The organism is Senimuribacter intestinalis (assembly GCF_943192965.1).
Lineage (GTDB): Bacteria > Bacillota > Clostridia > Peptostreptococcales > Anaerovoracaceae > Senimuribacter > Senimuribacter intestinalis.
On record NZ_CALPCF010000014.1, the window covers coordinates 1 to 53,746 of the forward strand.

The window sequence follows — 53,746 nt, forward strand, 5'->3', positions numbered from 1 at the left end:
GAAGCGTAGAAAAAGGGACAGCGAAGTGAACGAAGAGAACGGAGGAGAGAGCAAAGCGAACGTTGCCGTTTTTCTATACTTTTCGCCCAAAGGGCGGAAAGTATAGCGAAGCGTAGAAAAAGGGACAGCGAAGTAAACGAAGAGAACGGAGGAGAGAGCAAAGTGAACGTTGCCGTTTTTCTATGCTTTTCGCCCGAAGGGCGGAAAGTATAGCGAAGCGTAGAAAAAGGGACAGCGAAGTGAACGAAGAGAACGGAGGAGAGAGCAAAGCGAACGTTGCCGTTTTTCTATGCTTTTCGCCCAAAGGGTGGAAAGCATAGCGAAGCGTAGAAAAAGGGACAGCGGCGGCAGCTGCATAGGTAGCCTCATCGACCTAGGAATAATTTCAGGAAAAAAGTCGGACTTGGCACAAAAAAGATATATGATTTTTCAGAAAAGTATGTTATAATGATTTTAAAGAAAATCACCTTTGCTTTCGGCGTTTCTGCTGAAAGGCCGGACTCAGAGGAGTGGCTAAGGAGGTCATCACATGAAGGTAAACATCACAGGTAAGAATTTTAACACTTACAAGCATTTACAGGACACACTGGAGAGGAAATTTGATAAGCTTGGGAAATATTTCTCCGATGACATTACTGTAAAAGTGGTATTATCTCAGGAGAGAGGCAAGGACAAGATAGAGGCAACTATCAACGCCAAAGGGGCAGTATTCAGAAGCGAAGACGTTTCGGATGATATCTATGAGGCAATTGATAAGGTTGTAGATAAGCTGTCCAGCCAGATGGCAAGATTTAAAGGCAAGCTGCAGAAGCGTTATAACGACAACAAATCCGTAAGATTTGAGAGTCTGCCAGAACTTCCGGAAGAAGTGGAAGAAGTAAAGGTTGTGAAAACCAAGAAGTTTGAGCTCTCGCCGATGTCAGTGGAGGAAGCGATTTTGGAGATGGAAATGCTGCAGCATAATTTCTTCGTCTTCCTTGATATGGAAACAGACAGCGTCAATGTGGTCTACATCAGAAAAGATGGAAACTATGGTGTGCTGGAGACAACTTACTAATAAAGGAAATGTTTTAGGACTGTCCGTTTGGGCGGTCCTTTTTGAATAGAAAACTTTGTTAAGATTTCATGAGTTTACCATGGTTTTTGTGCCAATTCCCTTGAATTTTTTAGTTAGATACGGTAGAATTATATAAGCTATATATAAGGGGAAGGCATATGGAAAATTTTTTCAACAACATCATTTCCAGTATTGGAATTAACGATATTTTGGACATTCTCATCGTGGCCTTTATCGTCTACAAAGTCATTAGTTTTATCAGAGATACCAGAGCGCAGCAGCTGGTGAAAGGACTGCTTGTATTAATTGCCGCTTTTTTCCTTTCAGATGTGCTGGACTTGTATGCGCTTAATTGGATTTTAAGGGGGACACTGACCATGGGTATTATTGCTCTGGTTGTAGTATTTCAGCCTGAATTGCGCAGGGGCCTTGAGTATGTAGGCAGAAGTAAGATTGTGAAAGCGCCATTCGGTCAGTTGGACAAAGAAAAGGCAAAGGATATTACCGACGAATTCGTCAAGGCAGTGAACTCTTTTTCTGCGACAAAGACTGGTGCGCTCATTATTTTGGAAAGAGAAACAGCTCTTGTAGATATCGCTGAGACCGGAACTGAAGTCAATGCGGATATTTCTGCACAGCTTTTGGGCAATATATTCTATGAGGGTGCGCCGCTCCATGATGGAGCTGTCATTATCCGTGCAGACAGGATTTATGCTGCAGGATGTGTTCTGCCTTTGACAGAAAATAAAAATTTAAATAAAAGTCTGGGAACCAGACATAGAGCTGGTATTGGAATTACCGAACATTCTGATGCGATTTCCATCATTGTGAGTGAGGAAACGGGCGTTATTTCTATGGCAGTGGATGGAAAGCTGACGAGATTTTTAGATACTAAGACTGTTGAAAAAACTCTTTTAAATTTATATTTAAACAAGGAAGGAGATCGCGGCGACAAGCTGAAAAAGATTATAGGCAAACTGGGGAGGAAGAAAGATGCTAGATAACAAAAAGTTCAATATCGTCCTCTCTGTGCTCATAGCGATTGGAATTTGGGCATATGTTATTGGGGAAACCAACCCGACCGACACCAAGACTTACAGGGATGTCCCAATTCAGTTTCTGGGGGAAGAATCGCTGGATGAAAACGAGCTGGCAATTTTAGACATCAGCGCTGAGACTTTGAACGTGACGGTGACGGGCACAAGAGCCAACGTAAGCAGACTGCGCCCTGGTGATATTACTGCTTCTGTCAGCTTAGAGGAGGCAGCGAAAGGTGAGAATCAGTTACGGGTCAATATCAGAGTGCCGGATAATGTGGAAATTGAAGATAAAAGTTTAAATAAAGTCACTGTTACAGTTGAAAACAAAGTCTCAAAGGAAATTGACATTCTGCCGCAGTATGAGGGAGTTTTCAGTACGGATCAGGAACCGATTACAGTAGAATTGAGCCGCAGCAAGGTTACGGTAACTGGTGCACAGTCACTGGTAGAACAGGTAGATCATGCTAGTGCCTTGGTAAAAGAAGGAGAAGTAACAGATAGGTTGAAGACCATTGCCTGCAAATTGGAACCTGTAGATAAAAGAGGCGAAATGATAGAGAGAGTCAAACTTTCTGCAGGGTCTGTACAGGTGACAGCGGAGCTTGGAATGGCGAAGACCGTACCGCTAAAGGTGCCAGTTGTGGATCTATCCGACGGCACATTGGAAAAATCCGTTTCTGCTCCGAAGACTATTACGATCAAGGGAAAAAGCAGCGTCCTTGAATCCATTGAATTTGTTACTGCTGAGGCTATTGATTTGACCGATGTTACAGAGGATACTACGGTGAAGATTGTGCCAGTACTTCCTGCAGATGTACAGGTTTCCGGAAGGTCAGCAGAATCTATGATTGCAGAGATTAAGGTGGAAGCCCTTAGCACTAGGACTTTTACTTTTAACAGCGATGAAATTGATATGCAGAATTTGGCAGCGGATTTACAGGCGGAAATCTCGGGAATTGATCGTCTGGTTGTTGTTCTGACAGGTAAAGAGGAACAACTTGCAGCTATAGAAAAGGAAGATATTATACTGCAAGTGGAACTGAAGGATAAACAAGAAGGTAGTCATCAGGTGAGTCTGGAAGTCGTGTGTCAAAAAGATTGTACTAAAATTGAAGTGATTCCGAAAAAAGTACACGTTGAAATTGAGCAAAAGGAATAGAGGCTATTTATGGGAAGATTATTTGGAACGGACGGTGTCAGAGGCATCGCCAATTCAGAACTGACGCCGGAGCTGGCGTTTAATTTGGGAAAAGCAGGCGCTCATGTTCTGCGCAAAGAAAGCAAAAGACCAGTTATTGTAATCGGTAAAGATACAAGAATTTCCGGTGATATGCTGGAAAATGCTTTGACTGCTGGTATTTTGGCTGTCGGCGGAAATGTGATTAAAGTTGGCGTAATTCCTACGCCGGCAGTTGCATATCTGGTAAAATATTATCATGCGGACGCTGGGATTGTCATCTCTGCTTCGCATAACCCTTTTGAATATAACGGAATTAAATTTTTCAACAGCGAGGGTTTTAAGCTGGACGATGCCATAGAAGAAAAAATAGAAGATATTATTATCAGAGGAATCGACACCAATAGCCATAAAACTGGTGATGAACTGGGAAGATGTCTGGATGCAGGTGATGATGCGGCGGAGCTTTACTGCAAGTTTCTTCTGTCAACCATCGATATCAGGCTGGAAGGCATGAAGGTGGTGTTGGATTGCGCCAATGGTGCAGCATTTAAAACAGCACCAGCAGTTTATCGCGCTTTGGGTGCAGAGGTAATTACTATCGGGTGTGAGCCTGACGGCCTTAACATCAACGATAAAATTGGCTCAACTCATCCTGAAAAATTGCAGCAGGCAGTGGTATCAGAGCATGCTGATATTGGTCTTGCTTATGATGGAGATGCAGACAGACTTATCGTTGTAGACGAAAAGGGTATGGTCATTGACGGAGACAAGACCATCTGCATTTGTGCTAAAATGCTAAAAGAAGCAGGTCAGCTTGCTGAGAATAAGGTCACTGCAACGGTAATGAGCAATATCGGCTTCCATAAATATATCAAGGATGTTGTGGGTGCAGAGGTAGAAGTGACTGGTGTAGGTGATAGATACGTGCTGGAATCTATGCAGGAAACTGGTTGCATTCTGGGTGGAGAACAGTCCGGTCATATTATTTTCCTGAATTACACCACGACGGGGGATGGAACCCTTTCCTCCCTTCAGTTTGTAAAGGCGGTAGCATCGTCAGGAAAAAGGCCTTCGGAGCTTTCCGCTGAGATTGAAATTTTCCCACAGGTTCTTGAAAATGCGAGGGTAAGCAATGAAAATAAAAAAGCCTATCTAACCGATAAAGAGGTGCAGCAGGCTATTTCTGCTATTGAAAAAGAGATGGAAGGAAGTGGTCGAGTTCTCATCAGACCATCCGGCACAGAACCGCTGGTTCGCGTGATGATTGAGGGCAGTGATATAGAGAGAATTCATCAGCTGGCAACAGAGCTGGCAGATTTAATTAGCAGGAAATTCAGCTAGAAAAAAGGAATTGAGAGATAAGAGAGGTATAACTTATGTGTGGAATTGTAGGATATGTCGGGGCTGATAACGCCAGAGACATTATCATTGATGGACTTAAAAAGTTAGAATATAGAGGATATGACTCTGCGGGAATTGCCCTGCACAGTGGCGGTGAACTAATCGTCAGAAAGAAAGAGGGCAAGATTGCTAATCTGGAAAAAGACATTGCCGGTGAGAACCTTTATGGAACAACGGGAATCGGACATACAAGATGGGCAACCCATGGCGTTCCCTCTGACGCCAATGCACATCCGCATATAAATGGCGATAGTTCTATCGCCATTGTGCATAATGGAATCGTAGAAAACTATGTGGAATTAAAGGAGTGGCTCACCAAGGAGCACGGCATTACTTTTCGGACTGAGACGGATTCAGAAGTTATTGCACATCTTTTGGGCGTTCTAAAGAAGACAACCCTGGAGGATGCCGTCTTCGAGGCGGTAAAGCTGATGAGGGGTGCCTATGCCATCGTAGCGATGTCAAAGGATGAACCAGGCAAAATCGTGGCATACAGAAAAGATGCGCCGCTGATTGCAGGTCTGGGAAAAGGCTGTAACTTCATCGCTTCAGATATTCCGGCGCTGTTAAAATATTTGAATAAAATATATCTGATTGAAAATAACGAGATGGTAATCTGCACACCGGAGCAGATTCAGATTTTGAATCAGGACAAAAAGCCAGTTAAGAGAGATGTGCTGCAAGTGACTTGGAGCCTTGAGGATGCTGAAAAAGACGGATATGAGCACTTTATGCTAAAAGAAATTCATGAGCAGCCGAAAGCGATCAGAGAAACTTTAACCAGGCGTCTTGATGAAAACGGCAGAGTGAAGTTAGACGGTATTTCTTTGACGCTGGAAGACCTGAAGAAATTTAACAAGATTTATATTGTTGCCTGTGGAACAGCATATCATGCTGGTCTTGTGGGCAAGTACGCCATAGAGAAGATGGCAAGAATTCCGGTAGAGGTAGATGTTGCATCGGAATTTAGATATAGAGATCCATTTGTGGATGAGAATACTTTGTTTATTGCAATCAGCCAGTCGGGAGAGACTCTGGATACGCTGGCAGCGCTGCGTGAAGCCAAGAGCAAAGGTGCCAGGATTTTATCCGTAGTTAACGTAGTGGGAAGCTCGGTAGCAAGAGAATCCGACGATGTATTCTACACTTGGGCAGGGCCGGAAATCGCAGTGGCGTCTACTAAAGCATACACCACCCAGATGGTTTGCATGTATCTCATTGCCCTTTATATGGGGGACTTGAAGGGAACTATTACGGAAGAATACTATCAGGCAATGCTGGCTGAACTTATGGCAGCACCGGAAAAGGTGGAGCGGATTATCGAAAAATCTGCAGAGATAGAAAAGCTTGCCAAGGTACTTTATAATAGAACGCAGGTATTCTTTATTGGAAGAGGTATGGATTCAGCGGTAGCGTATGAGGGATCTCTGAAGCTGAAAGAAATTTCATATATCAATTCCTTTGCTATTGCGGCAGGGGAGCTGAAACATGGAACGATTGCGTTGATGGAGCCTGAGACCATTGTTATTGCATTGGCAACACAGGATGCGCTCTTTGAGAAGATGTTTTCCAACATTGTAGAGGTAAAAGCGCGGCTTGCACATGTGGTTTCTATTGCAAAAGAGGGCAAGGCGCAGATTGAAAAGCAGAGTAATGAAGTTATTTACATTCCACCTTGTGCTGACGAAGTTTCACCGCTTCTGTCTGTGATTCCACTACAGCTGTTTGCTTACTATGTGGCAAGGGAAAAAGGTGAGGATATTGATAAGCCGAGAAATTTGGCAAAGAGTGTTACTGTAGAATAAAGGAATCACCGATGAAGCATATTTATTTTAAATTACTGGTGATTCTTGCAATCATCTCATTATTTATGGCATGTACCGGATTTGGAAACAAAGTAAGAGTAAAGGTTGTGCTGCTGAATATGAATGCGCTGCAAACAGGTAGCATAGAGGAAATCTTACTGGAACGGACTGATGAAGTTTCAAGCGGCGGTAGAACGGAGCTTTACGGAAAAGCGCTGAAGTGCCTGCAGGAAAAGAAAATTTCTGCAGATATGCAGGCGGGTACAGCTTTTAAGAATCAGTACAAGATAAACTACATTAAGGAAGTAGAAGGCGAAGTCACTGTTGATTTTTCCAGTCGGAATCTGGTTGGAACGGAGCTGGAGGAAAGGCTTTTAATTGCACAGATTGTAGCCACTTTGACAGGCTCATTTGAAGAGGTGAGCAGAGTGCGCTTCACTGTGGACGGAGAGCCGGCGGAAACACTGATGGGACATGTCTGTATTGCGTACAGCTTTGCTTCGCCGCTGGAAGCAGTATAAATACATATAAGAAAAGGAATTAGAATCATGGAGAATTACGATATCAGAGATATTTCACTGGCGCCCTCAGGGCATCAGAAAATAGAATGGGTCAGAAACAATATGCCGCTTCTTCGCGGAATGGAAGAGGAGTTTTCAAAAACGAAGCCTTTTGAGGGAATCAAAATTTCTCTTTCTGTGCATTTGGAGGCGAAGACTGCATACCTTTGCAAGGTTTTGGCGGCAGGCGGCGCGGAAATGTCTGTAACAGGCAGCAATGTGCTTTCTACGCAGGATGACGTGGCAGCAGCCCTTGCAGACAGCGGCATGAAGGTATTTGCATACCACGGTGCAACACCGGAAGAATATGACAAACATATTGAAATGTGCCTTGAACACAAGGCAAACATTATCATCGATGATGGCGGTGATTTAGTCGGCATGTTGCATACAAAGCGTCCTGATTTAGCAGAAGAAGTCTGGGGCGGCTGTGAGGAAACGACTACCGGCGTCATTCGCTTAAAGGCTATGGAAAAAGAAGGTATTTTGAAATTCCCTATGGTTGCAGTAAACGACGCAGACTGCAAGCATTTGTTTGATAATCGTTACGGTACTGGACAGTCCGTTTGGGACAGTATCATGAGAAACACCAACCTGATTGTAGCAGCAAAGACTGTGGTAGTAGTCGGCTACGGCTGGTGCAGTAGAGGCATTGCAATGCGCGCAAATGCTCTGGGCGCAAAGGTGATCGTTACGGAAGTAAATCCTGTAAAAGCCATTGAAGCCAAGATGGATGGTTTTGACGTGATGACTATGGAAAAGGCTGCGCCTTACGGCGATATCTTTGTATCGGCGACAGGCTGCTGCAAGACGATTACTGTGGATCATATGCTCACCATGAAAGACAGAGCCATTTTGACTAATGCAGGTCATTTTGACTGCGAAGTAGATATGAAAGGCCTTGAAGCAGCAGCGTTAGAGAAGAAGGAAACCCGTAAGAATATTATGGGATACAGGCTCCCAAATGGAAAATGGGTCAATGTTATTGGGGAAGGTCGTCTGGTCAACATTGCGGCAGCTGACGGACACCCTGCGGAAATCATGGATATGAGTTTTGCAGTGCAAGCCCTTTCTGCCATGTACATCAAGGAGCATTACAGTGAGCTGGGAAAAGGTGTTGTCGATGTCAGCACTGAAATTGACGATGTTGTTGCAAGAAGAAAGCTTGCAGCTTGGGATATTGAAATTGATACACTGACAGAAGAGCAGGAAAAGTATCTTGCCAGCTGGAATGTATAACAGAAGCGACATGTGAACATGCAAATTCATTTAAGGAAGTGATATAAATGTCTTATGAAGAAATCAGAGAGCAGGCAGCAAGTGCGGTGAAGGAGCTTTTAGAAGCTGCAAAGCTGCAGAAAGGCGATATCTTTATTATTGGCTGCTCTTCTAGTGAAATTAAGGGAGAGCGGATTGGGAAGGGTTCGGACTTCAATGCGGCGAAAGCGGTCTATGACGGCGTTTATCCGATTCTGGCGGAAAGAGGAATCTTTCTGGCGGCACAGTGCTGTGAACACCTGAATCGTGCTGTTATTGTGGAGAGGGAAGCTCTTCTTCCCGGTACAGAGATTGCTAATGTAGTACCACAGACCCATGCAGGCGGCTCCTTTGCTATGGCAGTTTATGAAAACGCAAAGAATCCTGTAGCTGTGGAGGAAATCAAAGCGGACGCAGGTATGGATATTGGAGATACGTTAATCGGTATGCAGCTCGCGCGTGTGGCGGTGCCAGTTCGCATTTCTGTAAAGAAAATCGGAGAGGCGCATGTGGTATGCGCTAGAACCCGTCCAAAATTTATCGGCGGTAGCCGCGCTGTTTATGACGATATCCTGTCTGGCGGCGATGTGAAGCGATAGAAAAGAGAAAAAATCTTTGACATAGACAGGAACAAATACACCGGTTTCATCATACTGTAAAGTAAAATCTATGAAAGAAGCAGGTGAAATATTATGTCAAACAATTGTGGATTATTCAACAACGAAGGTGGAATCGATACTAGCTTATTGTTCTTCTTCTTACTGTTAGTAATCATTTTCTGCAACTGCGGAAACTAAACATTACCTATTAGAAAAGGGCTCCACTTGGAGCCCTTTTGGCATACTGTTTTTTAATTTAGGATTATTTCCACTGAATTTCGTAATAACCATTACCAGAACCGTATTTGGTAACCTTGATGTAGTAGGTTCCTTTTTGCAGATATCCCATATGAACGCCATTGATTGTAGTATAAAGCTCTAATCTGCCTGAATAGGAATCTGGACTGCTTCCGTTATAAAACTCGGAAGATCCCATAGACTTGGAACCGCTGTAAACGGTAATCTTGATTCCGCCAGAACCGCCGGTTTCTGTATAAACATCTAAGTTTACTGCCTGATTGCTGTTGACTTTAATCTTGTACCAGTCAGCAGAAGTCTTAGACTGGGTTGCGGTAACCAGACCTTTTTTCTTTCCGCCTTTAGAAATGCTTTTTGCTTTTGATTTGCTGCTTCCGCTGTTTTCGGTCACCTTTGTCTGTTTTACCTTAATGCTGTAGCAAGAATCAGTAGCGGTAGAAACAGCTACATAGTAGGTTCCCTTTGGAACAGCGCCAAAAGTAGTATAATCGATAGAGGAGCTTACAGTTGTAACGCCACTCAGGGTCTTTTTCTTTTTGGAATCCATGATTTTCACTTTATATTTTGAATTGGTTCCATCGCCCCAAGGGAAAGAAATTGTTAATTTTCTATTTCCTACGGTAGTAACTTTATAGTAGCGATAACCGCTTCCTGATACGGAGGCATAGAAGTCTTTGTTGGATTTTAGTGTTGAGCTGCTGGTGGTTGTTTTTGCTGGTGCATAAGTTACAGTGAAAGCGCTCTGTGCACTACCGTAAGCAGCCTCGAATACTAAGTAGTAAGTACCAGCTTTCTTTACCTGCACGGAGAAAGTCTGAACGTCGTCTGTTGTCTCAGCAGCAGCAATGCGGCGTGCGTCGATATATGAGTCATTAAGGTCTTCGTACAGATAGACATTAGTATCGCCGACAGATAAAATATCAAAGATAAAGTTTCCTGCTTTTGGAATTTCTACCGCATAATAAATTGCCTGACTTGTATATTCCGTGGTGGTATACATATTCAGGTCTTTGTCTGCAACAGTGTTTAAATTCTGTGCAACAACCGGAGTTAACTCTGTTGTGTCGTCTGCAGCTTTGAACTTAGCGGCATCCTGGAAAGGAGCTCCCTGTAATGTAATGTTTCCTTCAGGAAGCGTTACAGTATCCGCAAATACGCTCTCTGTTCCGGCAAATACTGTGGATAAAACCAAAGCCAGTGCCAGAGTGAGACTGATTAATTTTGATTTTCTCATTATTGTGTCCTTTCATATTCTTAATTGATTTTTTTCATAAAAATTATACCCCTTATGGAAGAAAAATGCAATATTCTTGCTAAAAATTTCATGTACAAGTTTGAGGAAAATTAGACAGATTCTGCTGGTTTTATCCTCGCATATTTTAATGAAAAAAGCAGATGGAAAGTCTTTTGGAACTTTCCATCTGCGGGGTACAGAGTTATTTATCTGAAATAAGGCAGTTGAGGGGTTGCGTAATAAATATAGACATATTTAATATTATAGTAGTCGATTGCACTGACGTTACCTGTGCCGATTTCCTGCAGCAGAATGTAGTTGACGCCGACGCCGATAAGGTAACCGTATCGGTCTTCAACGTTGCTGGAACCTACCAGCTGCTCAACACGCATATACTTTCCAATCTGTGTTCTGAGGAAACCGTTTAAGTACTGAAGATTTTCATAATCGATTGTCTCCTGATAGCCTGGCGGAAGGAGGGGATTATTAGGTACTTGAAACTGCGGGGCTTCAGGAAGAATACTTGGAGGAACACTACTGCTGCTTGGTGTTTGCGTGCTGCCCGTTGCGGAAGACGAAGTAACTCTTCCAGTATCTGCGTTAGCATTTGTGAAAAGCGCCGGAGGATCCGGCTGACCTGGAATGGTTTCGAAAGATCCTTCGGCAGCAGGAATAATGGAAGGTGCCTGCGTTTCTGCACCACTCTGATTTACTGCTTGTGTACCTGGCATTGGCACGGTTGAAGCGACAATCCCAGGAAAGGTAGGAGAATTTGAAGTGCCGGGCATTTGCTGCGGTGTGTATGGGTGATTGGTGCAATTTGTCATTTGAGGGTAAGTAATAATTGGTGCGGGAATAAAATTGATATCATGGTTATCTATTGGTTTTGGCTGCAGGGACACGTTACCGCATCCGCTTTTTGCATTACATAATGTTGCCATATAAATTACCTCGCTTTAAATTTTTATAACATAGGAATGTCGATTTTTGATTCGGTTGTCATTAAGTATTGGCATAATAGGAAGTTGGAAGATAAAAACAGTGATCACCGATTCGGTTATGAATCACGCCCACATTTGTAGGGAAATAGGTGGGACAGGTTGGGCTGTAAGGGTTGTGAAAGAATAGAGAACCATCCACACCGGGCAGCCTGCCGCCGCCCATTGCCCAGTCTACAATATCATAATGCTCTTGTGTCGGGGTCATATTATAAATATTTTGCCTGTTGTAAGTGCCGCCTATAGACTCGCGCAGACATACAAACTGCCCCTGCTGTAAAATGATGGCGCGAATGTCGCCGCCATTGCTAACGCGGGCAAACTCACCGTAATCTATTGTAGCGCGATTCATAATCACTGTTGCGACAGCGCGCATACCTATATGCGCTCTAGTTTACCACCACGGGCATTTTTTATAACTTGAGATGTATCTCAAGCTTGAAATCTAGCGGATTAGAGCCTTTTGGCTTATCGTACACAACGTAGTCGATGAGACCGCATAAAAACTCATTTTTGTGCTGCGGATCCAGATTTTCATAAACGTGGTCGATAAATTCCATTGCGGAGGTGATTCTCGGCAGTGTGTTTTCGGAATGTAGTTTTTTCTCTTCCAGTACCTTTATTTTTTCTTCGGCTTCCTCGATGAGGGCGTACTCTTTTTCAGTGGCAGCGGCAATTACTTTTCCACGCTGCAGAAAATCCTCCGAGGTGTAAGTTCCTTCTTCCAGTAAGTCATACTGACGTTGGCGCTTTTCCATCAGCTTTTTAATTTCTTTCCTGGCGTTTTCGATGGCCTGCGAGGTAAGGGCAATCTCTTCTTCCAGTTCAGCTGCTGGATCAATGTCGCGGTACTTCCACTGCAGACCTTCGAGTATGTCTCTGACCTGCGAAATGAGCCGCTCTTCGACGATATCTATGTAAGTGGACATTACACCTCCACAGCTTTGAGAACAACGCAGGGTAGGCTTTTTCTTGGTGGAAGAGCGCTGACTCATGGTGCGACCGCAGGCGCTGCACTTGATAAGATAGGAAAGGGGATTGCTCAGATTCCGAGAATAGATGTGCGGTACGATGCGCTCTTTGGCAAGGTCCTGCGCCTTCCAGAATGTTTCTTCGTCAATGATGCCTTCGTGTTTGCCCTCGTAAATATTCCAGTCTTCGATGGATTTCAGCGTGCTGCCAACGCGGCGCCCGTCTTTATAGGTGAAATCCCGCTTATTCCATGCGACTTTTCCGATGTAAATAGGATTGTTGAGAATCCTGCGGATGGTGGTGCGCTGCCAATCTGCGCCATTATGGTTTTTTATGCCGAGGTCTTTTAGGTACCGGGCAATGCGGGTATCTCCGTATCCCTTGTTTACGTAGAGGTCAAACATCAGCTTTATGATTTTGGCTTCCTCTTCCACAATGTAAAGGGTTTTGTTTTCCTTGCGGTACCCGAACGGGGCATTAGTGCCGATATAATTGCCGGCGTTGAGACTTGCCTGTTTTCCGCGGGCAAAACGGCGCTTGATGGTGACAAGCTCTTTTCGGGCGAAAAATGCCTTGAAGTCGAACATGTCTTCGTCTGTCTCATCGGAAAGGTCATAGGTTTTGTCAGGCGTGATGATGCGAACCTGCTTCCTCTTGAAGAGGTTCAGGATATAGCCCTGATCCTGCAGGTCGCCGCGACCAAGTCTGTCGATGTCCATGACAAGAACCGCATCGACAAGGCTTTCTTCGATATCGGCAAGCAGCTCCAGCATCATGGGTCTGACTGCGATGCTGTCGCCGGTCTGCACTTCTTTATAGACCTTGACAACGTTCAGGCTTTTCGCCTTTGCCAGCCTGTTCAGGGTGTCGTGGTGACGGGCAAGAGTCACTTCGATGGGTTCATCGAGGTGCTGCTCGTCTTTCCTGGACTTGCGCAGGTACATGTATGTGTTCCATAGTTCCATTGGTTTCATGTGGGGGCTCCTTTGTTGCAGCAGGGGGCGTATAAAAATGCTCCTAAATAATGAGTTTAGAGACGCCAAATAGCGTTTCCTGCAAATGGTAAGAAAGACTTATTTGAGTAGTTTTTGTGTTGCACGATCAAAATCTGAAATGTAATCTTTATCTTGTTTTATTCTAAATTTCTCAAATTCCTTATGCGCTAAATCATCGGCAACCTTCCTGGAAACTTTACCGGCGTTGGTTAAAATATCATATTCATTAAATTCCAAAAAACTGTCAAGCTTACCTACCCAATCCTTCATTGTCATTAGTTTTTGTCGCTTAGCTTGATTTTCTGCATAATCAAGGTACATGCTGACGATATCATTAAGTCCGGAAGCTTCCTCAGTATATAAATAATTTTTAGATATTGTAACATCTGATTTCAAAATCTTCCCATCAGGTGAATTCTTCCAAGTGGTTAACCCCATATGATCCTTTGCTGAGTTTGCTCTATGACTGATCAATTCAGGAGCGGTTTCACCTGTAATAGCAAAAATCAACTTATTTTGCACTGTCTTAAAAAACGTTCGGGTTATCTCACTGTGAGGATCATAATCGCAGCTACACTGGGCATAGATATCAGTGATTTTTTGATAAAACCGTCTCTCGCTGGCACGAATTTCTTTAATTCTTTCCAACAACTCATCGAAGTAATCCTTGCCAAATGGTTTTCCATTTTTTAGCATTTCATCATTTAGAACAAACCCTTTGATGATATATTCTTTTAAGGTTGATGTTGCCCATTTTCTGAATTGTGTGGCGGCCTTTGAGTTGACACGATAACCAACAGCTATAATTGCATCTAGATTGTAGAATGCTAAAGTGCGATGAACCGTTCTATTTCCTTCCTTTTGAACTATTGGGAAATTCCCAATAGTTGAATCTTGATCTAGTTCATCACTAGCAAAGATATTTTTTAAATGCTCATTAATTGTTGAGACGTCTACTGAAAATAGTTCTGCCATAGCTTTTTGAGTAAGCCAAAAGGTTTCTTCATAAAAGGCAACAGAAACGTGTACATTGCTTTCGTCTGTTGCATAAAGTAAAATCTTACTTTGCTCTATCTTTTTATCCATTTTTTCATTATCAAAAAAGAAAAAATTGCCCATAATATTCCTCCAATTTTCATAATACTTTTTTTAAATTTCGACCTCAACTCGACAACTTTTCCAAGAATTGTTACAGGTTGCCGTAGGTGCGTTTTGATTTTGTTATAGCGGTTGACCAGCTTCGTTTATGGGCTGATCAGGATTTTCTTCATTCATTGCTTAATCCTCTTTTGCAGTTTTATGTGTTGAAAATCTTCTTTGGTTAGCATTATTTGCGCATTGATTCACGGATTCGAAGAGACTCTCTATATTGTTCGGCAGATGGAACATCGATAAATTCGACAGTTTTATCGTGGTGTTCTTTAACAACTGCTTTTATCTCATCAAGAGTGACTTTAAAAAATTCACGCCTTGTATTCACCATATTAAGCTTCCTATCCTCAAAGGCTCTATGTAAAGCAGCTTCTAATGCAGGAGCATCATCGGAAAAAATCATGGCATGTATGTCGAAATTATACGGGACGGATGCGTCTCCTAGTTCATCAACACGCTCAGTAGGTTCAAGCCGCCTTGTCATGCCTATTTTGTAAACGTTTTCACCAAAAGCCCCGATATTGGAAATAACGTAAACGTAACCGGCTCTTTGATTAGCTTCACGGTAATCCAATTCAATCATATTCTTCTCAATATCTGAAAGATGACTTGAAAGAGTCTCTAACTTTGATTCAAGAGCATTTTTTTCATCTTCGGAGTGACAAGCCGTAATTTGGTCTTTTAATTGCTTGAGTGCATTTTCATAGTGAAGCTTTTCTTTTAAAGCTTTTTTTCGCTGCTCTTCAATTTCTTTGGCAACACGAGCTTCTTCACGTTGTTGTGCACGTAATTCTTTGAGTTCTTCTTTTTCGGCTTGCTTTTTTATTTGATATTCTAAAGCGAGTTGAAGCTCCTGTTTTTTTAATGAGATGTATCCAGGAGTGATACTCACTCCCATCATTTGTCCCAGCTTTTCAATCGCATCTGCAGATTTCATAATCCTTTGCTCGCATTTTTCATAATTATTAAAACGAACCTTTTCAACGGCAGCATCACATTCATTATTAAAAGATCTGAGACAAAGCTTTTGCATATCTTTTACAAGCTTTCGACCTTTTGAAGCGCTATTATTTACTGTCCATGTTTGCGAACCGAAAGCGGCAGTCCCGTTTTTAATTATTTCTTTTTGACGTGAACGGATGAGGGTGAGTTTCTCTTTATACTCATCACTATGTGTAAAAGAATAGGTTGGGCGGTAAAGGGCGAATGTTTCCAACTCAATCGTTTCTTCGTTAACTAATATTTGACGATTTTGTTTTTCGAGTTCAAGACGATTATTTTCAATTTGATCTCTTAATTCGGATAAGTCAGCATCAGCATGATTTATTTTGTCTTCACATTGTGCGAAGATATCCTGAAGCTTAAGAATATCTTTCATTTCGGGAGAAAGAAGTTTTTCCATGGCTTCAGCTTTACTCTTTAGCTGCTCAAGCTGTTCAGTTTTTGTTTCAATTCATCTTTTAAACCTTTTCCAGAAAAAATACCTAGGCCATTATGTTCTTTAACGACTGGTGATTCCTTTACTTCGGCTGTTTGAGTATGTTCATATTTTTCCATAATGTTTTCAGTTTTGTTTTTCTTAAATAGAGCCATAGTATAATCCTTTCTTAAAAAAATTAAGCATATCGTCCGCTGGCAACAAGGTCATCAAGGTAGTCAACAATTTTTTCTTTGCCCTCTTGATTAAGTACACGATAGTTGATAATAAGCTGTTTCTCAGAGTCAGTTAAATCAGATGAATCCATCGATTTACTGGATAGTGTGATGACATAATCATCATCAAGAACTTTGAACACCTCATCTACATCAAGCTTTAGTCCAGCGCATACTTTTAAAATCGTTTCAATGGTAGGCTTTACGGGTCTACCTGTTTTAGAATTAACATTTTTCTCAAGCATAGCAACGTAGCCTTTTGTAATGCCGCATAGTGATGCGACATATTCCATGGTTGCTGAATTTTCATTTCTGTAATTTTTTATAATATCCCCTAAGGTCATATTGCACCTCCATCTTTGTAAAGTTAACTATACATCATTACGACAAAAATGTCAAGAAAAAGTAAAAACGACTTGACAAATAAAATATAGTTGACTATACTTAAGGCTAAGACACAAGAGAGGAGAGTACTAATGGAATATAATCTAAAGAAAATTAGAGAACTACGAGGATTGACTCAGAATGAGTTAGCAAAGAAGTCGGGGATTTCTAGAGTAACGATTTCAAGAATTGAAAGTGGAACTCAAGAGGATCTGATGGTAGGAAATTTGAACAGAATCGCACAGGCGTTAAATTGCCAAGTGAGTGAGTTGATTTGCACAAAAAAATTTGAACAAAAAGTATAGTCGACTATACTTGCATAGACAAAAACGATTTGAAGAGGGAGGTGAAAGCAAATTGAACATACCGGAAAAATCTATGTACTGCCTGTGGAACCATTTAGAAAGTTTTCATAGACAAGCTATGGATAGAAAAATAGCCGACTTTGGAGAACCATGCTCAGACTGCAAGTACTGGTTAGACTGCGGCGGAGATTGGATTTCAAAAGTCGGCAATACAAAACCATCAGATTTAGAATTTAGCGTGGTTCGTTGGGAGCCGAGATAAATACAGGGCATCTGCCGTATTCATCAAGGTGTGGACAATCTTCTGAGTAGTCGCAGAAATATCCCACCTTTTTGTAGCCGGGGCTGAGATTACCAAGGATATGAATCTCAGATGTTTCGACACGAATACTTTGAGGCGACTTTAAATATGGGCATTGACCTGTATAAACAAAAGAATCATATTTTGCCATTTGCATTCTCCTTTCTTAACTACTCGACCACGGCAATGGTCTGTGTATCCATTATAAAACAAGGCGGGGAATCGGACAAGTAAAATGAAAGAGAATTTGAGAAGGGGGTGAAGGAATGGATATTGAGAAAGAAATCAGGCAAATCAAAATGAAAGTAGACGACTTGACGAAATCAAATCACCTACTAAGGATTTGCATTAACGTGCTTAGCATAGCGCTTTTGATACACGTGGGAGACGAAATCATCACAAAATTGCTTAATGGATAATTGTGTAAATAGTTGCAGCAAGAGTTGCGGCTACAAGTACGATATTAAGCCAAGATTTGCGTGATTCGGATTTTAATCGTGCAGAGTCATTCTCGTAGCGCTTTAAATCTTCTTCATGCCAAACTTCGGCTTTTTGTTGATTTTCGATGTGTTCTTGATGTTGGACATCAAGTCGCTTGTTTGTTTCCTCTAGGGAACGCATCGTATTAGACATTAAGTCGATAAGCGCATCCAGCTTTGCCCCTTCTGGCGTAGTAGGATTGCGAAGATATTCTAATGTTTCATCAGATATTTCAAGGTCATTCTGATGAATGAGAGAATTGAGAAGTTTTTCCTGATCTTTGATGGATGCCATAATAATCTCCTTGGTATTGATAAGGAAATTATATCATAGCAATAAATTGCGAACAAGCATAAGGGAGAAAGGCGGACCGGAAAAAGTTTTTACAAAAATAAAAGACGCAGGATAAAAAGGAATTTTTAAAGAGGGAGGTGAAAACGATGAAAGACAAGATAAAGCCGGAAGAAGTATATATACTCCCGCCGGAGAAATTTTACCAATCCGGACGAAAAAGAGATTACCGAGCGGGAGTTTTGTACTACCTCAGTGTGATAGCAAGAAGTGCAATCTTGCTGACAAAGACGTCAGAATCTAAAGAATTTGAAGAATAAAGGCCGCAACTGATGCGATAGCAGCAATTACAGTACTCACAAACATGACAATGTTTTTAACTCGGCTTTTACGCTTTTCAGCTTCTAAGTATTCGATTATTTTGGCGGCATCGCTTTTGGTAGCGTTCATGATTGCTTCGTGCAATTCGGGATCCATTTTCATAATAGTATCATTTTCTTTGTGTTCGGTTGCAATAACGACTTGTAAGTACATTATAAGTTGGAAAATGGGAAAAAGCAATGAAAACTAAACGTAAGAAGTAATTTGAAGAGGGAGGTGAAGGAATGGATATTGAGAAAGAAATCAGGCGGCTTAAAAAAAGTAATATGCACATAGAAAAGCAGGTACATTTAATTACCAAGACTTTAAGGACATTTGCTTGGTCAGCCCTTGGAAATACGATAACGGTCTCTTTACTGGCAATTAACCTGTTAATAATTGTACACCAATGGTAATAGCCCCTCCGACGAAAATACCGGCGATAGTCTGTGTATCCATTATAAAACAAAGCGGAGAATCGGACAAGCAAAACGAAAGAGAATTTGAGGAGGGAGGTGAAACGCTATGGAAGATATTATTACTGATATGGTAGCCGAGCTGGAGAAGACAAAAGAAGGAAAAGAGGTACTTCTGTGGCTTAAAACGGATAACAGCATCATTCAAATCCAGAAAATGATGCTGCAGGGAGAGGTGCTGTTGGGAATTTCTAAACTTTTGAAAATGTTAAGGAATCAAGTCATATAAACTATTTGAGCATTCCGGAACTTACCAATATCGAAATTAATTTCTTTGAAGCATCAGGATCTTTACCTAGCTCTTGAATGAATTTTAACTGTTGTTCTCCTTCAGATAATGATTCATCAGTTATTGTTGCAAACAAATTTGGATTATTAATTAAGAGCATAAGAAGATCACCAAGAGCTTCTTGGTTTGTTGGCGCTGAGTGCTCGTATACGGATGGGGTAAAGCTGGTAAAAGAACACAACTCAAGAAATTGATTATCAGGCTTATCGGGATTTTTTGCATAAAAATCGAAACGTAGCTTTAATTGTTCCGCTAGATTGTGCATCCCGTCGGGATCTTGAGTGTATTCAATATATCTTAAATGTGATATATCGAAAGGGATACTTTGCGCACTTTTTTCTCGAATTAAAATTGTGCGAGGGCTTATAGCATGCCTGATTCCAAGTTCATAAAACACATTCGGATTAGGGTAGGTTATATCAGCAATGACATATGTAGAATGCATTAACTTAAGAAAGATATCATTGCTTATTGAGCTTGGATTTAACTCTTCGTCGGCGCGAATAACAGATAAATCAGGAGCAGCTTTTTGAACAGCTTCCTTGATGATAAAATCATATTTCTTCTTTAAATCTGCAGCCGTGACGGTAGCACCATTAATTGTCTGATCACCGATCGGCATGATTACAAAGCAACTGTTATTCATTATTTTTTCTCCTTTATGACTAAGTATAGAACGCTAGAACATCATGTTCACTATATATAGTATAAAGAGATTTGGAAGAGAGGTCAAGTGAATATGGAAAAAGAAAAGGAAATTTTATTAAAAATAGAAACCTGCCTGAAAGAAAGAGAAATATCAAAGTGTGATTTTGCTAAAAAACTTGGGTGCTCAACGAGACTAGTACATTACTGGTTTAGGGGCGAACGAGGGATATCAATTAACATGATGGATAAGGCATTAAAGTTATTGGGGATTACAGTTAAGCTTGGAGATGAAGGTTGACCGGATTAAAAGTAAAGCGCATAGGACAAACCGTAAAGCTGTATGAATTAAATGAGGTACATATTGACGCAAAAAGGAAGAGATGAGAGTGGTGGATTTCCTAAAGTTGTCGATTTCGTATGAGCCTGAAAGAGTTTTGGCGGCAGAAATATATTTACACACTTTCCGCCGCCATTGGTATATTTGCTGAATAAGGAGTTGCGCTTATTCGTTAGAAATTATATCACAAAATCCAAAGCGATTGCAACACTGTTTATGGCAAAAGTCGTATTAAACGAGATATGACATCAAAGTGGTCTAGTATCACAATCGTAGAGTCAAGATAATGTCTGCGGTAAATACACGAGCAAGGTAGTACTCTGAAGCATAGGACAAAGTTCTTTGCTCATACGATAAAGAAAGGAGGGAAACCATGGTCAGAACTGTCTCAGACTTAGAAGGATACAAGTACAAAGTCATTCACGACTCGGGAGACGTTACATATTTTAACGAGCTAAAGATATCTGATTCACTTAGCGAGATAATGAGCCGGTGCTGGGATAGTCTGTCCGATGAAGTGAAGAGAGAAATTAACAACAGAAAAAGGAACTGAAGCTATGCCAAGAAAATCACACCGCCAGCGCCGTAAGAAAATTGGACAAGCTTCGGCGCTGCGAAAGGAGAAAATATGCAAGTAGAAACAGCACAAATGATTGAAGAAAAGTCCCGATTTGTCAGAGGCATAGAAACCCTTTTATCCATGGACAAGCGCAGCATGGTGGACAGCTTAGCCTATCATCTGGAAGTCCACGACGATAGCGGAGATTTCTACGACGAATATATCGATATCATTTACACAAATGGAACAACCCGCCGGCTGTTGGTAACGGCAAATAGCAACGGGGCAAATTTGAAACAGATAGCAAAGGAGGTTTACTGATGGATACATACCAGGGAACATGCAAGTACTGCGGAGAAATAAAGCCGATTATGGAAGAAAGTCAAGACGCGGCAGATGAGAGAGTCAGCAATGAATGCTCCTGCGGCGGCGCGAAGCTGGAAGAAGTCAAAGCAAGATTGATGGCGAACATCAATCTTATCTCGAGGGGAAATGAGGACAAAACATTATCTCAGCTGTCAGAAGAGCAGGTTAAATTGCTTAAGCGCGCAGCCAGTGAAGTCATAAGCGACAATCTAGATAAAGCCATCTTTGATTTTGGGAGCTCCAAAGTAACGATTTGGAGTACCGGAGAGAAGTTCAAGGTTAAGCGAACCGCGACCAGAGAGGAGATAGCAGAAGCATGATAGACGAAAAATACTACCTATATGCAGTAGAACAAATGGACCGTGCGAAAAGAGAGAAGAAAAAGTACAACGGCTGGAAAGACAAAGCCGACAGAGTCTGCTTTTACACCGGCAGACCTTACGCTGAGCGCCATGAAGTATTCCCGGGAAGACCTAACCGGCAAATCAGCATTGCGCATGGTTTTCAGGTGGACCTTTGCCCGGAGAAACACCGGGAACTGCAGGAAAACATTACGCCTTGGGCGAAAGCAGAGAATCAGAAGTGGCGTGAAACATACGAACAACTTTACATCGATGAGCAGATTGATGAGTGCGTTAGTGCAAATGATGCGTTGGAAAGCTGGATGCAGCTCATCGGCAGAAATTACATAGAGGAGTTGACACCAAAATGATACCATGTCCAAAATGTGGAAATCTTGATTATCATGCAGCCCGGCAGTGTCCACAATTTGGAGGAAAGCCGGTCTGCACCAGGTGCTGCATGGAGTGTGCGTATTATGACCCATCACCGATGGGGCTTCATTGCAGATACCATATCTACAATCCGAAACCGGATTACCGCGGTGAAATCGAAAAACTCAGCAGACAGATTGCGGTTAAAGAACGTCAAGTTGAGCATTTTTACCAAAGTGATAGGCCTTGGATAGCTGAGAAAATCGAGCGAGAAACAAGCTGGCTTCGGAGACAGAAGAGAGAATGGGAGAGAAAACGAGATGAAGAAATTAAAAAGGCTGGCACTGAAATATGACGCAGCAGCCTACATATATGCGGTGTGCACATTGCTGATTACCGCATCACCAATCATTACCTTGTGGCTGCTCCTTTACGGTGCCGGCTGCGAATAGGAGGAGACAATGAAAAGACTATGGAAAAGAATCAGAGAATGTCCAGCGTGCCCACTGCACGTAAAATGCTATAAACGTGGACACTGGCCTTGCGGGAACAAAACATGTTACGTAAGCAAAAAGAAAAGACCCGCAAAAGCGAGTCAAGCCGTTGAGTAGGTACTGCAATACCTACTCCTAATTTACCACAAAACGGAGGAAAAAGCAATGAATCTGAATCAAAAAATCAATTTAAAGGAATTTAAAAAAGCCGCAGAAGAAGCCGGCTGTGAAGTCATACAAAGCGGCAGGAGCAGATGCTATGCCGCTTCGCCGAGAGAGATTGCCGTTGTAACGACCACCGGCGCGATCCGGATTTCCATTGAGAATGCACAGCGCTTCCTATGGGACTACCAAGTAGCAGTTGAAACCGCCTGCAAGATGTGGAATGAATTAACACTAGCTGAAAAGAACCAGCTGGCAAAAGAGAAGCGTATGACCTACGGCGAACTGCAGCAGATCGTGTACATGTTGAAATTAGGAGGAAGAAATGAGCAAGAAAACAGATGAAGCCATTGCCAAGATTACGGCAGAAGCGATGGAAATCAATAACAACTTTGCAATTTTTATCGAGGAGCATTTGACATCAATCTGCACCAAGGACAAAGTTGCGGACAAGCTGTTGGCAGACGATAAGAAACTGGAAGACTTTTGTAAGAAATGTGAGTCGGAGGCCAGAGAACGAGCAAGAAAGCAGGGAAGCGGATTCCAGATAAACGGTCTGCCGGATCAGGAGTACAAAGACATGGTCGAAGCGTATTACAGCATTACACCGGACGACAAGTCAACAACTGTCGGAAATGTCATAGACATTACAGATTTACTTTAGGAGACAGCTATGAAATACGAAGTTTTAAGAATTGAGAAAGATCCTTGGAATATCGTGCTGCCGAAGGGAATCAAGAAGTATGTGCATACATCCATCAGCCGCCCGATTATTTATGACCGGTTCAAAAAGCGGGCCTTTTGCCTTTCCTGCGGAGAATACTTTGACTATACGAATCCGGAAAAGCCGTTTCCGAAGGCAAGGACAATCCATGTAATGGAAAAGTTCAAAGCGGGTGACTTCATAATCTGCCCGCTGTGCGGCCATGAAGGAAAGGCGAATCCCCACACAAGAAATGTATACGTAGATGGAACTGTGGCGGTAGGAAATGTAAAGGCTGAGTCCTTGTACATCAATATTCTTTATGCCTGTTACAAATACGAGCAGGGCGCATTTGATGATTTGAAGGACTTAAACGGGGAAATTTACATAGAAGAGACAGTCAAAATTTCGAGGAATGAACAAACCGCTTATGTAAAATGGGGAAATGGCTGGCATAAAGGCGCCAGTGTACACATATACGAGGGAATCACAAGATTGGGTCCTTGCATACATGAGAGTATGGCAAACGCAGTCAAAGAAAGTTTTCTTAGGTATGCCGGAATAGAAATAGAGCCGAACAGCAGACCGGACATCAATGTCTTGGTAAAGCGCCTTGCGGTAAATGCGAAGTACCCACAGGTGGAATATCTGAACAAAGCAGGATTAAGCGAGTTGGAAAGAGGTTTAATCTACGGTATAAGCACATTTTTGTGGCCAAACTGGCGCAGAAATGATTTGCCCGGCGTGCTTGGAATCAGCAGTCAGGATATAGACAAACTGAGACAGTGGAACATGTTTGATGTCAATCATATCGCCGCCTATAAGCATATCAAGAAGTACCATAAGAAAATCCGAAAAAAAGACATGGAAGATTTCTTCGGCTTCTTCGATGACATCGGAATTTTCACGACAAAACTACAGTGGGGCGTAAGCTTGAAAGGCATGGATCCGTTGAAAACCGCAAGGTACTTAGAAAAGCTATATCAAGACAATAGACCGTACTGTGGACACGGCAGTTATGGGTACAGCAGAGATTTTGTGTTAAACGAATACAAAGACTACATTGGGCAGATCAGAGAACTTAAGTATCCCGAAACAGACTATTACCTTTATTCAAAAGACTTCGCTGCGGCTCATGAGAAAGCCTCTGCGCAGCTGAGAGAAAAGAAGAGAAGGGAATACGAGGAAGAAGTACGGGCAAAAAATGAAAAACTTACAAAACAGGTCAAACAACTTGAAAAACTGAGCTGGTCCGATGGAACTTATCTAATCAGACCACTCAGAAACGTAGAAGAATTTTTTGAAGAAGGTGCAAACAACAATAATTGCGTTGCCAGCTATGCAGATAGAGCGGCTCACGGGAAAACAAGCATTTTTGTAATCAGAAAATGCGAAGCACCGGACAAGTCCTTTGTCACGTTAGAACTAAGAGACGGAAAAATAGTACAGTGCAGGGGAAGGGGAAACCGTGACGCAGGAAATGAAGTGAACGCCTTTGCCGAGCGATGGCTAAAGGAAGTTGTGAAAAGAAAGAGGAAAGGAGCAGCTGCACCGGCAGCGTAAAGAATCATGGGAGACATTATAGATGTGGAATACAAAGAAGTTGTAGACTTGGAGAGTTTGACAACAGAAGAATTAAAAAACGGAGCCAATCTCTATTGGAGCCAGATGGAACTGCTGGGCAAGATGGGTATTGAGTTGGCGGCAAGAGCAGGAAAAAACCTAAATGTTATCAAAAGTAGAATTGGACATGGTGGGTGGGAAGATTGGTGTAATGAAAATTTACGCTTCAGTAAACGAAAAGCTGAGCGGATGATGAAACTGGCGAAAAAAATAGAGACGGAAAACGGAGTGTTTGCAAATCCGAAAACGTTGTCGGATATTGAAATTTCAAAAGTTTGGGCGATTCTGGAAGCGCCGGAAGAGGTGGCCGAAAAGGTCATGGAGAATCCCGGAATGCCGGATATGAGCGTTCGAGAATTAAAAGATGAAATCAAGCGCCTGAAAGAGGAAAAACAGGGCCTTGAAACGGAAATGGAAGCAATTGCAGAAAACAGAGAGGAGGTGCAAGCAGAACTTAAGGCGGAGATCGACCGTCTGAAAGCTGAACTTGCCGGTCAGCCAGTAGCGGATCCTGCAGCCCTTGCCGAAAAAGAAGCAGAACTGCAGAAAATGCAGGATAAGCTGGCCAAGGAAAAGGAGAAATCCAAGAAGCTGAAAGAATCCGTAGATGCGGAAAAAGAAAAGGCTGCAGCGGAGACACGGGCAAAAGCAGAAGAGGACGCAAAGGCAAAGGTCAGTGAAGACCTGCGCCTGCTGCAGGAAAGCAACCAGCAGGCCGCTGAGGAAATCGACCGTTTAACTCGAAAACTGGCCAACAACTCCAATACCGAAGTGGCCACCTTCAAAGCTTACGCAGACCAGCTGCAGAAAGCATTCGGCAGCTGCGCAGAGTCTATTGTGACCATGGAAACCGAAGACACAGAGCAGGCAGAAAAAATGCGCTGTGCCCTAAAGCAGATTATGACGCAGATGATAGAGAGGATTTAAGGACATGACGATAGGAAATATTTTGATGATGCCACTGCAGGAAAATGTACCTGCACCAAGACATGATGACTGGAAACTAGCAGTATGCCCTATATGTGGCGCAGACTGCTGGGAATCAGGACAAGCTCGAATCTTAATGCGAAAAATGCCAGGCATATTAAAAGCTTGTACAAGTTGCGCATTGAAAGGAGAAGGAAAATGAAGAACTATGAACTGATGGAGCGGTTATCGAGTATGCCGGCTGGCGCCGAAATCGAAGTGCGCGCAATAATGACAATAGAAGAATTTAAAAACAGCGACATCATGCAAGAAGATGAGGAAGGCGCCCTTTATGGTCTGACGAGAGGAGTTGAAGATGTTGAAAACGATGGAAATAGAATTTATATGTACACAAGAGAAGTGAGATGAAAGGAAAAGAAAAATGATTAAAAAAGCAATGTTATCTCAGCCAATGGCTGGAAAATCTGATGAAGAAATTAAAGCAACGAGAGAAAGAGCAATTAAGGCGCTTGAAGTGCGGGGATACGAAATCGTGAACACCCTGTTTACTGATGAATGGTATAGTGACAAAGCGATGAAAGAGCGAGGGGTTGTGCAGATTCCGCTGTGCTTCCTTGCAAAATCTTTAGAGAATATGAGTCTGTGCCACGCTGCATATTTCTGTAAAGGCTGGGAGAATACCAGAGGATGCAAAATTGAACATGACGCAGCTATTGCATATGGACTTGATGTTATCTATGAGGAATAAGTGATGAATAGTGTAGTTCTAATCGGAAGACTTACCCGTGACCCGGAAATCAGATACACCGCAAGCACACAGATGGCAGTTGCAACCTTTACCGTTGCCATTGACAGACCTGTAAGAGCAGGTGGTGAGAAGCAGACAGATTTTCCTCGCGTGACCGTTTTCGGCAAGCAGGCAGAGAACTGCGAGAAGTACCTGGCAAAGGGCAGATTAGTCGGCGTTCAGGGTAGAATCCAGACTGGAAGCTACCAGAACAAAGACGGCGTCACTGTTTACACAACCGATGTTGTGGCAGACAGAGTAGAATTTTTAGAGTGGGGCGACAGACCGCAGAGAAATGGGCAGACCCAAGGAACCCAAACCGAGCAAACAAAGCAAACCAGCATGACAGAGCTTAAGCCGGAGATACCGAGAGGATTTGAACCAATTGAAGACGATGTACCATTTTAAAGGAGGAGAGTATGAACAGCCAAGAAAGAATCATGATTTCCGCAGCACAGCTATATGACCGGTCTGAGAGACTGAAATATACCACCAGCCAAGTGAATGAAGAAATGCAAAAGCTGACGTTAAGTGCTGCACGCGGAAGCGTAAGCCCGCACCAGATTAAAGAAGCAGAGGAAAGCATCGCAAAAGTAATGCACTTATTACATAATGTTGAATCAATTCTGGTCCGTTTAAAGGAAGATGCTAAAACGGAATTGAATATCCAAATATATATGAAGTAAGGAGGATCCAGATGGAAAAGAAAGTCAACGTAAAAATCATTGAAGACTACGGCGTAGTCGGAGAAGACCAGAAAGGCAATGTAAAGCATTTCATCAAAGCAGAATGGTTCGGCAAAGCGCCGGTCTACGAAGTGAGAACCTTTGCCCCGGACGGAACACCCAAGAGAAGAGCCGGTCTGACTAGGGAAGAAGTTGAAAAGTTAAAAGTCATTCTAAACGAAGAATTGATTTAAACCTACATTATATATAAGAAGAAACAAGCCTGGGACAAGCCCTAAAAGCAGTCCCAGGCATACCTATAGGAAGGAAACAGAGCAGGGAGTGAAAGCCTCCCTTTCACGCTTGGTAAGAGTATTAATAAGAGGGACAAGATGAAAGTCGTAAGAGAAACATGCATAGCAGGGAAAACGATTGACAGGACCATCAAAGTGACATCGGGGAACCACCGAAACAGAAGAGCGCCGAAGAGTAATATCACATCGGAGCAGGTTCGCAAGAATAATGACCGTATGGCGGTGAAGCATTTAATGCGTCTTCTCAATGCGAATTTCACAGGAGGGGATTTACATGTGGTACTGACATACGATATAGAAGCAGACCAGCAGCAGGCAAAGAAAGACCGAAATGCTTTTATAAAGACCCTCAGAAGAGAGATGGGGAAGAAGGGTCAGGAATTGAAATACATAGCAGTAACCGAATATGAAAATACCAGAATTCACCATCACTTGGTTATCAGCAAAGTTAAGGCAGAACTTCTGGAAAGAATTTGGAAAAAAGGCTGGGTCAAATTGGCTGTGCTCGATGACTCTGGCAATTATATTAACCTTGCAGAGTATCTCATCAAAGAAACGCAGCGAACCTTCCGGCAGGGGGATTGTCAGCATAAGCGCAGATTTTCTGCCAGTACGAATTTGGTGCGACCAGTGCCGACAAGAAAAGATGTCAGCGAAGCAGAACTGTTTGACGACCCGGAAGCGATTGATGGGTATTACATAGATCAGGACCATTGCCGCAGATACGAACATCCGGTAACGGGCTTGGAACATTTGGAATATATTATGGTCGCCATAGATAAACCGAGGAGATTTAAACGCTGGCCAGGAGAACAAATTGTCAGTGATAGAGAATATTTCAAAGCAAACTATGAAGAGGAGCAGCAGAGCCTATGGAAATAGGCTTCTTTGCAGTGCGAGGAGGGGAGTTATGACAAAACAGGAATTGAGCAGACACTTTTGGTTGCAGCATGAAGTGAAGAGGCAGGAAAAACGCCTGGCGCGATTGAGAAAAAAACAGCAGCTTATCAGAGAACAGGGCGAAGTAGGAGATACAGTCAGAGATTATAAAACGGGTAAAGGAATCCCTGTCCGGATAGAGGGTGTGCCTGAAGAGGAGTTTACTCTTCCACTCATGATAAAGCTCCTTGAAGAGGAAATCGAAAAGAACATCAAAGAATCCCAGGCAGAGGCGGTGAAGATAGAACGATATATTCAGACAATCGAAAATCCGAAAATACGGGAACTGATGCGAAGCCGTTTCCTAGACTGCATGAGCTGGGAAGAAGTAGCAGAAGCGAATTTTGTTGCAAAAGATTACGCCAGAAGTCTTATCAGAGAATTTATAAATAATGTGTAAAAAATGTGTATAAAACTATTTACAAATGTGTAAAAAATGTGTATAATAAATAATGTAAGGAGGACGTGATGAAGCGTAAAGACTTAATAAAGAAACTGGAAAGCGTCGGATTTGAGTTCGACAGGCACGGTGGCAATCATGACATATACCGAAGAGGCAATGAAAAGGAAACAATTCCGAGGCACACGGAAGTCGATGAAAGGCTGGCGAAAGCAATACTTAAAAGATGGGGATTATAAAATCCCCATCAGAAAGTTAAAATAAAGAGAACGAGAAGAAAGAGAGGATTGTTATGACAAAAGTATATCCTGTGATATTCACGGAACTGAACGATGTTTGCTTAGTAGAAGTACCTGATATGGAAATCCTGACAGAAGGAAAGAATCTTGAAGAGGCGTTTACTATGGCAAGAGACGCAATCGGAATAAAGGGAATTTCCATAGAAGATGACGGAGAGACTATCCCGGAGGCATCAAGGCTGGCAGACGTGAAACCGGAGAAGGGAACCTTTGCTGAAGAGGGGGAAGGAATTGTATCTCTGGTAGATGTGGACTTTATAGCCTACAGAAAGAAACTGGATCAGAAGATGGTGAGAAGAAATGTAACTCTGCCCAATTGGTTAAACCAGGAAGCGGATGCTGCAGGGGTGAATGTATCAAAGATTTTGCAGGAGGCATTGATGCAGAGGTTAGAGGTTCAGAGATAAGAAAAGAAAAAAAGAGATGAAAAAAGAAAAGTTCTCCGCTTTTCTCCGCTTTTTTTATGATATAGTTAAAATGGAAAAAGTAAAAGAGTTTAACAACTCTAACGTTCTGGCGAATCTCCTTATTTTTATGATTGCTGACATCAAGGCGCTGCTGTACGGTGGCGCTTTTGTTGTTGGCAAAATATCTGAATTCTAAAGTAGATATTATTTGCACTATTATTTCACGTGTGGTATATTTACTTGTGGAAGGGGAAAACTAAAGGAGAATTACGATATGGGTAAAGACGCTATTGAACGGAGTTTACATTATTACGATTTTGATTTAGTTTCTTTTGATCAAGAAACTGCAAAACTAAGGAAAGTTTCTAATCTTAAGGAAATTTTGGTCGACCTTTTTAATAAAATAAGTAAATTGAGTTTTCAGGAAAAGCAGACCGATACAAACACAGGAGATAATCTATTTATGATAATTGATGATTTGGATGAATCTAAAAATCTAGTTAAATATAGATTGGTTCTTGTGAAGAAAAACGCATTCCCTCTGGTAGAAAAAAATGGGCTCCTTCAAAGTTTAGACGACTTTTTGGACCAGAATCAAAACATTGCAGAGATAACGCATGAAGTCTTGTTCCTCGATTGTGGAGTTCTTGGTGCTGAATACAATTTCTCAGGTGCAAGGCCAACGGCAATAACAAAATATTTAGATGCTGTTGCATATAAAGTTGGATATCATATACAGACGAGATGTACACCTAAATTAAACGATGATGTGTATTCAAAGATTATTAAGAACGAAAAGTACACCTTGTTTGATTTTGCGGTGAAGTGTAATTCAGAAGCATATAAAGAGTTGAGAAAATCTCAAAGTATATTCTCATCGCTTTGTCGAAGTATACCTGATGACGTTGATGTTGTAGAGGTAAAACTTACAAAGAGAAAAAAGCAAAGTAACGAGTATCAAGGATTTGATGCACCTCTTACAGAGGAAGAAATGCGGAAATTGAGTAGGGACTACAAGGATGATTTTAGCAAATTTACTATTTCGCAAAATTCTATAACGAAAGACAGCGTGGATTTGTTATCAGATAAATTCATAAAGAAAGAAGTCTTTGCAAAAACTGAAAAAAGACAGATTGATTCAAATATGATGTATGACAGCATAGTGTCATTCTATTATGATGCTATTATGAGGTGATAAAGGTTTTCAAAACGGTGAATTGAATGAGTTTATCTAAAGCTAAAAAACGGGACTGTGTCATTTTTGGAATTTTACCGATTGTATCAGCAGGATTAGCGAGTATATATATTCCGATCCCGGAGCATATAACGATTGGCATTATAGTTGATGATATAAAAATGATGATAGGTGTTTGGGCAACATTATTAGGTTTTTTATTGACAGCAACTTCAATACTGCTAACTATGGGAGGCAAAAAGTTTATAGAATTTATAAAAGATACGGGAGATTATAAAACGATACTGATTTCTTTTGTAATAAGTTGTGCTTTCATGTTCTTCGCAATATTATTGGGACTGATATGCACGTTGGCTATTTATGATACAGTGATTTTGTATAAATGGTTAATAGGACTCAGCTCTATAGTTTTTATGTCAGATTTTATAAGCTTACTATTATTTTTTATAGTTATTTTAAAAACAGATTGGAACAGGGAATAACGATTTTCTATAGCCTGAACGTACTCCGGTGTCCTTCGGGCCCGGGGTCTTTTTATACCATAATGAATGAGAGGTGGTGAGCCATAGAAAGAGAAAAACGCGAACTGGCAGAATTTGATTATATGTCGGGGATGAAGTATAAAGAGATTGCTGAAAAATATGGCGTCACAATGAACACTGTGAAGTCATGGAAGAAGCGATATGATTGGTGCAGAGATAGCACAAAAAAAGGTGCACACAAAAAAGAGGAAAAGGGTGCACACAAAAATAAACAAATTGAAGAGGGAAAAACGGAAGGTGATTTGCTCAATGATAAGCAGCGCCTTTTTTGTATTTATTATATAAAATGCTTCAATGCAACCAAAGCATATAAAAAAGCTTATGGTTGCAAGGAAGAAACTGCAAGGGTAAACGCCTCAAAGCTGCTAACGAATCCTAACATAAGAGCAGAGATTGCCCAGATGAAAGAGAGTAGATTAAATAGGGAAATGCTTTCGGGTGAGGATATTGTACAGAAGTATATAGATATTGCTTATGCAGACATTACTGATTATGTGAAGTTTGGACGAAGAGAAGTACAGGTGATGGGTCCCTTTGGTCCGGTTTATGAAACCGACAAAGAAAGCGGCAAGAAGGTACCCGTGACCAAGATTATAAATGCTGTAGAATTCGAGGAAAGTGAAGAGGTTGACGGCTCCCTAATACAGGAAGTAAGTTCGGGAAAAGATGGAGCAAAGTTGAAACTAGCAGACAAGCTGAAAGCATTGAATTGGCTGGCAGAGCATATGGATTTAGCAACCGACGAGCAGAAAGCCCGGATTGAAAATATCCGCGCGAATACAGCAAGGATTAAAGGTGAGGATCCGGGAGTGACGACAGAAGATGACGGCTTTATTGCAGCCCTGAAAGAGGAGGCGGCTTCGGTATGGCAAGAATAAAACGAGCCATATTCAAGTTCAAGCCTTTCTCGAGAAAACAAAAACAGATTCTTACCTGGTGGCTGCCGGAATCCGGCGTTGCTGATAAGGAAGGGATTATAGCAGACGGGGCAATCCGTAGCGGGAAGACAGTGTCAATGGCGCTGTCTTTTGTCATATGGGCGATGAATTCATTCGCTGAAGAGAACTTTGCGATGTGCGGCAAGACCATAGGCTCATTCCGGCGTAACGTGCTGGCGGTACTGAAGCTGATGCTGGCTGCCAGAGGATACCGCTCAAAGTATCACAGGGCAGATAACTTACTGGAAGTCAGCCGCGGCGACAATACGAACTATTTCTATATTTTCGGCGGTAAGGACGAAAGGTCGCAGGATCTAATTCAGGGCATCACTCTGGCGGGTGTTTTCTTCGATGAAGTAGCGCTGATGCCGGAGAGTTTTGTCAATCAGGCAACCGGCAGATGCTCTGTTGACGGGTCAAAATACTGGTTCAACTGTAACCCGGAAGGGCCGTATCACTGGTTCAAGGTAAACTGGATTGATAAAGCAATCGAAAAGGATTTGCTTTATCTGCATTTTACTATGGACGACAACCTGAGCCTGAGTGAGAAGATTAAGGCAAGATACCGGTCTATGTACAGCGGTGTCTTCTATAAACGCTACATTCTGGGGCTTTGGTGCGTAGCAGAGGGCGTAATTTACGACATGTTCGAGAAAGCAAGGCATGAAATAGCGCCAATCAGTACACCAGCAACAGAAAAGTACTTCGTCAGCTGTGACTACGGCACGCAGAATGCTACAGTATTCCTGCTTTGGCGAAAAGACGGCGAAAAGTGGGTATGCTGCCGGGAGTATTATTATTCCGGCAGGAACGAGAATAGACAAAAGACAGACAGTGAGTTTGCAGATGACCTTGCAGAATGGCTTGGTAACATAAAGCCAAAAAAGATTATTGTCGACCCTTCCGCAGCGTCTTTTATTGCAGAACTTCGGCAGCGAGGCTTTGTTATAAAAAAGGCAAAGAACGATGTCCTCGATGGAATCCGCGTTGTGGCGGCACTGCTGAACCGTGAACAGATTGCAATAGCTGACATATGCGAAGAAACTATCAAGGAGTTTGCGTCTTATGTCTGGGATGAGAAGGCAGCAGAGCGGGGCGAAGATAAGCCGGTAAAAGCAAATGACCACTGTATGGACGCACTACGGTATTTCTGTTATACGATGCTTAAAAAGAGCAACGGAATTTCGATTTTGAAGTAGAGGTTTTTATGGAACTTGAAGTAATGAAAAACTTAATAAGACGGTATCTTCCTAGGCACGAGGATTTTGTGCAGAACGCAATGATAGCGGAGAGATATTACCGTAATGAAACAGATGTTCTGTATTCAAAGGTGACAGAGGATGAAGAGGAAACAGATAATCCCCTTCGCAATGCGGATAACAGGATTCCGAGAAACTTTCACGGTCTTCTCGTAAATCAAAAGGCATCGTATGCTTTTACCTATCCGCCAGTCTTTGATGTAGGAAGTGAAGAGGGAAGTAAAAAGATTCAGGGTCTTCTTGGTGATGAGTATGAAAAGAACTGCTCAACCTTATGTGTTAACGCTGCCAACTGCGCAGTAGCCTGGGTACATTACTGGGATAACGGAGATGGCTTTGAATGGGCAGTGGTAGACAGTAAGGAGATTATTCCAATCTTTGACAATAGCTTAAAGAAGCGGCTTATCGGTGCGATGAGGGTCTATAACATCATCGACGAAGAAACCGGTGAAAAAAATATGGTTTATGAATACTGGACTGATAGAGAGTGTCAAGCTTTTAAAAGACGAATCGCAGACACCGTGGATGACGGACTTCACTATTACGAAATGTTTACCGATCCTACCTACGGTGAACCTGTCTGGTGGTACGAACACAAATTTGAAGAGGTACCATTTATTCCATTCTGGAATAACAACATCGGCACCAGCGATCTAAAAAGTATAAAACCGCTCATCGATGTGTTTGACAAGGTCTTTAGCGGGTTTATCAATGACCTTGATGATGTGCAGGAACTGATTTTTGTGTTATCCGGCTATGGGGGAACAGATTTAAGCAATTTCCTGGAAGAACTTAAAAAATACAAAACTGTCAAGGTTGATGCTGATGAAGGAAATCCGGGGATCTCTACACTGAGTATTGAAATTCCGATCGAAGCAAGAAATAGCGTATTGGAAACAACCCGTAAGGCAATATTTGAGCAAGGACAAGGCTTTGACCCACAGCCGGAGAATTTCGGGAACCAATCGGGTGAAGCCCTTAAGTTCATGTACAGCCTTTTGGAAATGAAGACTGGTCTGATGGAAACAGAATTCAGATTGGGATTTTATAAATTGGTAAGAGCCATTTGCAAGCATGCAGGAATTGCTTACAACGCGATTACCCAAACGTGGTACCGAAACAGCATCAAAAATGACGTAGAGCTGGCACAAATCTGCAGAGACAGCGAGGGGATTATCAGCAAGAGGACTATCCTGAAAAATCATCCGTTTGTGGAAGACCCAGAAGAGGAACTGCAGCAGCTTGAAAAAGAAGAACAGGAAAGCTACAAAAAGATGCAGCAATACGCAGGTGCCTTTGGAGGTAACTTAAATAACGATGACGACGACGTGGAGGGATAAGGCATGGAAGTTAGCATTTTAGGCACAACTTATAGAATAGAGAAACACAAACAAGAAGATGATCCTAAATTGGGGGAGGCTGATGGTTATGTAGACACTTCAACTAAACTAATTGTCGTTGAAGATTTACAAGAAGACCCTCTTAGCAAGGCAGATCTTAAAGCATACGCAAAACAGGTGATTCGCCATGAAATCGTGCATGCTTTTTTGTTTGAATCAGGGATTGATTCATCAAGCCTGCACTTTGAGGGAGCGTGGTCAACAAATGAGGAACTGATTGACTGGATTGCGATTCAGGCACCCAAGCTGCTACGGGCGTTTAAAGAGTGTGATTGTCTATGAAGAATAGTGCTTACTGGCAGAAACGATTCGAAATCCTTGAAGAGGCACTCGGAGAATACGGTGAAGAAACCTATAGAGGTGTGCAACCGTATTTTGACAAAGCCCTCAGGGAAATCAACGCTGATATTGAAACCTGGATTTATCGCATTGCCAAGAACAACGAAATTAGCATGAAAAATGCTAGAAAGCTGCTTGACGCTGGACAACTGGAGGAATTCAAGTGGACTGTTGAGGAATACATAAAGTACGGCAAAGAAAACGCTATCAATCAGCAGTGGGTAAAGGAGCTTGAAAACGCTTCCGCAAAGTTTCACATAAGCAGATTGGAGGCACTGAAGATAAAGGTGCAGCAGTCCGCAGAGAAAGCTTTTGGAAATTACCTTGACGATGTAGATACTATGGCAAGGAAGGTCTATGAAGAGGGTTATTATCGGTCCGCCTTTGAGCTACAGCGAGGTTTTGGCGTAGGGTGGAATATTGCGTCAATTGACGAGAAAAAACTGTCAAAACTGATTTCTAAGCCTTGGGCGGCAGACGGAAAGACTTTCTCGGACCGGATTTGGCAGGCGAAGAATCAAATGGTGTACGACCTTCATGGCGAACTGACCCGGGCATGCATCTTGGGCAAAGGCCCTGATGAGGCTATCAAGAATTTAAGTAAATACGTGGATAAGCGCTTCAAGAATGCAAAAGTGCAAGCTGGCCGGCTCGTAATGACAGAGCAGGCCTTTTTTAGTGCTGCAGCGCAGAAAGACGCATTTAATGAGCTGGGTGTGGAAGAGTATGAGATTGTAGCGACGCTGGATTCTCATACATCGGAGATTTGTCAACAGCTTAACGGCAAACACTTCCCGATGAGTCAGTATGAACCCGGAGTTACAGCGCAGCCCTTTCATGTTTCGTGCAGGTCAACCACTTGCCCGTATTTTGACGATGAGTTTACCGTAGGCGAGATGAGAGCAGCGAGGGGCGAAGATGGTAAAACCTACCATGTACCTGCGGATATGACGTATCCTGAATGGAAAGAATCAATTGCCAAAGGACAGGGTAAACCAATTAAACTAGGAGCAGGCTTTACTAATAAGAGTACAGAAACAATCAGAGAGGTGCTTGGAAAAGTTGATTCTGAGAACCGTGACATTGCTATTGACTATTACAACAACCTTATTCGGAATGAAGCCGTTGAGCATGGTATAGTTATACAAGAAGACGGGACCTTGATACACTTTGCTGGTAGCGAAAGTTCACTTGATATGTCGGACTTTGTAATAAAAGGCGCAACAATTACCCATAACCATCCATCCTCCAATGGCATTGTTTCGTTTGGTGAGGACGATTTCTATTTTCTGCGTGAGCATCCCGAAATAGAAAAGTTAATTGCTGTAAATGAAAAGTATACTTACACGGTAAAAGTATTGAAAGATTTAAGTGATATAGTGTATACTGATTTACAGCGAGGTGCACTAAAGTATATTGATGATCCGGATTTTGAAATGCAGCATGCCGGATTTCTGTATTTAAAGGAGAACGGATATGTTGACTACGACCGACAGAAAATTAAGTGATGATCAGATTCGGCGGATTGAGCGTCTTGAGGAAGAGTGGTTTGCGGAACTGGGGAAATTGCCACCATTAAATTTGGGACCTTGTGAGCTGAGTCACTCTGCGAATAAGACGAAAATAGATTTAAACAATAAATATACATCGCTTATTCGGGAAGTACTGCAGGAGGAAAAATAATGGCAAAAGATGATTATTTCGTTATATCTTACAGAATTTTGATTTATTTGTACGGCTGCTTAAAAGAGGGGCAGCTGGCAAGTTTAGAATATCTGTGCTATGATACAGATGACTTTCCTGTGAAGAAGGACTACTGGCAATATATTTTGAGACATCTCTATGAAGAGGGATTTATCGAAGGCGTTGTACTGATACCGATTTTAGGTCAAAACATAAAAGGGATAAAACTGACAGAGCAGCTTGCCATTACCCCGAAAGGAATTGCGTATTTACAGGAGAACAGCACAATGCAGAAAGCAAAAGCATTTCTGAAGGATTTAAAAGAGATTATCCCGGGCATGTAACTAGGGGAAATGAATAACACGTTATCTAAGGACTACCAAAGCGGTGGTCCTTTTATATTGCCTTCTTTCCGCAGGCGTTAAAGAGCGGAAGCTACCTTGCCGGAGGTATAACCGGCGAATCCCAATACCCGGAAAGCGGGAATAAAAATTTACGGAGGATATAAAAATGGAATGGCTGAGAGAAATTTTAGAAAAGGCAAGTATTACAGATGGGAATCTGGACGTCGAGGGGCTAATAAAGCAGATTTCGGAAGAGTTTCCAAAACATGCAGTGCCCAAAAATGCCTTTAACGAAAAAAGCGATGCACTGAAAGCCGCTGAAAAGACAATCGCCGACCTGAAGAAGGAAAATGGTGACAATGCGGATCTGCAGAAGAAAGTTTCGGATTATGAAACTGAGATTGGTAATTTGAAGAAAGCTGCAGCTGACACCGCAAAGACTTACGTGCTGAAAGAGCAGCTTGCTAAATCAGGAGTTCTGGATCCGGACTACCTGATTTATAAGCAGGGCGGACTTGATAAGTTTACCTTTGACAAAGAAGGAAAGCCGGTCGGTGTTGACGATGTGTTGAAATCTTATAAAGAAGATAAGGCAATGGCACATTTATTCAAGCAGGAGTCGCGCTATGAACCCCACGGCGGCGGCAGCGGCGGAGCTATCAATCCATTTGCAAAAGAAACATTTAACATGACAGAGCAGGGCAAACTGCTCAAAAGTAATCCGGAGCAGGCAAGAGCACTTGCAGCTGCTGCCGGTGTAAAGATTTAGAAAGGAAAGGTGAATTAAATGCCAGGAACAACTTTACAGGACGTTATCGTCCCTGAATTATTTAATCCGTATGTAGTAAATAGAACGATGGAGCTGTCTGCGCTTTTGCAGAGTGGAATTATCGCAAATAGCACAGAATTTGACAGCTTAGCGTCTCAGGCAGCGCCAACAGTCAACATGCCGTTCTTCGAAGACTTGACCGGAGAATCTGAACAGGTAATCGAAGGTACAGATTTGGAGGATAACAAAATTACTTCCAACAAGGACGTGGCGGCAATTATCAGACGCGCGAAGATGTGGAGCGCAACAGACCTCTCTGCAGCGCTTGCGGGTGCTGATCCTATGATGGCGATTGGCGATTTAGTTGCAAGATTTTGGGAAAGAGATATGCAGAAAGAATTGATTGCAGTTCTGAATGGTATCTTCGGCACTGTACCGGCGACAACCGGTGATAGTGCATCGCCTGCAGAAACAAGACTTGCATCTAACTTATTAGATATCTCCACAAAGTCTGGCGCGGGTGCCAACTGGAGCGGATCTGCATTTATTGACGCAGAACAGATGCTTGGCGATGCTAAAGCGCAGCTGACAGGTATTTGTATGCACTCCGCAACAGAAGCATATCTGAAAAAGCAGAACCTCATCGAAACAGTACAGCCTTCTAATGACGTTGCCTTTGGAACTTATCAGGGCAAGCGTGTAATCATTGATGACGGTTGTCCTGCAGAAAAGGGAGTTTATACCACTTACCTCTTTGGTGCCGGCGCAATTGCACTAGGCAACGGAAGCCCGGTAGGATTTGTTCCGACCGAAACCGACAGAGCAAAGAGAAAGGGCTCCGGTGTAGATTATCTGATTAACAGAAGAACCAATATTCTGCACCCAAGAGGAGTTATGTTTACCAATGCTTCTGTGGCAAAGACCGAGGGACCGTCTAGGCTGGAACTCGCAAATCCCGCTAACTGGAAACCGGTTTACGAACCGAAACAGATTAGAATCGTTGCCTTCAAGCATAAGCTGGGGTAAGTCCTATGCTTACAGTTGAAAAGTTAAAGAAACTACTCGGGATTGAAAACGAAGAAAAGGATTTTTTTCTGATGTTCGTTTTAGATGATATCCGGGAAGTGATTTTGAACTACTGTAACATTAAGGAACTTCCGGATGGACTTGAGATGACCGCCTATCGCATGGCGATGGACCTATATCGAAATGAGAACCTGGGGCAGGAAGATATGGCGCCAGGTTCTATTTCTTCTCTCACAGAAGGTGATACATCAACATCCTTTAACAGCTTTGCGATGGAAGGCTACAAAGATACACTGCTCAAAGCTTATGAAAAGCAGCTGAACAGATATCGAAGGGTGGTGTTTCGATGACGGCACTGGCGAAGATGAGAAAAGCGCATAGAAAAGCTATCGAACTGCTCTACGAAGGCACCTGCACCATTACAATTTACGAGCCCTATCTTAAGCCCAATAAGGCGACGGGACATCGTGAGATCATCGTGCTGGAAAATGAACCGTGCCGGCTTTCCTATAGCAGCGCACCGGCGGCAGAGAAGATGGAAACCGGCACCAGCAGACAGCAGGTTATCAAGCTGTTTTTGGTGCCGGAAATTGATGTCATGCCTGGCAGTAAGATTACAGTCACCCAAAACGGTGTGACGCAGGATTACTGTCGCAGCGGACAGCCGGCGGTGTATGAGACCCATCAAGAGATTGAACTGGATTTGTGGAAAGGATGGACGTAATGGGAAGAAATGGTGGATGTGATTTTTCGGAGCTGCAAGCCTTTGCAGACAGCTTGCAGGCTATGACGGATAATATGTCCGAGATTATGGATATTTGTGCAAAGGAACTTGCTCAGCGCCTGATTAGGAAAGTTATAAAAAGAACACCAGTGGGTGTGTATTCAAAGAAATCCGGAAAGAAGGGCGGCACTCTTAAAAAAGGCTGGTCTCAGGATGGAAAGTATAAAATCTACCACAGCCCAAGCACTTGTCTGATCGAAATCAAGAATCCTGTTGAGTACGCCAGCTATGTGGAATACGGCCACAGAACCGTAAACGGAGGTTGGGTGCCTGGACAGTTTATGATGACTATTTCTGTAGATGAGATTCAGCGTGACGGTCCTGTCATCCTTGAAAAGAAAATCAAGAAGCTGATGGAGGCGGCATTGCGATGATTGAACAAATTATAAACGGTATTCTCACAGCCATCAGCGAAGAATTTGGCGACGAATATACCCTTTATACAGAAAGCGTGAAACAGGGCATGAAAGAGCCTTGTTTTTTTGTGTTCTGTATAAGTCCGAACACGAGAGTGTTCCGAGGGAGGCGGTACTATCACGAAAATCAGTTCGCAATCCAGTATTTGACTGCGGCAGACGAGCCGCGAGCGGAATGTGCAAGTGTGGCGGAGCGTCTTTTCGCATGCTTGGAGCTGATTACCGTTGACGGTGATTTAATGCGTGGAACAGATATGAACGCTGATATTTCTGATGAGGTGCTGACCTTTACAGTAAACTATAACTACTTTAGCTACGTGGCAAACACCGAAGAGCCTATGGAAGTATTTGAAGGAACTGAAACAGAGGTGAAAGGATAAAAGATGACAACAAAAAAGAAAGCACCGGAGTCGCAGGAGACTTTTACAAAAGAAGCCCTGCTTACTTCCGGCTATTTTGATAACAGAAAAGATGCTTTAGCTGTGCTGATTGAAGATGGTGAGTCAATCACCATTGCAGAGGCGCAGGCAAGGCTTGCAGAATTTTTGAAAAGGAAGGTGAAGTAAATGGCATTTGGCGGAGGAATTTGGACTGCGCAGGATAAGGTGCTTCCGGGCGCGTATATCAATTTTATCTCTGTTGCTGCAGCTGATGCAAGACTGAGCGATAGAGGCTATGCAAGCATGCCGCTGGAATTGGACTGGGGTCCAGATGATACCATTTTCGAGGTAACGGTAGATGATTTTAATAGCCGATCATTGTCCATTTTTGGATATGACTACACCCATGATAAACTAAAAGGTTTGCGGGACTTATTTGCCTATGCAAGGGTTTTGTATGCTTACCGGTTAAATAGTGGTGTAAAAGCATCTTGTGACTATGCAACGGCAAAATACAGCGGCACCCGCGGTAACAATCTAAAAATCGTAATCGCAAAAAACGCAGATGACGAAACGAAATTCGATGTTTCCACTTATATCGGAACTGCCAAATTGGGAATGCAGACGGTAGCTTCAGCCGCAGATTTAAAAGACGATGATTTCTTCGTCTGGAAAAAAGACGCAACTTTGGCGGCAACCGCAGGCACTTCTTTGAGCGGAGGAACCAATGGCGAAGTGACAGGCGATGCTTACCAAAAGTATTTGGATAAAGCCGAAAGTTATAGTTTTAACACAATGGGAGTGGTGACCAACGACGAAACAGTAAAAAAACTCTGCATCAATTACGTAAAACGCATGCGTGATGACGTTGGTGTAAAGTTCCAGCTGGTGCTGCATCATGTGGATGCAGACTTTGAGGGCGTTATTAACGTAGATAATGTGACTACGGATGATGGCTGGACGGAAGCCTCTGCTGTTTACTGGGTGACCGGTGCGGCGGCAGGCTGTGCGGTGAATGCATCGAATACAAACAGAAAGTATGATGGGGAGTTTACTATCGACTGTGATTATACACAGACACAGCTTGCAAATGCGCTTAAATCAGGCAAGTATATTTTCCATAGAGCAGGGTCGGAAATTCGGGTGCTGCAGGACATCAATTCGTTTGTTTCCTTTGAGGACGATAAAAATGAGTTGTTTGCAGATAATCAAACAATCAGAGTTATCGACCAGATTGCAAATGATGACGCAGTGCTGTTTAACACCAAGTATCTTGGTAAGGTGCCAAATGATGAAGCGGGAAGAATCAGTTTGTGGAATGATCTTGTAAAATCCCGAAAACTGCTGAATGATATCAGGGCAATCGAAGGCTTTACCGATGCAGATATCATAGTGGGTCCGGGAGAATCTAAAAAATCCGTCTTGGTGTCACAACAGATTACCGTCATTGGAGCGATGGAAAAGCTGTACATGACAGTAAAAGTAGTATAGGAGGTAAACGATGGCGATTAACAATATCAGAATGCGCGGCAAAGACGCAATTCAGGCGGCGATGGCAGAGTGCTATGTAACAATCGGCAGCGATCGGTACAATTTCATGCAGGCACTTAACCTAGAAGCAAAAATCGAAAGAACAAAAACAGAAGTTCCTATTTTAGGGAGACCGGGAAAAGGCAATAAAACCACAGGTTGGAAGGGAATCGGTTCTGCGACTTTCCATTTCAACACGTCCATTTTCCGGAAAATCGCAAAGCACTACAAAGAAACCGGAGAAGATATCTACTTTGATATCCAGATTTCTAACGAGGACCCAACATCGGCTGCTGGAAAACAAACCGTAGTTCTCACCGACTGCAATTTTGACAGCATTATTCTTGCCAAATTCGATGCGGATGGAGAATACCTGGATGAGACATTTGACTTTACATTTGATGATTTCAGCATGCCGGAGGAATTTAAAATACTTGACGGCATGATGGCTTAAGGAGGCAGTATATGAGTGAATTTTCAAGGTTTATGAAACAAAATCAGATTAAAAAAGAAAATACAACTTATCCGGCGACGGAAAGTCTGGTTGACGAAGACGGAAAGGCACTACTCTGGGAAATTCGACCAATTACAACATCGATGAACGATGCAATTGTAGATGAATGCTCCTATGAAGTGCAGGTGACCGGAAAGCCGGGGCTATATAGAACAAAAGTAAACCAATCAAAGCTGAAAGCAAAAGTCATTTGTGCATCGGTGGTCTATCCAAATCTGCACGACAAGAAACTGCAGGATTCCTACGGTGTTAGTAGCGATATCGAACTGATTAAGGAGATGATTCCAACATCTGGTGAATACAACAGATTCGTTGAGTTTATCAATGACTTTAACGGATTTACATCGATGCAGGAAGACGTGGACGAAGCAAAAAACTAATTGAGGGAGGCGATAGTGATGCAGTGTTTGCACACCATTGCCTCCAGGAACTGCATATAAGACCGTCGGAATATTTACAGATGGGCAGGCGGGAAAAAGCCTTTGTAATCGCATCTATTGAGCTACGGGCGGAGAGCGAGAAAAAGGCGACAGAAAAAGCAAAGAGAAAGAGAGTATAAAAGATGGCTACAATTATGACACAAATGTACCTGAATGACAATATGACAGCAGGTCTTCGCAATATTAATACTGCCCTCTCTCGTGTAATTGGCTCCCTTGGTTCGGTAGATGGGCAATTATCTGGTGGACTTGATTCTGGGGCACTCAGGGCAGCGCAGCAGGAATGCGATATGCTGAATGTAAAACTTGAAGAAATGGCAAATGCTGCAGGTCGTATTCCGGCGCCTGTGCGGCAGACTGAGAATGCCTTTGATTCTCTTACGGGAAAAGTGATGGGATTTGTTTCCGCCTATGCAGGAATACAGGGAGTCAAACGCTTAGTAGCCCTTTCCGATGAAGTGACTCAGACTACTGCGCGACTGAATCTGATGAATGACGGACTGCAAACAACGGCAGAATTGCAGAACAAAATCATGGAATCAGCAAATCGCTCAAGAGCCTCGTTCTTAACGCAGGCGGATATCATAGCGAAACTGGGGCAGAGGGCGCCAGATGCGTTTTCTTCCAATGATGAAACAATTCAGTTTGCGGAAAACTTGAGCAAGATGTTTGTTGTTGCCGGCGCCAGCCAACAGGAAATGGCGTCAGCATCGTTGCAGTTGACGCAGGCGCTGGGTTCCGGCGTACTGCGCGGCGAAGAGCTGAATGCTGTATTTGAATCGGCGCCGAATGTTATTCAGACCATTGCGGATTATTTGGGCGTGCCAATCGGAGAAATTAGAGAGATGGCGTCAGAAGGTCAGATTACTGCCGACATAGTCAAGCAAGCAATGCTGGGAGCCACAGAAGACATCAATGCACAATTTGAGAGTATGCCGATGACCTGGGCGCAGGTTTGGACACTGACGTGCAATAAACTGATTGCTGCCACGCAGCCGCTACTTAGCGTGATTAGTTTTCTTGCACAGAACTGGGATTTTTTACAGCCTATTGTGCTAGGCATAGCTGCCGCAATTGGAGGATTAGTCGCGGCACATTTGGCGTATAATGCGGCGGCTGCAATTTCATCTACGTGGACAAGTATTTGCGCTGCAGCACAAATGCTGAGAACCGAAGCAACATTTGCAGAAACAGCTGCTCAATACGGACTTAATGCAGCACTGCTTGCCTGTCCAATAACGTGGGTTGTCGGCGGAATCATTCTGCTGATTGCCATGTTGTACGCACTGGTAGCGATGATTAATAAAGTGACTGGAAAATCTATCAGCGCAACGGGGCTCATCGTTGGAACAGTCGCAGTAGCAGGAGCTCTCATAGGAAATATTGCGATTGGAACAATTAATGGAATTTTGCAAGCTGTTTGGGCTTTTGTTGAACCGTTTATTGGAATTGTGGAATGGATTTTAAATGTCGTAGACGGTGGATTTGATAGCTTTGGAGGAGCCGTTGCAAATCTCATTGGACAAATTATATCTTGGTTTCTGTCATTAGGAAAAATCGTGACAACAATTATTGATGCGATTTTCGGCGCAAACTGGACAGATGGCTTAAATGATCTGCAGAAGAGTGTTATTTCCTGGGGTAAAAATGATAAGGCAATAACACTGGACAGAGAAGCTCCAAATATTGATTACCGCTTTGACTATTCTGACGCATGGAACTGGGGTTATGGCAAAGGGTCAAATCTCTTTGGTGGCGGTAATGATGAGACGACAGAAGGCATACTCGGTGCAGCAGATAAAACCGCTGCCAATACTGATAAAATCGCCGATGCTCTTGACATTACCAATGCAAACCTGAAATATATCCGTGACTATGCTGCTGAAAAGGCGATTAACCGCTACACAGCAACAGAAATCAAAATCGACATGACAAACAACAACAATATCAATTCTGATGACGATATCGACGGCATCGTAGCCAAACTGAAGGGTAAGCTGGAGGAAGAAATGATTTCAACTGCAGAGGGGGTGCACTAAATGTATTATCTCTATCTGAATAAGATACTCATGCCGGTGACGCCGGAAAAGGTGCAGATAAAGGTGAAAGGCGGGAACCAGACTATTAGCCTGATTAACGAGGCTGAGGTCAATCAGATTAAGCCCAATAAGCTGACGGATATCAGCTTTGAGGTACTGTTGCCGAACCAAGCGTACCCCTTTGCGCTGTACAAGGACGGGACTTTTAGAGCTCCGTCCTATTTTCTAGAGCAATTCGAAAAGCTAAAGGCAAAGAAAAAACCATTCAAATTCAAATTGCTTAGGACGGATCCGCAAGGAAATAGTCTCTTTGATACGTCCCTAGATGTGACGCTTGAAAGCTACACTGTCACAGAGGACGCAAAGGAGGGCTTTGATGTGAAAGTCTCCATCGAGCTGAAGGAGTACCGGGAATACGGTGTGACGACAATCAAAGTGAAGAAAGATAAAAAATCGTCAAAATCAAAAGTGACAAAGAAAGAGTCGAAGAAAAGCAGCTCAAAGAAAAATAAGGGCAGCAGCTACACGGTGAAGTCCGGGGATACCCTTTGGGCGATTGCCAAGAAGTTTTTAGGCAGCGGCAGTAAGTGGAAGACCATTTACAATGCCAATAAATCTACCATTGAAAAGACAGCTAAGAAACACGGCTATGCTTCCAGCGCCACAGGGCACTGGATTTTTCCGGGAACAAAGCTGACTATACCAAAGGGGTGATGTTATGTCTGACTTAATTGATGTGGCAAAGGGTGAGCTTGGGTATAAAGCCTCAGAGAGCAACACCAAATACGGTAAATGGTATGGGACACAAGGACCGTGGTGCGCCATGTTTGTCAGCTGGTGTGCGAATCAAGCCGGAGTTAAGACCTCTGTTGTGCCGAAGTTTGCCTATGTGCCAACCGGTATGACCTGGTTCAAGAACAAGGGCAGGTACAAAGGGCGCGGTTCTTATACTCCAAAGCGAAATGATATCGTCTTCTTCGGCGGCGGCAACCATGTAGGCATTGTAGAGAAAGTCAGTGGTCAGACGCTGCACACTATTGAGGGGAATACCACAAACAGTGTGGCGCGCCGGCAGTATGCTTTGAGCAATTCTTATGTGACAGGCTTTGGGCTCGTGCATGAGCATATCACTTCTTCTGGTACGAAAAAAGACGGTAAGAAAAAGGATTCAGCTGAGGAATTAAAATACCTGAAACAAGTGCTGGCGCAGCAGGAGAAGCTGGACAAGAAGGTCAGCCAGGAGGTTAAGGAGTATGAAATATCCTCAGTAAAGGTTCATACGGTCAAAATACAGCTGATTGTAAAGCATAACGACAAATACTACGAGCTTCCAGTAAAAGACGGCATGAAGGTCACCTGGGAGCGCAAAAATGCCCCTGGGAAACTGACATTCACTACAATCCAAGACAGCAAGCGGAAGATTTACAATGGTGACTCAGTTACGCTGAAAGTAGGCAGCACCAATTTCTTTTTTGGCTTTATCTTTACGTTGAAACCGCAAAAGGACGGCAGCCTTGATGTGACGGTGTACGACCAGCTGCGGTACTTCAAGAACAAAGATACATACATGTACAAGAAAAAAACGACGACGCAGCTCATCAGAATGATTGCAAAGGATTTTGGTTTGCAGGCAGGAACCCTTGCCAATACGAAAATGGCGTTCAGCCGAATCGATGACAACATGACGCTCTTTGACATTGTGGGAAACAGTCTTGATGAAACATTGATGAGCACAGGGAAAATCTATACATTGTATGATGAGTTTGGAAAGCTCAGGCTCAGGGAGCCGTGGAAAGTCAACGTCCTTATCGACAGCGAAACTGGCCAGGATTATAACTACACCAGATCTATTGACGACGGGGTATACAATCAAATCAAACTTGCCTATGAAAATGAAGAAACCGGCAGCCTAGACCTATATGTCAGCAAGTCCTCCAAATCAATCAACAAGTGGGGACTTTTGCAGTACTTTGAAAAGATTGACGATCCGAAGGTGGCGAAATTGAAAGGGAAAGTCCTCTTGAAGATGTACAACAAAGTCGCACGGACGCTGAAGATAACCGGCGCTTTCGGCTCGACGAGGGTGCGTGCAGGGTGTCTACTTCCGGTGCTAATGACGATTTACGATGTGAAGGTGTCTAACTATCTTCTGGTGGACAAAGTGACCCATGAGTTTTCTGCTGGCCAGCATACTATGGACTTAGAACTAAGTGGAGGTGATTTCGATAGCAGCTACTAACATGACACAACTAATTAAGCAGATAGCAGCAGAGGCTGTGGCTGCAGGAAAGCCTTGTGATATTATTACCGGAACTGTGATTTCGGTAAAACCATTAAAGATAAAAGTTTCTCAGAAGCTGACGCTGTCTGAGGATTTTTTGATTTTGGGAAGAAATGTTTCAGACTACGAGACAGAGATTACGCTTCCCGGAAGTGTAGGCAAGTCGAAGGTGACGATACACAATGCCCTAAAGAAGGGCGACACTGCAGTGATGATTCGTCAGGCAGGCGGTCAGCGCTACTTGGTGATTGATAAGGTGGTGGTATAAATGATTCCAAATCCTGATGCATACGAACTGGACGAAGAACAGGAAAACGACTTTGAAGAGGGCGTGATTCCCGATAAGACCTATCAGCTGGATTTTGAGAACCTGCGAATTGCTGGACTTGTCGATGAGATGACAGCAAGAAAGCAGGCCATCAAGAAAATCATTATGACAGAAGCGGAAGAGTATCTGATTTACGATGAAAACTACGGCTGCGCTTTGGTGGATTTAATCGGTGAGCAACCGCCGCTGGTGCAGTCTGAAGTAAGGGACAGTATCAGAGAGGGCATACTCGCCGACGATAGATTTGAGTCAGTGACCTTTACGGAGGAAAAGCTGCAGAGAGGAAAGTTATATTTGTCGCTAACAGTGACCTGCGTAGACGGTGAAGAAATTGAAGTAGAGGAGGTGGAAATCGATGTTTGAGGAGAAGACCTATGAATCTTTGATGGAAGAAATGCTGGACACGGTGGACGAAACCATCGATACCCGGCAAGGCTCTGTAATCTATGATGCGGTGGCGCCTATGGCGCTGGAAAACGCGCAGATGTACGTTGACATGGATATCTTACTGTCAGAGACTTTTGCGGACACTGCCAGCTATTATTATTTGATTAAAAGAGCCGCAGAACGCGGTATCTTTGTCAGACTGGGGATTCCTGCGGTGTTAAAGGCGCAGGCAGAACCGGAAAATATTGATATTCCAATAGATACAGAATTCAGCATTGGAGAACTGAACTACACGGTTACGGAGAATTTGGGGAATGGATTTTTTGCATTAACCTGTAAAGAAGCAGGGAGTGAAGGAAACAACACCGTAGACGACGTGATTCCTTTGGAAGACGTTTCGGGCTTGGAATCAATCGGGATTGTTGGCATTATCACTGCCGGCACTGATGATGAGGACGTCGAACACCTGAGAGAACGGTACTATGCGTCCTTTGACGAAGTTGCGTTTGGCGGAAATAAGGCGGAGTACCGGGAAAAGGTCAACGAGATGAACAACGTCTTCGGCTGTAAGGTGTATCCGGTTTGGAATGGCGGTGGTACGGTGAAGCTGGTTATCCTGGGCGCAGATTACCGTGCAGCGCCTGCGAAGGTAGTCGAGGCGGTGCAAGAGTCTATCGACCCAACAAAAGATGGTAGCGGCGTAGGAATCTCTCCCATCGGACATGTGGTTACTGTAGAGTCAGCTACAGAAGTCGCGCTTCCTATCAGCTGTCAGATTATCTATACCGATGGCTATAGCTGGGAAGACATTAAAGATTCTTTCGTGGACAGCGTGGAGACATATTTGAAGTCTTTGCGTGAGACTTGGGAGGATACAGATGGGCTTGTAGTACGGCAGGGACGCATTGAAAGCATTCTGCTGGACATTCCCGGTGTTGATGATGTGACGGGGGTATCAATTGCCGGCGGATCAGGTAACTATGTGATGACGGATACCGAAGTACCGATTGTGGGGGAACTCGATGGATAGAAAATTGATTGAATATCTTCCGGAGTTTTTACGAGACTTTCGGGAAATGAAATTTTTGACAGATAAAGAACAGGTGCAGGCGGAGCGGCTTTGGAAAACGCTGGAGTCGATTTGGCAGAACCAGTTCATCGAGACGCTCGATGAAGAGGGCTGCAGGCGATGGGAAGGCATTTTGAAAATCCATCACAGAGGATATAGGTCCTTAAAAGAACGGCGTGACACGATTCTGAGTAAAATGGCTGAACAAAGACCGTTTACAATACGAACACTGAGGAGAACTCTTACAGCGCTTTGTGGAGAAGATGGTTTTGACATAATGCTGATTCCTGAGGAATATTTTCTGCAGGTGAGAGTAAGGGTTGCAGCGGAAACAACAGACAGGGATGCAAAAGGACTGCTTCGTGCTGTAGATGATTATGTGGAGCGTGTTAAACCTTGCAATCTTACGTATGATTCCTCTTTATTTGATAGACATACTGGCATTGCCGGTAGTTATTATGCTTGTGCGGTGTCCACATCAAAAACTTATACTATGGAGGTGGCTACATAATGGCATCGTGGAATAATGTAACGAAAACGGAACAGGGTCTGGCACTGGAACAGAAACTGTTGACACAGGAAAAACCGCTGCGGCTTGTGTCAGCAAGGAGCGGTGCGGGAAAGGTGAATCCGACCCAACTTGTTAAACAGACAGCGGTTTCAGATCCAAAACAGACACTTGAGTTAAGACCTGTGTATTTATCGGAGGAGAATACAGCAACGATTCCAGTAATGCTTTCCAATGCCGGACTTGCGGAAGGGTACACCTTATATCAGGTAGGCATTTATGCAGAGGACCCAGACGGCGGAGAAGTGCTGTATATCATCGCCCAGACGGATATTATCAGTGGTGAAAGTGTGCCGGGAGCTGCGGAATCCGCAGGATATTCCATTGACTGGAATATTGTCGTAAAGGTTAGCAAAGCATCATCTATCGAAGTTGCGGTAAACGAAGCCGGGAAGCTGACATTATCACAGGCGGATGCGCTGTATCTACGAAAAGAAACGATGGATGACGCTCTTTCCGGCAAGGTGGATAAGGTAACAGGAAAGGGATTATCCACGAATGACTATACGACTGCTGAGAAAAACAAGGTTACGAATCTTCCGGCGGATACCAATGCCACACTGGGCAATAAAGTGGACAAGGTACTTGGCAAAGGGCTATCGACGAATGATTTTACTAATACCTACAAAGCAACGCTGGACAACCTGCCGGACGAAATAGAGCAAAACAGCAAGATTGACGCTGCCACTTCTGACCGTTACGGTCTTACAAACGGAACGCCGTCGCAGGCTTTTGACAGAGCAGTACAAATTCTGACAGCGACAATTCCGGCGGCTGGCTGGAGCACTGAGGCGAACGCAGAGGGCTGGTTTACTAATCAGGTAACCGTCACTGAAATGAAGGCGGCGTACAACCCGACGCTTGATTTAGTCATCACGTCCGCAGCACTGGCAGAAGATGAGCGGGCGGCATTTGGCTTGATTATGGAGTGTGAAACATTTGACGGATATGTGATTGCTAGAGCGCTGGAAATACCGGATATTGATATTAACGTAAGATTTACAGGAGTTTAATTATGGGAAAGGCGAAAATTATGGGTGGCGGTGGTGGAATAAATATAAAAAATGGTGTTATAACTGAAAAATATGCAACGGTTAATGACATCCCTGCGAATACATTTGTGCAAAATGTGAACAAAGGACTGAATTTGTATAAAAACTATACTGAAATGCCTGGGTTTGGATCGGACGAAGATATAGGCAATGTGGAAATAATACGGCTTAACGGAAATTTGTTTGTATTAGCCTATGTTGATAAAACAACATACAAGCTGTACGTGCGTACTGCTACATTAGACAAGACAACATATACAATCACACTTAATAATGACAAGTTTGACTGTAATTACCCGAATAAAGCATATGACATATATCCAACAATGATACTAAAAATGTCTAATTCGTCGTTTATTGTAATACATTATCAATACGCATATGCATTCAGTGTATCAATATCAGGAATTCTCACTTTGCAAAGCGCCACTCAAATAATAGAAAAAGGTCAGGTACTAGCGGCAGATTACGATAATGAAACGCAGAGGGTAGCAATTGCGCAGTACTTCTCGCAGTTTATAAGCAGTTACACCTATTATAAATATGCACGCATATACAGTGTGGAGTCTGACGGTCTTACAGAGTTGAGCAACGTATACATAGAGAGTTCATCGGCGTATAGTGAAACTAGAAGTTGGAGTTTAAAATTTTTGGCGTCTACTACTATTTTATTAAATGCGTCTACAGTTACTACAGCAAATGTCAGTAGTCAGCTTAGATTGATGTATGTAGATGTACAAACAGGCATTTTGTCATATGACGTAACTAAAAGATTAAATGTTTCTGGATTAATATATAATATCTATATTTTGAACTCGAATAGACTTGTAGTGATAGACAAATTGCAATCAAATAGTTACAATGCGTATGTACGGTTGGGAACGATTTCGCAAGATACGATTACTTGGGAGGATTCTAAACTCGTATCAGCAAGTCCTTCGTTATTTGCAGTTTCGAGATTTTATAATAACGTAGTGTCGATAATAACAAATATCTCCCAATATGATTTCCGATGCAGCACGTTTGTTATAGACGGCAATAACTTAACCGCCTTGGAGCCAGATAGAATTACACACATCTACCCTGTCAAGGGAGAAAAATGTGACACTGAAATATCAGAAGATCATATTTGTATTGTGGGTAATGCAAAAGGGGTTACATTATTTGTAATGTCGGATTTAGAGGGGATAGTAAAATCTTGTGAATTTATAAACGGTGTAACAAAATCCGATGCAACCAAAACATCAAAAGGTAAAGTGTATTACTGTATAGGAGGCGAACAATGATTATAATTACAGACAGAACAAGTAACAGAATTATTGAAACAGGCGAAACTTTGGAGCACTTGGAAAATGGTTATCCACTGCTTACAGATAAACACGTATATTTTGCTATAAATGATGTAAGTGTACACGAAGTTGATAGCATACCAGAAGGTGTGATGCCATCAAAACACTGCTACACAGAGACGGAGGGATTTTACAAAAATCCTGATTACGTAGAGCCGAATCCATACGGCATCCCTGACGAACTGGTGGAACAGATAAAAAATGATACTATCGCACAAGTGCAGGAAGGAGTTATCAATGGGGAAATGTAAAATTATGTATTGGGGGGGGGGGGCAGCTTAAAAGCAAAAAACTCAATGCAAAGAAATGTTATAAACGCTACTGACAAGAAAATTGAAGGCAATGTATTTTTGCAAAGAACACCTAGTGCGGATATCAATAATGTTGCTAATATATCTTACAGCGAAAATTATATTCAAAGTCCTGTATATTCAAAGTCCTGCACAGCAGAACTTGCAGATCACAGTGTACTAATTTGTACGCAGGGATATGGCACTTATGTTACTTCCTCAGCAGTGCATGTTACTATAATTAAAAATATAGATAATATGATTTTTTACTCTAATACTTTGGACATAAGTTTAGTCGGAAAAGGTTATAAACCAATGGACCGTTTAAAGAGTATAGGCTGTGCAGAGGATGGAAATGGTAATATTATGATTGTAATGGAATTTGAAAAAATTGGTTACGGCTCTGACGTTAGTAATTTAGTGTACCAACAGATTAATAACAATAGCATGAATCTTACTGCTGGCAGCTTTTCGTACAATATGTCTTTTTACTCATTTTCGGATTTAGCCCAGAATGGTCAAGAGGCTGTACAAAATATAAAATATATTAATGGGGTGTATACGCATGCTTTTGCATATACGCCAAATCAAATTTCGAGCAGTACCGCCCAGTATTTTAGTGCGATACTTTTAGTATTTCGTCCAAATGCGTCTACAGGATTTACTGTAGAAAAAACTACATTTTCAGAACATCAAACCAGCGCTTCAGCATGCGTTTTTATCAATTCGCATGTAATAGGTCCATTTTTGATAAGTGTATTTTGTATTAGGGGGTATTTAACGTGTTACGTGACGGATCTTACTAAAATTACCACAAATATTTATAAAAGTGTATCCGATAACGTAGCAACAACGGTAAGTAATACATATGGTGCATTCAGCGCAGCACTTGGAACTAATAATGTGTTTGTAGAGTCTCTTTATATAGATCAATTATATAGAGGGATTCAGGTGCTAATTGCAGATGACGGTACGCCAACTATTACAAAGGTGATACCAACCAAAAAGTTTACAGAATTCACTTTTCGCGACGGATATTCGCATTGGGCAAGCAAAGTTATAGATAACTCGAAAGTGCTGGTAAGTATGTATTTTAATAAAAGCTCTTCAAATTGGTTTGCTGCAGCGCTGTTTTCTTTGGAGGACAATGGTGAGATTGTCATAAAATCCACTAAAGTTGCGCCGGTGGTTAATCAAAACAATCTCAGCTCGTTTAGCGGATTGTTTAGTCAGAATTCTGGCTACTATATAGCACCTTTAAAATCAAATTTGTGCTATATGAATGTATGTATCGCCGAATCCGGAGACTTAATGGTAGACGTGATTAAGGATTGGACATCAGCCACAAGACCTTTACTGGCTTGTGCAGATGGCACCAAATTATTGTTGCTAGACATAAATGATCTTGAATCGTTCGAACCCGAGAATGCTCAA

Annotated in this window: 75 protein-coding genes (1 of these 75 cut by a window edge); 63 read left to right on the forward strand and 12 right to left on the reverse strand. The window is 42.7% G+C overall.

The features are described 5' to 3' along the window. Nucleotides 1–529 precede the first annotated feature (529 nt). The 8 genes from hpf to NFR88_RS11655 all read left to right on the forward strand — a co-directional run bounded on the left by hpf (nucleotide 530) and on the right by NFR88_RS11655 (nucleotide 8,899). Nucleotides 530–1,057 carry a ribosome hibernation-promoting factor, HPF/YfiA family gene (gene hpf, locus NFR88_RS11620; protein WP_160202413.1) on the forward strand — a complete coding sequence of 176 codons (528 nt, stop codon included), beginning with the start codon at nucleotides 530–532 and terminating at the stop codon, nucleotides 1,055–1,057. A gap of 158 nt (nucleotides 1,058–1,215) precedes the next feature. Next, complete coding sequence (gene cdaA, locus NFR88_RS11625; RefSeq protein ID WP_160202414.1) at nucleotides 1,216–2,061, forward strand: diadenylate cyclase CdaA; 846 nt, start codon at nucleotides 1,216–1,218, stop codon at nucleotides 2,059–2,061. Next, the gene (locus NFR88_RS11630) at nucleotides 2,051–3,256 is read left to right on the forward strand and encodes a CdaR family protein (protein WP_161908934.1); all 1,206 of its coding nucleotides are present in this window, start codon (nucleotides 2,051–2,053) and stop codon (nucleotides 3,254–3,256) included. Before cdaA ends, NFR88_RS11630 begins: the two co-directional genes overlap by 11 nt. A gap of 9 nt (nucleotides 3,257–3,265) precedes the next feature. After that, a complete protein-coding gene (gene glmM, locus NFR88_RS11635) occupies nucleotides 3,266–4,618 on the forward strand; it encodes a phosphoglucosamine mutase (protein ID WP_251616147.1) in 1,353 nt (450 codons plus the stop codon). 35 nt (nucleotides 4,619–4,653) lie between these two features. Then, complete coding sequence (glmS, locus tag NFR88_RS11640; RefSeq protein WP_251616149.1) at nucleotides 4,654–6,483, forward strand: glutamine--fructose-6-phosphate transaminase (isomerizing); 1,830 nt, start codon at nucleotides 4,654–4,656, stop codon at nucleotides 6,481–6,483. 11 nt (nucleotides 6,484–6,494) lie between these two features. After that, nucleotides 6,495–7,004, forward strand: a complete 510-nt coding sequence (locus tag NFR88_RS11645) for a GerMN domain-containing protein (protein WP_160202418.1) — start codon at nucleotides 6,495–6,497, stop codon at nucleotides 7,002–7,004. Nucleotides 7,005–7,031: 27 nt separating this feature from the next. Then, complete coding sequence (locus NFR88_RS11650; RefSeq protein WP_160202419.1) at nucleotides 7,032–8,282, forward strand: adenosylhomocysteinase; 1,251 nt, start codon at nucleotides 7,032–7,034, stop codon at nucleotides 8,280–8,282. A gap of 47 nt (nucleotides 8,283–8,329) precedes the next feature. Beyond that, a complete protein-coding gene (locus NFR88_RS11655; protein ID WP_160202420.1) occupies nucleotides 8,330–8,899 on the forward strand; it encodes a TIGR01440 family protein in 570 nt (189 codons plus the stop codon). Between the two features lie 262 nt (nucleotides 8,900–9,161). Here NFR88_RS11655 and NFR88_RS11660 read toward each other — a convergent pair whose 3' ends face one another. From NFR88_RS11660 to NFR88_RS11695, 8 genes are all read right to left on the reverse strand, one after another. Next, the gene (locus tag NFR88_RS11660) at nucleotides 9,162–10,391 is read right to left on the reverse strand and encodes a hypothetical protein (RefSeq protein WP_251616151.1); all 1,230 of its coding nucleotides are present in this window, start codon (nucleotides 10,389–10,391) and stop codon (nucleotides 9,162–9,164) included. A gap of 206 nt (nucleotides 10,392–10,597) precedes the next feature. After that, complete coding sequence (locus tag NFR88_RS11665; protein ID WP_251616153.1) at nucleotides 10,598–11,332, reverse strand: hypothetical protein; 735 nt, start codon at nucleotides 11,330–11,332, stop codon at nucleotides 10,598–10,600. A 61-nt stretch (nucleotides 11,333–11,393) separates the two neighbouring features. After that, complete coding sequence (locus NFR88_RS11670; protein ID WP_160202423.1) at nucleotides 11,394–11,765, reverse strand: cell wall hydrolase; 372 nt, start codon at nucleotides 11,763–11,765, stop codon at nucleotides 11,394–11,396. A 37-nt stretch (nucleotides 11,766–11,802) separates the two neighbouring features. Then, entirely contained in the window at nucleotides 11,803–13,335 is a 1,533-nt protein-coding gene (locus tag NFR88_RS11675; RefSeq protein WP_251616155.1) for a recombinase family protein, read from the reverse strand. Between the two features lie 99 nt (nucleotides 13,336–13,434). After that, the gene (locus NFR88_RS11680; RefSeq protein ID WP_251616156.1) at nucleotides 13,435–14,475 is read right to left on the reverse strand and encodes a virulence RhuM family protein; all 1,041 of its coding nucleotides are present in this window, start codon (nucleotides 14,473–14,475) and stop codon (nucleotides 13,435–13,437) included. A gap of 208 nt (nucleotides 14,476–14,683) precedes the next feature. After that, on the reverse strand, nucleotides 14,684–15,910 hold the full coding sequence (locus NFR88_RS11685; protein WP_251616159.1) for an SNIPE associated domain-containing protein: 1,227 nt from the start codon (nucleotides 15,908–15,910) through the stop codon (nucleotides 14,684–14,686). Between the two features lie 17 nt (nucleotides 15,911–15,927). Beyond that, nucleotides 15,928–16,065 carry a hypothetical protein gene (locus NFR88_RS11690; RefSeq protein WP_251616160.1) on the reverse strand — a complete coding sequence of 46 codons (138 nt, stop codon included), beginning with the start codon at nucleotides 16,063–16,065 and terminating at the stop codon, nucleotides 15,928–15,930. 59 nt (nucleotides 16,066–16,124) lie between these two features. Then, nucleotides 16,125–16,505, reverse strand: coding sequence for a helix-turn-helix transcriptional regulator (locus NFR88_RS11695; RefSeq protein WP_251616161.1), 381 nt, complete (start codon nucleotides 16,503–16,505; stop codon nucleotides 16,125–16,127). A 90-nt stretch (nucleotides 16,506–16,595) separates the two neighbouring features. On the opposite strand from NFR88_RS11695, the gene NFR88_RS11700 reads away from it, so the two are divergent. Then, nucleotides 16,596–16,850: a helix-turn-helix domain-containing protein gene (locus NFR88_RS11700; RefSeq protein ID WP_285813878.1), complete on the forward strand. Its 255-nt coding sequence runs from the start codon at nucleotides 16,596–16,598 to the stop codon at nucleotides 16,848–16,850. 233 nt (nucleotides 16,851–17,083) lie between these two features. Here NFR88_RS11700 and NFR88_RS11705 read toward each other — a convergent pair whose 3' ends face one another. Beyond that, complete coding sequence (locus NFR88_RS11705; protein ID WP_160202429.1) at nucleotides 17,084–17,302, reverse strand: hypothetical protein; 219 nt, start codon at nucleotides 17,300–17,302, stop codon at nucleotides 17,084–17,086. Between the two features lie 115 nt (nucleotides 17,303–17,417). On the opposite strand from NFR88_RS11705, the gene NFR88_RS11710 reads away from it, so the two are divergent. Further along, nucleotides 17,418–17,570 (forward strand): hypothetical protein, encoded by a 153-nt coding sequence (locus NFR88_RS11710; protein WP_160202430.1) that lies wholly within the window; start codon nucleotides 17,418–17,420, stop codon nucleotides 17,568–17,570. Here NFR88_RS11710 and NFR88_RS11715 read toward each other — a convergent pair. Then, entirely contained in the window at nucleotides 17,560–17,925 is a 366-nt protein-coding gene (locus tag NFR88_RS11715) for a hypothetical protein (RefSeq protein ID WP_160202431.1), read from the reverse strand. The genes NFR88_RS11710 and NFR88_RS11715 overlap by 11 nt on opposite strands. A 146-nt stretch (nucleotides 17,926–18,071) precedes the next feature. On the opposite strand from NFR88_RS11715, the gene NFR88_RS11720 reads away from it, so the two are divergent. Beyond that, nucleotides 18,072–18,242, forward strand: a complete 171-nt coding sequence (locus NFR88_RS11720) for a hypothetical protein (protein WP_161908941.1) — start codon at nucleotides 18,072–18,074, stop codon at nucleotides 18,240–18,242. On the opposite strand, the gene NFR88_RS11725 is transcribed toward NFR88_RS11720, so the two are convergent. Continuing rightward, a complete protein-coding gene (locus NFR88_RS11725; protein ID WP_251616163.1) occupies nucleotides 18,223–18,372 on the reverse strand; it encodes a hypothetical protein in 150 nt (49 codons plus the stop codon). The two genes, NFR88_RS11720 and NFR88_RS11725, sit on opposite strands and share 20 nt — an antisense overlap. Before the next feature lie 155 nt (nucleotides 18,373–18,527). On the opposite strand from NFR88_RS11725, the gene NFR88_RS11730 reads away from it, so the two are divergent. Both NFR88_RS11730 and NFR88_RS11735 read left to right on the forward strand, forming a co-directional pair. Next, complete coding sequence (locus tag NFR88_RS11730; protein ID WP_251616164.1) at nucleotides 18,528–18,698, forward strand: hypothetical protein; 171 nt, start codon at nucleotides 18,528–18,530, stop codon at nucleotides 18,696–18,698. A gap of 109 nt (nucleotides 18,699–18,807) precedes the next feature. Further along, nucleotides 18,808–18,987, forward strand: coding sequence for a hypothetical protein (locus tag NFR88_RS11735; RefSeq protein ID WP_251616165.1), 180 nt, complete (start codon nucleotides 18,808–18,810; stop codon nucleotides 18,985–18,987). A gap of 1 nt (nucleotide 18,988) precedes the next feature. On the opposite strand, the gene NFR88_RS11740 is transcribed toward NFR88_RS11735, so the two are convergent. After that, complete coding sequence (locus NFR88_RS11740; RefSeq protein WP_251616167.1) at nucleotides 18,989–19,693, reverse strand: hypothetical protein; 705 nt, start codon at nucleotides 19,691–19,693, stop codon at nucleotides 18,989–18,991. Nucleotides 19,694–19,786: 93 nt separating this feature from the next. On the opposite strand from NFR88_RS11740, the gene NFR88_RS11745 reads away from it, so the two are divergent. The 50 genes from NFR88_RS11745 to NFR88_RS11985 all read left to right on the forward strand — a co-directional run. After that, the gene (locus NFR88_RS11745; protein ID WP_251616169.1) at nucleotides 19,787–19,993 is read left to right on the forward strand and encodes a helix-turn-helix domain-containing protein; all 207 of its coding nucleotides are present in this window, start codon (nucleotides 19,787–19,789) and stop codon (nucleotides 19,991–19,993) included. A gap of 667 nt (nucleotides 19,994–20,660) precedes the next feature. After that, on the forward strand, nucleotides 20,661–20,912 hold the full coding sequence (locus NFR88_RS11750) for a hypothetical protein (RefSeq protein WP_251616170.1): 252 nt from the start codon (nucleotides 20,661–20,663) through the stop codon (nucleotides 20,910–20,912). Then, nucleotides 20,912–21,277, forward strand: coding sequence for a hypothetical protein (locus tag NFR88_RS11755; RefSeq protein WP_251616172.1), 366 nt, complete (start codon nucleotides 20,912–20,914; stop codon nucleotides 21,275–21,277). The genes NFR88_RS11750 and NFR88_RS11755 overlap by 1 nt, the downstream gene beginning before the upstream one ends. Beyond that, nucleotides 21,274–21,669: a hypothetical protein gene (locus NFR88_RS11760; RefSeq protein ID WP_251616173.1), complete on the forward strand. Its 396-nt coding sequence runs from the start codon at nucleotides 21,274–21,276 to the stop codon at nucleotides 21,667–21,669. Before NFR88_RS11755 ends, NFR88_RS11760 begins: the two co-directional genes overlap by 4 nt. After that, nucleotides 21,666–22,025: a hypothetical protein gene (locus tag NFR88_RS11765; RefSeq protein ID WP_251616175.1), complete on the forward strand. Its 360-nt coding sequence runs from the start codon at nucleotides 21,666–21,668 to the stop codon at nucleotides 22,023–22,025. The genes NFR88_RS11760 and NFR88_RS11765 overlap by 4 nt, the downstream gene beginning before the upstream one ends. Beyond that, entirely contained in the window at nucleotides 21,991–22,122 is a 132-nt protein-coding gene (locus NFR88_RS15100) for a hypothetical protein (protein ID WP_285813805.1), read from the forward strand. The genes NFR88_RS11765 and NFR88_RS15100 overlap by 35 nt, the downstream gene beginning before the upstream one ends. Nucleotides 22,123–22,329: 207 nt before the next feature. Further along, nucleotides 22,330–22,671 (forward strand): hypothetical protein, encoded by a 342-nt coding sequence (locus tag NFR88_RS11770; protein ID WP_251616176.1) that lies wholly within the window; start codon nucleotides 22,330–22,332, stop codon nucleotides 22,669–22,671. Beyond that, nucleotides 22,652–22,990 carry a hypothetical protein gene (locus NFR88_RS11775; RefSeq protein WP_251616177.1) on the forward strand — a complete coding sequence of 113 codons (339 nt, stop codon included), beginning with the start codon at nucleotides 22,652–22,654 and terminating at the stop codon, nucleotides 22,988–22,990. Before NFR88_RS11770 ends, NFR88_RS11775 begins: the two co-directional genes overlap by 20 nt. Before the next feature lie 9 nt (nucleotides 22,991–22,999). After that, nucleotides 23,000–24,592, forward strand: coding sequence for a PcfJ domain-containing protein (locus NFR88_RS11780; protein ID WP_251616178.1), 1,593 nt, complete (start codon nucleotides 23,000–23,002; stop codon nucleotides 24,590–24,592). Between the two features lie 6 nt (nucleotides 24,593–24,598). Then, nucleotides 24,599–25,579 (forward strand): DUF3102 domain-containing protein, encoded by a 981-nt coding sequence (locus NFR88_RS11785; protein ID WP_251616179.1) that lies wholly within the window; start codon nucleotides 24,599–24,601, stop codon nucleotides 25,577–25,579. A gap of 198 nt (nucleotides 25,580–25,777) precedes the next feature. Beyond that, nucleotides 25,778–25,987, forward strand: a complete 210-nt coding sequence (locus NFR88_RS11790; protein ID WP_251616180.1) for a hypothetical protein — start codon at nucleotides 25,778–25,780, stop codon at nucleotides 25,985–25,987. 13 nt (nucleotides 25,988–26,000) lie between these two features. After that, nucleotides 26,001–26,327, forward strand: coding sequence for a DUF4406 domain-containing protein (locus tag NFR88_RS11795; RefSeq protein ID WP_251616181.1), 327 nt, complete (start codon nucleotides 26,001–26,003; stop codon nucleotides 26,325–26,327). Between the two features lie 3 nt (nucleotides 26,328–26,330). Beyond that, the gene (locus NFR88_RS11800) at nucleotides 26,331–26,774 is read left to right on the forward strand and encodes a single-stranded DNA-binding protein (RefSeq protein WP_251616182.1); all 444 of its coding nucleotides are present in this window, start codon (nucleotides 26,331–26,333) and stop codon (nucleotides 26,772–26,774) included. Between the two features lie 11 nt (nucleotides 26,775–26,785). Continuing rightward, nucleotides 26,786–27,052, forward strand: a complete 267-nt coding sequence (locus NFR88_RS11805) for a hypothetical protein (RefSeq protein ID WP_251616183.1) — start codon at nucleotides 26,786–26,788, stop codon at nucleotides 27,050–27,052. Nucleotides 27,053–27,063: 11 nt separating this feature from the next. Further along, nucleotides 27,064–27,285 (forward strand): hypothetical protein, encoded by a 222-nt coding sequence (locus NFR88_RS11810; protein WP_251616184.1) that lies wholly within the window; start codon nucleotides 27,064–27,066, stop codon nucleotides 27,283–27,285. 138 nt (nucleotides 27,286–27,423) lie between these two features. After that, entirely contained in the window at nucleotides 27,424–28,227 is an 804-nt protein-coding gene (locus NFR88_RS11815) for a rolling circle replication-associated protein (RefSeq protein WP_251616185.1), read from the forward strand. Between the two features lie 28 nt (nucleotides 28,228–28,255). After that, nucleotides 28,256–28,684, forward strand: a complete 429-nt coding sequence (locus NFR88_RS11820; RefSeq protein WP_251616186.1) for a hypothetical protein — start codon at nucleotides 28,256–28,258, stop codon at nucleotides 28,682–28,684. A 68-nt stretch (nucleotides 28,685–28,752) separates the two neighbouring features. After that, nucleotides 28,753–28,923, forward strand: coding sequence for a type II toxin-antitoxin system HicA family toxin (locus NFR88_RS11825; RefSeq protein WP_251616187.1), 171 nt, complete (start codon nucleotides 28,753–28,755; stop codon nucleotides 28,921–28,923). A 53-nt stretch (nucleotides 28,924–28,976) separates the two neighbouring features. After that, complete coding sequence (locus NFR88_RS11830) at nucleotides 28,977–29,390, forward strand: type II toxin-antitoxin system HicB family antitoxin (RefSeq protein WP_251616188.1); 414 nt, start codon at nucleotides 28,977–28,979, stop codon at nucleotides 29,388–29,390. A gap of 16 nt (nucleotides 29,391–29,406) precedes the next feature. Next, a complete protein-coding gene (locus NFR88_RS11835; protein WP_251616192.1) occupies nucleotides 29,407–29,586 on the forward strand; it encodes a hypothetical protein in 180 nt (59 codons plus the stop codon). Between the two features lie 78 nt (nucleotides 29,587–29,664). After that, the gene (locus tag NFR88_RS11840; protein WP_251616194.1) at nucleotides 29,665–30,585 is read left to right on the forward strand and encodes a hypothetical protein; all 921 of its coding nucleotides are present in this window, start codon (nucleotides 29,665–29,667) and stop codon (nucleotides 30,583–30,585) included. 26 nt (nucleotides 30,586–30,611) lie between these two features. Further along, complete coding sequence (locus tag NFR88_RS11845; protein WP_251616195.1) at nucleotides 30,612–31,067, forward strand: hypothetical protein; 456 nt, start codon at nucleotides 30,612–30,614, stop codon at nucleotides 31,065–31,067. A gap of 104 nt (nucleotides 31,068–31,171) precedes the next feature. Next, a complete protein-coding gene (locus NFR88_RS11850) occupies nucleotides 31,172–32,005 on the forward strand; it encodes a terminase small subunit (RefSeq protein WP_285813879.1) in 834 nt (277 codons plus the stop codon). Then, entirely contained in the window at nucleotides 31,993–33,264 is a 1,272-nt protein-coding gene (locus NFR88_RS11855) for a PBSX family phage terminase large subunit (protein WP_251616205.1), read from the forward strand. Before NFR88_RS11850 ends, NFR88_RS11855 begins: the two co-directional genes overlap by 13 nt. 8 nt (nucleotides 33,265–33,272) lie before the next feature. Further along, nucleotides 33,273–34,664, forward strand: a complete 1,392-nt coding sequence (locus NFR88_RS11860) for a phage portal protein (RefSeq protein WP_251616207.1) — start codon at nucleotides 33,273–33,275, stop codon at nucleotides 34,662–34,664. Between the two features lie 3 nt (nucleotides 34,665–34,667). Continuing rightward, nucleotides 34,668–35,006 carry a hypothetical protein gene (locus tag NFR88_RS11865; RefSeq protein ID WP_251616208.1) on the forward strand — a complete coding sequence of 113 codons (339 nt, stop codon included), beginning with the start codon at nucleotides 34,668–34,670 and terminating at the stop codon, nucleotides 35,004–35,006. Further along, a complete protein-coding gene (locus NFR88_RS11870; RefSeq protein ID WP_251616210.1) occupies nucleotides 35,003–36,571 on the forward strand; it encodes a minor capsid protein in 1,569 nt (522 codons plus the stop codon). Before NFR88_RS11865 ends, NFR88_RS11870 begins: the two co-directional genes overlap by 4 nt. Further along, nucleotides 36,540–36,746 (forward strand): hypothetical protein, encoded by a 207-nt coding sequence (locus NFR88_RS11875; RefSeq protein WP_251616213.1) that lies wholly within the window; start codon nucleotides 36,540–36,542, stop codon nucleotides 36,744–36,746. The genes NFR88_RS11870 and NFR88_RS11875 overlap by 32 nt, the downstream gene beginning before the upstream one ends. Next, entirely contained in the window at nucleotides 36,746–37,090 is a 345-nt protein-coding gene (locus NFR88_RS11880) for a YjcQ family protein (protein WP_251616216.1), read from the forward strand. Before NFR88_RS11875 ends, NFR88_RS11880 begins: the two co-directional genes overlap by 1 nt. Before the next feature lie 166 nt (nucleotides 37,091–37,256). Next, the gene (locus NFR88_RS11885) at nucleotides 37,257–37,859 is read left to right on the forward strand and encodes a phage scaffolding protein (RefSeq protein WP_251616218.1); all 603 of its coding nucleotides are present in this window, start codon (nucleotides 37,257–37,259) and stop codon (nucleotides 37,857–37,859) included. A gap of 18 nt (nucleotides 37,860–37,877) precedes the next feature. Continuing rightward, nucleotides 37,878–38,885, forward strand: coding sequence for a coat protein (locus tag NFR88_RS11890; RefSeq protein ID WP_251616220.1), 1,008 nt, complete (start codon nucleotides 37,878–37,880; stop codon nucleotides 38,883–38,885). 5 nt (nucleotides 38,886–38,890) lie between these two features. Next, nucleotides 38,891–39,235: a phage head-tail connector protein gene (locus tag NFR88_RS11895; protein ID WP_251616221.1), complete on the forward strand. Its 345-nt coding sequence runs from the start codon at nucleotides 38,891–38,893 to the stop codon at nucleotides 39,233–39,235. Further along, on the forward strand, nucleotides 39,232–39,609 hold the full coding sequence (locus NFR88_RS11900; RefSeq protein WP_251616222.1) for a hypothetical protein: 378 nt from the start codon (nucleotides 39,232–39,234) through the stop codon (nucleotides 39,607–39,609). The genes NFR88_RS11895 and NFR88_RS11900 overlap by 4 nt, the downstream gene beginning before the upstream one ends. Further along, nucleotides 39,609–40,043, forward strand: coding sequence for an HK97 gp10 family phage protein (locus NFR88_RS11905; RefSeq protein ID WP_251616223.1), 435 nt, complete (start codon nucleotides 39,609–39,611; stop codon nucleotides 40,041–40,043). The genes NFR88_RS11900 and NFR88_RS11905 overlap by 1 nt, the downstream gene beginning before the upstream one ends. Further along, nucleotides 40,040–40,465 carry a phage tail terminator family protein gene (locus tag NFR88_RS11910; RefSeq protein ID WP_251616224.1) on the forward strand — a complete coding sequence of 142 codons (426 nt, stop codon included), beginning with the start codon at nucleotides 40,040–40,042 and terminating at the stop codon, nucleotides 40,463–40,465. Before NFR88_RS11905 ends, NFR88_RS11910 begins: the two co-directional genes overlap by 4 nt. 3 nt (nucleotides 40,466–40,468) lie before the next feature. Beyond that, on the forward strand, nucleotides 40,469–40,651 hold the full coding sequence (locus NFR88_RS11915) for a hypothetical protein (protein WP_251616225.1): 183 nt from the start codon (nucleotides 40,469–40,471) through the stop codon (nucleotides 40,649–40,651). Continuing rightward, entirely contained in the window at nucleotides 40,652–41,956 is a 1,305-nt protein-coding gene (locus NFR88_RS11920) for a phage tail sheath family protein (protein WP_251616227.1), read from the forward strand. Nucleotides 41,957–41,966: 10 nt separating this feature from the next. Next, nucleotides 41,967–42,449 carry a phage tail tube protein gene (locus tag NFR88_RS11925; RefSeq protein WP_160202459.1) on the forward strand — a complete coding sequence of 161 codons (483 nt, stop codon included), beginning with the start codon at nucleotides 41,967–41,969 and terminating at the stop codon, nucleotides 42,447–42,449. 11 nt (nucleotides 42,450–42,460) lie between these two features. Next, nucleotides 42,461–42,889: a phage tail assembly chaperone gene (locus tag NFR88_RS11930; protein ID WP_161908947.1), complete on the forward strand. Its 429-nt coding sequence runs from the start codon at nucleotides 42,461–42,463 to the stop codon at nucleotides 42,887–42,889. Nucleotides 42,890–43,071: 182 nt separating this feature from the next. Continuing rightward, nucleotides 43,072–44,988 (forward strand): tape measure protein, encoded by a 1,917-nt coding sequence (locus NFR88_RS11935; RefSeq protein ID WP_251616231.1) that lies wholly within the window; start codon nucleotides 43,072–43,074, stop codon nucleotides 44,986–44,988. Beyond that, nucleotides 44,989–45,702 carry a LysM peptidoglycan-binding domain-containing protein gene (locus NFR88_RS11940; protein ID WP_251616233.1) on the forward strand — a complete coding sequence of 238 codons (714 nt, stop codon included), beginning with the start codon at nucleotides 44,989–44,991 and terminating at the stop codon, nucleotides 45,700–45,702. A gap of 4 nt (nucleotides 45,703–45,706) precedes the next feature. Next, on the forward strand, nucleotides 45,707–47,227 hold the full coding sequence (locus NFR88_RS11945; RefSeq protein ID WP_251616236.1) for a CHAP domain-containing protein: 1,521 nt from the start codon (nucleotides 45,707–45,709) through the stop codon (nucleotides 47,225–47,227). Nucleotide 47,228: 1 nt separating this feature from the next. Further along, nucleotides 47,229–47,537 (forward strand): DUF2577 domain-containing protein, encoded by a 309-nt coding sequence (locus tag NFR88_RS11950; protein WP_160202463.1) that lies wholly within the window; start codon nucleotides 47,229–47,231, stop codon nucleotides 47,535–47,537. Beyond that, nucleotides 47,538–47,960 (forward strand): DUF2634 domain-containing protein, encoded by a 423-nt coding sequence (locus tag NFR88_RS11955; RefSeq protein WP_160202464.1) that lies wholly within the window; start codon nucleotides 47,538–47,540, stop codon nucleotides 47,958–47,960. Continuing rightward, complete coding sequence (locus NFR88_RS11960; protein WP_251616240.1) at nucleotides 47,953–49,014, forward strand: baseplate J/gp47 family protein; 1,062 nt, start codon at nucleotides 47,953–47,955, stop codon at nucleotides 49,012–49,014. The genes NFR88_RS11955 and NFR88_RS11960 overlap by 8 nt, the downstream gene beginning before the upstream one ends. Then, nucleotides 49,007–49,564 (forward strand): putative phage tail protein, encoded by a 558-nt coding sequence (locus NFR88_RS11965; RefSeq protein WP_251616242.1) that lies wholly within the window; start codon nucleotides 49,007–49,009, stop codon nucleotides 49,562–49,564. The genes NFR88_RS11960 and NFR88_RS11965 overlap by 8 nt, the downstream gene beginning before the upstream one ends. After that, nucleotides 49,564–50,634 carry a hypothetical protein gene (locus NFR88_RS11970; RefSeq protein WP_251616245.1) on the forward strand — a complete coding sequence of 357 codons (1,071 nt, stop codon included), beginning with the start codon at nucleotides 49,564–49,566 and terminating at the stop codon, nucleotides 50,632–50,634. Before NFR88_RS11965 ends, NFR88_RS11970 begins: the two co-directional genes overlap by 1 nt. A gap of 2 nt (nucleotides 50,635–50,636) precedes the next feature. After that, on the forward strand, nucleotides 50,637–51,959 hold the full coding sequence (locus NFR88_RS11975; RefSeq protein WP_251616247.1) for a hypothetical protein: 1,323 nt from the start codon (nucleotides 50,637–50,639) through the stop codon (nucleotides 51,957–51,959). Continuing rightward, a complete protein-coding gene (locus tag NFR88_RS11980) occupies nucleotides 51,956–52,273 on the forward strand; it encodes a hypothetical protein (protein WP_251616249.1) in 318 nt (105 codons plus the stop codon). Before NFR88_RS11975 ends, NFR88_RS11980 begins: the two co-directional genes overlap by 4 nt. Before the next feature lie 45 nt (nucleotides 52,274–52,318). Further along, on the forward strand, nucleotides 52,319–53,746 hold the 5' portion of the coding sequence (locus tag NFR88_RS11985) for a hypothetical protein (RefSeq protein ID WP_251616251.1). Its footprint extends 345 nt past the window's final position; only the first 1,428 of its 1,773 coding nucleotides appear in the window; the start codon lies at nucleotides 52,319–52,321; its stop codon lies off the right edge, out of view.

Coding starts and splice junctions, on each gene's coding strand:
- hpf (WP_160202413.1), top strand. CDS start 530: ATGAAGGTAAACATCACAGGTAAGAATTTTAACACTTACAAGCATTTA.
- cdaA (WP_160202414.1), top strand. CDS start 1,216: ATGGAAAATTTTTTCAACAACATCATTTCCAGTATTGGAATTAACGAT.
- NFR88_RS11630 (WP_161908934.1), top strand. CDS start 2,051: ATGCTAGATAACAAAAAGTTCAATATCGTCCTCTCTGTGCTCATAGCG.
- glmM (WP_251616147.1), top strand. CDS start 3,266: ATGGGAAGATTATTTGGAACGGACGGTGTCAGAGGCATCGCCAATTCA.
- glmS (WP_251616149.1), top strand. CDS start 4,654: ATGTGTGGAATTGTAGGATATGTCGGGGCTGATAACGCCAGAGACATT.
- NFR88_RS11645 (WP_160202418.1), top strand. CDS start 6,495: ATGAAGCATATTTATTTTAAATTACTGGTGATTCTTGCAATCATCTCA.
- NFR88_RS11650 (WP_160202419.1), top strand. CDS start 7,032: ATGGAGAATTACGATATCAGAGATATTTCACTGGCGCCCTCAGGGCAT.
- NFR88_RS11655 (WP_160202420.1), top strand. CDS start 8,330: ATGTCTTATGAAGAAATCAGAGAGCAGGCAGCAAGTGCGGTGAAGGAG.
- NFR88_RS11660 (WP_251616151.1), bottom strand. CDS start 10,391: ATGAGAAAATCAAAATTAATCAGTCTCACTCTGGCACTGGCTTTGGTT.
- NFR88_RS11665 (WP_251616153.1), bottom strand. CDS start 11,332: ATGGCAACATTATGTAATGCAAAAAGCGGATGCGGTAACGTGTCCCTG.
- NFR88_RS11670 (WP_160202423.1), bottom strand. CDS start 11,765: ATGCGCGCTGTCGCAACAGTGATTATGAATCGCGCTACAATAGATTAC.
- NFR88_RS11675 (WP_251616155.1), bottom strand. CDS start 13,335: ATGAAACCAATGGAACTATGGAACACATACATGTACCTGCGCAAGTCC.
- NFR88_RS11680 (WP_251616156.1), bottom strand. CDS start 14,475: ATGGGCAATTTTTTCTTTTTTGATAATGAAAAAATGGATAAAAAGATA.
- NFR88_RS11685 (WP_251616159.1), bottom strand. CDS start 15,910: ATGGAAAAACTTCTTTCTCCCGAAATGAAAGATATTCTTAAGCTTCAG.
- NFR88_RS11690 (WP_251616160.1), bottom strand. CDS start 16,065: ATGGAAAAATATGAACATACTCAAACAGCCGAAGTAAAGGAATCACCA.
- NFR88_RS11695 (WP_251616161.1), bottom strand. CDS start 16,505: ATGACCTTAGGGGATATTATAAAAAATTACAGAAATGAAAATTCAGCA.
- NFR88_RS11705 (WP_160202429.1), bottom strand. CDS start 17,302: ATGGCAAAATATGATTCTTTTGTTTATACAGGTCAATGCCCATATTTA.
- NFR88_RS11710 (WP_160202430.1), top strand. CDS start 17,418: ATGGATATTGAGAAAGAAATCAGGCAAATCAAAATGAAAGTAGACGAC.
- NFR88_RS11715 (WP_160202431.1), bottom strand. CDS start 17,925: ATGGCATCCATCAAAGATCAGGAAAAACTTCTCAATTCTCTCATTCAT.
- NFR88_RS11720 (WP_161908941.1), top strand. CDS start 18,072: ATGAAAGACAAGATAAAGCCGGAAGAAGTATATATACTCCCGCCGGAG.
- NFR88_RS11725 (WP_251616163.1), bottom strand. CDS start 18,372: ATGAACGCTACCAAAAGCGATGCCGCCAAAATAATCGAATACTTAGAA.
- NFR88_RS11730 (WP_251616164.1), top strand. CDS start 18,528: ATGGATATTGAGAAAGAAATCAGGCGGCTTAAAAAAAGTAATATGCAC.
- NFR88_RS11735 (WP_251616165.1), top strand. CDS start 18,808: ATGGAAGATATTATTACTGATATGGTAGCCGAGCTGGAGAAGACAAAA.
- NFR88_RS11740 (WP_251616167.1), bottom strand. CDS start 19,693: ATGAATAACAGTTGCTTTGTAATCATGCCGATCGGTGATCAGACAATT.
- NFR88_RS11745 (WP_251616169.1), top strand. CDS start 19,787: ATGGAAAAAGAAAAGGAAATTTTATTAAAAATAGAAACCTGCCTGAAA.
- NFR88_RS11750 (WP_251616170.1), top strand. CDS start 20,661: ATGCAAGTAGAAACAGCACAAATGATTGAAGAAAAGTCCCGATTTGTC.
- NFR88_RS11755 (WP_251616172.1), top strand. CDS start 20,912: ATGGATACATACCAGGGAACATGCAAGTACTGCGGAGAAATAAAGCCG.
- NFR88_RS11760 (WP_251616173.1), top strand. CDS start 21,274: ATGATAGACGAAAAATACTACCTATATGCAGTAGAACAAATGGACCGT.
- NFR88_RS11765 (WP_251616175.1), top strand. CDS start 21,666: ATGATACCATGTCCAAAATGTGGAAATCTTGATTATCATGCAGCCCGG.
- NFR88_RS15100 (WP_285813805.1), top strand. CDS start 21,991: ATGAAGAAATTAAAAAGGCTGGCACTGAAATATGACGCAGCAGCCTAC.
- NFR88_RS11770 (WP_251616176.1), top strand. CDS start 22,330: ATGAATCTGAATCAAAAAATCAATTTAAAGGAATTTAAAAAAGCCGCA.
- NFR88_RS11775 (WP_251616177.1), top strand. CDS start 22,652: ATGAGCAAGAAAACAGATGAAGCCATTGCCAAGATTACGGCAGAAGCG.
- NFR88_RS11780 (WP_251616178.1), top strand. CDS start 23,000: ATGAAATACGAAGTTTTAAGAATTGAGAAAGATCCTTGGAATATCGTG.
- NFR88_RS11785 (WP_251616179.1), top strand. CDS start 24,599: ATGGGAGACATTATAGATGTGGAATACAAAGAAGTTGTAGACTTGGAG.
- NFR88_RS11790 (WP_251616180.1), top strand. CDS start 25,778: ATGAAGAACTATGAACTGATGGAGCGGTTATCGAGTATGCCGGCTGGC.
- NFR88_RS11795 (WP_251616181.1), top strand. CDS start 26,001: ATGATTAAAAAAGCAATGTTATCTCAGCCAATGGCTGGAAAATCTGAT.
- NFR88_RS11800 (WP_251616182.1), top strand. CDS start 26,331: ATGAATAGTGTAGTTCTAATCGGAAGACTTACCCGTGACCCGGAAATC.
- NFR88_RS11805 (WP_251616183.1), top strand. CDS start 26,786: ATGAACAGCCAAGAAAGAATCATGATTTCCGCAGCACAGCTATATGAC.
- NFR88_RS11810 (WP_251616184.1), top strand. CDS start 27,064: ATGGAAAAGAAAGTCAACGTAAAAATCATTGAAGACTACGGCGTAGTC.
- NFR88_RS11815 (WP_251616185.1), top strand. CDS start 27,424: ATGAAAGTCGTAAGAGAAACATGCATAGCAGGGAAAACGATTGACAGG.
- NFR88_RS11820 (WP_251616186.1), top strand. CDS start 28,256: ATGACAAAACAGGAATTGAGCAGACACTTTTGGTTGCAGCATGAAGTG.
- NFR88_RS11825 (WP_251616187.1), top strand. CDS start 28,753: ATGAAGCGTAAAGACTTAATAAAGAAACTGGAAAGCGTCGGATTTGAG.
- NFR88_RS11830 (WP_251616188.1), top strand. CDS start 28,977: ATGACAAAAGTATATCCTGTGATATTCACGGAACTGAACGATGTTTGC.
- NFR88_RS11835 (WP_251616192.1), top strand. CDS start 29,407: ATGAAAAAAGAAAAGTTCTCCGCTTTTCTCCGCTTTTTTTATGATATA.
- NFR88_RS11840 (WP_251616194.1), top strand. CDS start 29,665: ATGGGTAAAGACGCTATTGAACGGAGTTTACATTATTACGATTTTGAT.
- NFR88_RS11845 (WP_251616195.1), top strand. CDS start 30,612: ATGAGTTTATCTAAAGCTAAAAAACGGGACTGTGTCATTTTTGGAATT.
- NFR88_RS11855 (WP_251616205.1), top strand. CDS start 31,993: ATGGCAAGAATAAAACGAGCCATATTCAAGTTCAAGCCTTTCTCGAGA.
- NFR88_RS11860 (WP_251616207.1), top strand. CDS start 33,273: ATGGAACTTGAAGTAATGAAAAACTTAATAAGACGGTATCTTCCTAGG.
- NFR88_RS11865 (WP_251616208.1), top strand. CDS start 34,668: ATGGAAGTTAGCATTTTAGGCACAACTTATAGAATAGAGAAACACAAA.
- NFR88_RS11870 (WP_251616210.1), top strand. CDS start 35,003: ATGAAGAATAGTGCTTACTGGCAGAAACGATTCGAAATCCTTGAAGAG.
- NFR88_RS11875 (WP_251616213.1), top strand. CDS start 36,540: ATGTTGACTACGACCGACAGAAAATTAAGTGATGATCAGATTCGGCGG.
- NFR88_RS11880 (WP_251616216.1), top strand. CDS start 36,746: ATGGCAAAAGATGATTATTTCGTTATATCTTACAGAATTTTGATTTAT.
- NFR88_RS11885 (WP_251616218.1), top strand. CDS start 37,257: ATGGAATGGCTGAGAGAAATTTTAGAAAAGGCAAGTATTACAGATGGG.
- NFR88_RS11890 (WP_251616220.1), top strand. CDS start 37,878: ATGCCAGGAACAACTTTACAGGACGTTATCGTCCCTGAATTATTTAAT.
- NFR88_RS11895 (WP_251616221.1), top strand. CDS start 38,891: ATGCTTACAGTTGAAAAGTTAAAGAAACTACTCGGGATTGAAAACGAA.
- NFR88_RS11900 (WP_251616222.1), top strand. CDS start 39,232: ATGACGGCACTGGCGAAGATGAGAAAAGCGCATAGAAAAGCTATCGAA.
- NFR88_RS11905 (WP_251616223.1), top strand. CDS start 39,609: ATGGGAAGAAATGGTGGATGTGATTTTTCGGAGCTGCAAGCCTTTGCA.
- NFR88_RS11910 (WP_251616224.1), top strand. CDS start 40,040: ATGATTGAACAAATTATAAACGGTATTCTCACAGCCATCAGCGAAGAA.
- NFR88_RS11915 (WP_251616225.1), top strand. CDS start 40,469: ATGACAACAAAAAAGAAAGCACCGGAGTCGCAGGAGACTTTTACAAAA.
- NFR88_RS11920 (WP_251616227.1), top strand. CDS start 40,652: ATGGCATTTGGCGGAGGAATTTGGACTGCGCAGGATAAGGTGCTTCCG.
- NFR88_RS11925 (WP_160202459.1), top strand. CDS start 41,967: ATGGCGATTAACAATATCAGAATGCGCGGCAAAGACGCAATTCAGGCG.
- NFR88_RS11930 (WP_161908947.1), top strand. CDS start 42,461: ATGAGTGAATTTTCAAGGTTTATGAAACAAAATCAGATTAAAAAAGAA.
- NFR88_RS11935 (WP_251616231.1), top strand. CDS start 43,072: ATGGCTACAATTATGACACAAATGTACCTGAATGACAATATGACAGCA.
- NFR88_RS11940 (WP_251616233.1), top strand. CDS start 44,989: ATGTATTATCTCTATCTGAATAAGATACTCATGCCGGTGACGCCGGAA.
- NFR88_RS11945 (WP_251616236.1), top strand. CDS start 45,707: ATGTCTGACTTAATTGATGTGGCAAAGGGTGAGCTTGGGTATAAAGCC.
- NFR88_RS11950 (WP_160202463.1), top strand. CDS start 47,229: ATGACACAACTAATTAAGCAGATAGCAGCAGAGGCTGTGGCTGCAGGA.
- NFR88_RS11955 (WP_160202464.1), top strand. CDS start 47,538: ATGATTCCAAATCCTGATGCATACGAACTGGACGAAGAACAGGAAAAC.
- NFR88_RS11960 (WP_251616240.1), top strand. CDS start 47,953: ATGTTTGAGGAGAAGACCTATGAATCTTTGATGGAAGAAATGCTGGAC.
- NFR88_RS11965 (WP_251616242.1), top strand. CDS start 49,007: ATGGATAGAAAATTGATTGAATATCTTCCGGAGTTTTTACGAGACTTT.
- NFR88_RS11970 (WP_251616245.1), top strand. CDS start 49,564: ATGGCATCGTGGAATAATGTAACGAAAACGGAACAGGGTCTGGCACTG.
- NFR88_RS11975 (WP_251616247.1), top strand. CDS start 50,637: ATGGGAAAGGCGAAAATTATGGGTGGCGGTGGTGGAATAAATATAAAA.
- NFR88_RS11980 (WP_251616249.1), top strand. CDS start 51,956: ATGATTATAATTACAGACAGAACAAGTAACAGAATTATTGAAACAGGC.